The following is a 55,448-nucleotide window of genomic DNA, read 5'->3' as shown; positions in this document are numbered from 1 at the left end:
CGCCCTGATGGCGTTCATCACGGTCGCGAGCCTCGGAGTCGCGGCACATCTCTTCCGCATCAACACCGATGTCGAGCGGCTCATCGATCCGAAGGAGCCCTGGCGCCAGGACGAGATCAACTTCGAGAAGGCGTTCCCGCAGCGCGGCAACACCATCGTGGCGGTCATCAACGGCGAGACGCCCGAGGAGACTGAGGAAGCGGCGGCCAATCTGGCCAAGGCGCTGACCGCCCACAAGAACCTGATCGAGACCGTCTACCGGCCCGATGGCGGCCCGTTCTTCGACAAGAACGGCCTGCTGCTGATGCCCCAGGCTCAGCTCGACAAGACGCTGGAGGAGCTGACCCAGCAGCAGGGCCTGCTCGGGCCGCTGGCCGCCGACCCGTCCTTGCGTGGCGTGATGCGGGTGCTCTCGCTCGGCGCGCGCGGCGTGAAGAGTGGCGACGCCAAGCTCGCAGATCTCGACAAGCCCATGGGGCAGATCGACGCCACGCTGCAGAAGGTGCTGGCCGGCAAGCCCGCGCGGATGTCCTGGCAGGAGCTGCTGGCCAACGGCGAGAGCAGCGTCACGGACAAGATGAAGTTCGTGATCATCCAGCCGGTTCTGGACTTCAACGCCCTGGAGCCCGGCTACCAGGCGACCAAGCTGATCCGCAACGTCGCGCAGGATCTCAAGATCGACGCCGAGCACGGCCTGCGCATGCGGCTGACCGGCACGGTCGCGGTGGCGGACGAGGAATTCGCGACCCTCTCCGAGGATGCAGCCCTCAACAACAGCATCATCGTCGGCGCGATCGTGCTGTTCCTGTGGCTGGCGCTGCGCTCCGGCAAGCTCGTTGGCGCGGTCCTGATCACCACCTTTGCGGGCCTCATCGTCACGGCCGCCCTCGGCCTGATCATGGTCAAGGAGCTGAACCCGATCTCGGTGGCCTTCGCGGCCCTGTTCGTCGGGCTCGGCATCGATTTCGGCATCCAGTTTTCCGTGCGCTACCGCGCGGACCGCTACGAGCAGCCGACCCTCCAGAGCGCGATCCGGGCCGCGGCCCGCGGGGTCGGCTGGTCGCTGACGCTGGCGGCCGTCTCCTTGGTGGCCGGCTTCTTCGCCTTCCTCCCCACCGCCTTCCGGGGCGTCTCGGAACTGGGCCTGATCGCCGGCGTCGGCATGGTCGTGGCCTACCTGTTCTCCCTGACCCTGCTGCCGGCGCTGATCGCGGTGTTCGAGCCCAAGGGTGAGAAAGCCGCCGTGCAGACCGAGTGGCTGGTCGGCGTCGATCCGTGGATCATCCGCCAGCGCAAGCCGATCCTCATCGCGGTCGGTTTGGTGACCCTAGCCGGAGCGCCGCTGCTCTGGCATCTGCCGTTCGATTCCAACCCGATGCATCTGCGCAGCACCAAGACGGAGTCGATCGCCACCTATCTCGATCTGATCAGTAACCCGGAGACCAGCCCCAACCTGATCGACGTGCTGGCCCCCAACGTCGACGCGGTACCGGCCCTGTCGAAGACCCTGGCGGCGTTGCCGGTGACCTCCTCGGTCAACAGCATCGACACCTTCGTGCCGCGGGACCAGGACAAGAAGCTCGCGGCGATCGCCGACACGGCCCAGCTCCTCGATCCGGTGCTCAATCCCGGCCGCAAGCCGCCGCCGCCGACCGATGCCGAGAACGTCAAGGCGCTCAAGGATGCGGCCACGGCCCTGAATGGGGTCGCGGGCGACGGCAAGGATGCCGCGGGCGCACAGACCGCCAAGCAGCTTGCGGGCACCCTCGACAAGCTCGCCGGCGGACCCGTTCAGCTGCGCGAAGCGGCCTCGGTCGCCCTGACCAAGGATCTCGTGCCGCTGCTGCAGCGCCTGCGCGACCTGCTTCACCCGGAGAAGATCACCCTCGACAACCTGCCGCCGCAGCTGAAGGCCGATTGGGTCGCCGCGGATGGGCGCGCCCGCATCGAGGTCCATCCCAAGGGTAATTCGAACGATGACGAGGTGCTGCGTACCTTCTCGGACGAGGTCCTGAAGGTCGCGCCCCACGCCACCGGGGCCCCCGTAGCCACGACGCAATCGACCTATACGATCCTGGGCGCCTTCGTTCAGGCGGCCGTGACCGCCTTCGTGCTGATCTTCGTCATCCTGTCGGTGGCGCTGCGCAAGCCCTGGGACGTGGCCATGACGCTGGGCCCGCTGGTCATCGCGACCTTGTGGACCCTGATGGCGCTGCGCATCATCGGCATGCCGCTGAACTTCGCCAACATCATCGCCCTGCCGCTGATGCTCGCGGTCGGCGTCGCGTTCCACATCTACTACGTGATCGCTTGGCGGGCGGGGGTGACCGACATGCTCGCCTCAAGCCTGACCCGGGCGATCTTCTTCTCGGCTCTCACGACCGGCAGCGCCTTCGGCTCCCTGGTCCTGTCGAGTCACCCGGGCACGGCCAGCATGGGCAAGCTGCTCGCCCTGTCGCTGTTCTTCACGCTGATCGCGGCGTTCTTCGTGGTGCCGGCGACGCTGGGCGAGCCGCCCGCGCAGCCCGACGACGACCGCCCGGAGGGTGAGAAGGCCGCCGGCGCCGCCTTACGGAAGAGCACCGCCACGGCGGATCCGGTGTTGGCCAAGTAGGCCGACCCGGATCCTTCAGAGAACCTTCTCGAAGAAGTGGTCGGGATAGGGGTCGTCGTTGAAACGATCGATCTCGACCCAGCCTGCCTTGCGATAGAGGGCCAGGGCTTCCGGCAGGGCGCTGTTGGTGTCGAGGCGCAGCACCGCAATCGACAGCTCGCGGGCGGCGGCCTCGACGGCCGCCATCAGGCGCCGGGCGAGGCCGAAGCCCCGGGCGGCGGGGTCGATCCAGAGTCGCTTCACCTCGGCGACCGGACCACCGCTGCCCTTCAGGCCGACGCACCCCACCGGCAGGCCGTCCGCCATGGCGAGCAGGAACATGCCGCGCGGCCGGACCATGGCCTCCGCCTCCGGATCGCAGGACAGCGTGACGTTGAACCCGGTCGCCAGCCTGCGCGCCAGTTCGGCATAATACGCTTCCAGGCAGGCGCGGGCGGCGCCGCTTCGCGGGTCGGCTTCCGCGATGGCGATCCGGTCGCGACCGAGGGTGAGGGCGACCAGGTCCATCGCACGCAGCAGCTCGTCGGCGCGGGGCGCGCGCGCCAGCATTGCCGAGGCGCGCGCATCGGACAGCTCCTCGTAGGCCGAAAACTCTCTTTGTCCCGCCTCCGTCAGGCGCGCGACCCGGCGGCGGGCATCGGCGGGATGCGGCTCGGTGGCGACCAAGCCCTCCTCTTCGAGGCTCCGCAACAGGCGGCTCATCAGTCCGGAATCGAGGCCGAGATAGGCGCGGATCTCGGCGACGTCGGTGCGCCCGGCGCCGATCGCGTTCACCACGCGGGCCGCCCCGAGGGGCCGGCTCCGGCCGAGGAACGAGGTGTCGAGGGCGCCGACCTCCGCGGTGACGGCGCGGGCGAACCGGCGGAATCGGGCGATCGAATCGAACGTCATGATATCTGACTTTAGTCAGGTATCTGCGGCGGTCAATCGCCGGTGAAGGCGGCACCGGAACGGGGCCGCGCGGTGTCCGAGGCGACGACCGCACAGGCTATGCCCGGTGGTCAGCCTCTTTTCCTCGGATGCGACGCGCTCCAACCTCACGCCATGACCACGATCGCGTTGGAGAAGGCGGCACCGGGCTTGGCGGAACTCGCCGCACGCGTCGAAGGCGGTGAGACCATCGTCGTCACCCGGGACGGCAAGCCGGTGCTCGACATGGTGCCGCATCGCCATGCCCGCGGGCTCGATCTCGAAGCCGGCGAGGCATTGCTGCGTGCCCGTGGGATCAGTCGTACGCCCGGCTTCATCGCCGATGATTTCGACGCGCCCCTGCCTGAAGACTTTCTGATCCAGCCCTTGTCGGAGTCGTGAGGCTAATCTCCGACAGCCACGTTCTTCTTGCCGTCGCGCTGAAGCGGCTCGACTCGATGAGTCCCACGATCGCGCGCGCGATTGCCCAGCCCGATGTGGATCCGGCCGCCAGCGCCGCGAGCCTCTGGGAGATCGCCATCAAGGCGCGTCTCGGTAAACTCGATCCGGGCATGCCGCTCGGGATGTTGGCAGAGCTCCTCGAGGCTGTCGGGATCGGGATGCTACCGATCACGGCCTCACACGCCGTCGCGGCCGTCGAGCCGATGCCGCCGACGCATGATCCGTTCGACAGGATGTTACTGGCGCGGTGTCTCGTGGAAGGCCGACGCCTGGTTACGCTGGACCACGCCTTGCGTGATCATCCTCTCGCGGCTCGCTTCGCGGCGAAAAGCTCGGACGCTTTTAATCCGAAAAATCCGAAACCCCGCCCCTGAGCGCACCCGACGCGTCGGCGGCCGCCCGGGAGGCCGGGTCGACCAGCGCATCGTGCTCGTCGGCGTAGAGGTAGCCCGGCGCCTCGCCGGGAAAGCCGCCAGCGGTGGCCGGGTGGGTGTAGAGCTCGGTCAGGCCGTCCGGCAGCTGCGCCAGGAGCGCCGCCACGCGCAGCGGGGTCATGGCGCCGGACCAGGCGAGCCCGAGGGTCCGGTCGGGAATCAGCAGGCCGGCCTGGCGGGCGCGCACGGCGAGCAGGGCCGCCCAGGGGGCGATGTCGAGGGCCGGCCGGGGCCGGGCGCTCGCCTCGGCCCGGCGGAGGAGCTGGCGCGGCTCCCGAGGGACGCGGATCGCCCGCATGCCGTAGCCGCGCCCGATGCGCAGCACCGCGCCGGCGATCAGCGGGTGGACGTGGAAATGCTTGTGGGCGTTGACGTGGTCGAGGGGCAGGCCGGTCGCCCGGTAAGCCTCGAACTGCGCCGTGATTTCGGCGGCGAGCTGGTGCCGGGCGGCGGGCTTGCGGGCGAGGTCGAGGCCGACCCGGGCCATGTCGGCGCGCATCAGGCCGGCCGCGTCGGTCAGGTCCGGCAGCTGCGCCGCCGGCAGGGTTGGCCAGGCTTCGACCAGGACGAGGTGGAGGCCGACCCGCAGGGACGGCATCCGCTTCGCCCGGGCGACGGCGTCGGCGGCGGCCGGCGCCGACACCATCAAGCTCGCCGCGGTGAGGATCCCGCCCCGGTGAGCCTGCTCGACGGCCTCGTTGACCTCGAGGCTCAACCCGAAATCATCGGCCGTAACGACAAGACGCTTCACAATAACCTCGTCATGGGTGTCGAGAGGGCAAGCCCTCTCGCGGGTCCAGGGCAGAGCCCTGGAAAAGAGGCGGGGCTCTGTCCCGCCCTCCCCGCCGGGGCCGCAGGCCCCGGACCCCTGTTCCTACGCCGCCTTGGCGGTGCCCTGACGCTCCTTGAGGAAGCGGTAGAACTCCACGCCTTCGCGCAGGCGGCGCTTCATCATGTCGGGGGAGCGCACCATCTCGCCGACGATGGAGGCGATCTTCGGGGCGCGGAAGTAGAACTTCTTGTAGAACTCTTCCACCGACGTGAAGATCTCGGTGTGCGACAGGTGCGGGTAGTGCAGCGGCGCGACCTGCACGCCGTTCTCGTCGACGAGCTCGGCGTTCTCGATGTCGAGCCAGCCGTTCTCCACGGCCTGCTTGTACAGGAACGTGCCCGGGTAGGGGGCCGCCAGCGAGACCTGGATCGTGTGCGGGTTGATCCGCTTGGCGAAGGCGATCGTCTCCTGGATCGTCTCCTTGGTCTCGCCCGGCAGGCCGAGGATGAAGGTGCCGTGGATGGCGATGCCGAGCTCGTGGCAATCCTGGGTGAACTTCTCGGCGACCTCGACCCGCATGCCCTTCTTGATGTTGTGCAGGATGGTCTGGTTGCCGGACTCGTAGCCGACGAGCAGCAGGCGCAGGCCGTTCTCCTTGAGCACCTTCAGGGTCTCGCGGGGCACGTTCGCCTTGGCGTTGCACGACCAGGTCACGCCGAGCTTGCCGAGCTCACGGGCGATCTCTTCCGCCCGCGGGAGGTTGTCCGTGAAGGTGTCATCGTCGAAGAAGAACTCCTTGGTCTGCGGGAACTCCTTCAGACAGTACTTGATCTCCTCGATCACGTGGGCGACCGAGCGGGTGCGGTAGGTGTGCCCGCCGACCGTCTGCGGCCACAGGCAGAAGGTGCAGCGGCTCTTGCAGCCGCGGCCCGAGTAGAACGAGATGTAGGGGTGCTTCAGGTAGCCGATGAAGTACTTCTCCATCTCCAGGTCGCGCTTGTAGACGCTGGTGACGAAGGGCAGCTGGTCCATGTCCGTCATGATCTCGCGGTCCTCGTTGTGGACCACGACGCCGTTCGCATCACGATAGGACAGTCCCTTGATCTGGGACATCGGGACGCCGTCGGCGACTTCCTTGACGGTGAAATCGAACTCGTTGCGCGCGCAGAAATCGACCACCGGGGCCTGGGCCATCGCGCCGGCGGCATCGACCGCCACCTTGGCACCGATCAGGCCGGCGATCAGCTTCGGGTTCGCGGCCTTGAGAGCCTCGATCGTCTTCACGTCGGACTTGAACGACGGCACCGAGGTGTGGAGCACGACGAGGTCGAAGTCGTTGGCCTGGGCCACGATCTCGGGAAGTTTGATGTTGTGCGGCGGGGCATCGATCAGCTTCGAGTTCGGCACCAGGGCGGCCGGCTGGGCCAGCCAGGTCGGGTACCAGAACGACTTGATCTCGCGCTTGGCCTGGTAACGGGAGCCGGCGCCGCCGTCGAAACCGTCGAAGGTGGGGGCCTGGAGGAAGAGCGTGCGCATGGGGTTCAAGGCCTCAGGGCGTTGCCGGGGGGAGGGGTGAGGAAGCGGAAGCCGCGTTCAGCGTGTCGGTGCGCCGGCATCGCGGCCGAGGTCTGCATCCGGGATCAAAGTACCGTCCGCAACCACGTGATAATCATGACCTTTCCATGTCACCGCCCCCGACACGAAGGCCCAGGAGAAGTTCAGGAACGAGAGGATGTCGCGGATCGGCAACAGTCCGTAGGGGTGCGGGGCGAGGCCGAAGGCCCGCTCCAGCTGCCGGCACAGGACGATGCGGCCGGCGAGCGCCAGGCCCGCCACCACCAGCGCGCCGGTTCCGGCGCCGGGCAGGAGCGCGCCCACGAGGGCCAGCGGGAAGGCATGGGTGACGATCGAGCCGGCATAGCCGGCCGGGTCGACGTTGCGGATCGTGCGGTTCCAGCGCAGCTCGTGCCGCCAGAGGCCAGTGAGGTCGGTGTCGACACTGGTATGGCCGATGGTGAAGCTCGGGATCACGATCCGGCCGCCGAGGCCGCGCAGGGCGGCCCCGATCGCGTAATCGTCGGCGAGGTCGTTGCGGAAGCGGCGGAAGCCACCCACCGCCTCGAGGCTCACCCGGGTGAACGCGATGGTCGAACCGAAGCACGGCTTGGCGAGCCCGAGGCTCAGGCCCATCACCACGTTGGGCAGGAACTGCGCGTCGATCGCCAGAGCCGAGAGCTGGTCGTAGAGGCCGCGGAAGGCCGGGACGCCGTGATACAGGCAGGTGACGCCGGAGACGCCCTCCTGCGACAGCTCGGCGACGAGCCGCTCCACGTAGTCCGGCCGGACCACCATGTCGCTGTCGGCCAGCACGATCACGTCGTGGGCGATCCGCTCGGCCATGTTGATCAGGTTCGACACCTTGCGGTTCGAGCCGTGCTGGCGTCCGTCGATCACGAGGTCGATGCGGGCGGCCGGGTAGGCCTGCTGCAGCCGCTCGACCACGGCGATGGCCGGGTCGGAGGCTTTCTGGACGCCGAACACGACCTGGACCGCGCCGGCATAATCCTGGCGCAGCACGGTCTCGAGATTCTCGTAGAGGTTGGGCTCCAGGCCGCAGAGCGGCTTGAGCACCGTCACCGACGGGCGAGACGCGCCCACGTCCAGCGCTGGCACGGGCTGGGCGGCGAAGCGGCCGGCCAGATAGGCGGCGACCAGCGCATAGAGACAGCCCGCCGCCGCCAGGAGAAGGCAGAGCAGCGAGAGCCACGACAATGCGGTGAGCGCCAGGGCTGTGAGGTCCATCCGGTCGGGTCCGTGCGGTCGTCCGGCCGCCTCAGGCGGCGATCGCCGCGTGCGCGCCGATCGGGGCGGCACGCATAGCGGCTATATTTACGACGTCGGTAGTCACGGTGTCGGTTTTGCGGCGAGCATGCCGTCGGCCCGCTGGCGCAGGAATTTCACCACCGCGTCGGCACCGCCGGACTTCAGGGGCGCCGACAATGCGTTGCGCTGAGCGGCGATCTCGCTCACGTCGCCGTTGAGCAGCACGTCCTGGATGCGATTGCCGGCGTTGACCACGAAGTCGACCGCGGAATCGTCGCCGTCCGCCGCGGTGACCCGGGTGGGTACCACGCGCTGGCTGCCGCGCTCCTCCACCGTCGGGGTCACCTCGAACTTGCCGCCGGCCGCCCGGGCGAGGCGATTGGCGTAAGTCACGGTGAGGCTGCGCTTGAACGCGTCGGTGACCGCCTCCTGCTGCTCCGGGGTGAAGCTCGACCATTTCGAGCCGACCGCGACGCGGGCCATGGCGGGAAAATCGAAGGCCTTTTCGAGCGCGGGACCTATGGCGGCGACCCGAGCGGGCAGGGGGCTCGGCCCGCCCTTCAGGGCATCGGTGAACGCGGCGTAGAGATCGCGCACGGTCTGCACCGCTGGATCGTCCGCAGCCCAGGCGGAGACCGGAGCGAAGAGGGGGGCGGCCAGCAGGGCGACGGCGGCGAGCCGACGGGTCAGGCGCACTTCTTCAACTCCTCGCCCTCGCCAATCCGCGAACCCATGCGGGGCGGGGCGTAGCTGTAAAATGGGCCGAGCGTCGCCGGCTGCGGGACGAGCTTGGCGGTGCGCCCGGGGGCGACCTCCGGCTCACGATCGGTTTCCGCCGCGGCCTCGACCGCGAGCTTGGCCTCGATCCGGTGCCAGAGCAGCAGACCCGGCACGCCGACGCCGAGATCGGCGAAGCGCTTGACCAGCGACAGGGCCAGGGCCGCCTCCGCAGGAATATTGAACAGGCCGCAGAGCGCGATCAGACCACCCTCCTGGGCCCCGAGGGCCCCCGGCACCGCGAAGGCCGCGCCACGGACCGCCTGAGCGAGGCTCTCGATCACGAGCGCCTGCGCGAAATCCACCGGGTAGCCCATGAAATGCAGGCAGATATAGACTTCGAGGGTGCCGATGACCCAGCCCACGAGGTGGATCGCCAGCGCGGCGACGAAGCGGCCGTGGTTGCCGTACATCCGGCGCAAGCTGTCATAGAGCTGGTCGATCGCCCCGAAGGCGCGCCACTCGCGGCCCGAGGCGAAGCGGCTCATCAGGCCCTGGATGATCCGGTGCCCGGCCCGCCGCTGGATGAGATAGAAAGCGCCCAGCGCCGGCACGGCCACGGCCAAGCCGCCCGCCACCGTCCGGGCGATCGGGCCATCGCCGGCGATCATCACCAGCAAGCCGAGGCCGATCACCGTGAACAGTAGCTGCGTCAGCGCCTGCGTCATCAGGTCCACGAACATGCTGGCGCCCGCCATCGCACCGGGCACGCCGCGCTTGGACATCAGCCGAGCGCCGACGAAGTCCCCGCCCACCGTCGCCACCGGCAGCAGCGTGTTGATTCCCTCGCGCACGAACCGCAGCGACACGCAGTCGACGAGCCTGGCCGCGCCCGCCGGGAACACGACGTGCCAGCCGAGCCCCGCCCAGGCGACGGCCGCCAAGCGGGCCACCACCACCAGGGCGGCGCCCCAGCCGGCGCTCATGACGGCGGCCGACACGTCCTCCAAGCCGGAAGACATGAACAGGCCGACGACCGTGCAGAGACCGGCGATCGAGGCCAAGGTCGTCAGGCGCTTCATAATGGTCTTTCAAGCTCGCAAATGGCTTGATGCGGGAAATCGGTCACGGTCGCGGCAGAAATAGGTCCGGGCGACCAAGAACGTTTCTGCCACGTTGCAGCACGGATTACCGGTGTCTATCACCCGTTTGACACACCGGGAGCCAAAGCGGTGGCCGGGCCGAGGAGCCCGCGCAGAAGACCGCGGCACGTCGCAGAAGGGGCACACGTCATGGAGCGCGAATCACCGATCACGGCCGTCGAGGCCGTGAGCGACGACACGCATGCCGGCGGCCTCCGGGGCGGAATGGAGCCCGGCGTGCCGGCGCCTCACTCCCCGGTCATGGCCTGGAACGAGTGGGACCCGCTGGAGGAGGTGATCGTCGGATCCCTCGACGGCGCCACCATCCCGACCCACCACCTGACGGTGATCTTCAACCTGCCGCGGGCGGCCCAGCCGTTCTACCGCTTCGCCAGCGGCTGGAGATACCCGAAGTTCATGAAGAAGCTGGCGCAGCAGGAGCTCGACAACTTCATCAAGATCCTCGCCGGTGAGGGCGTCAAGATCCGCCGCCCCGACGCGGTCGACTTCTCCCGCAAATTCAAGGCGCCGCGCTGGACCTCCCGGGGCTTCTGCGTCGCCTGCCCGCGCGACCCGTATCTCGTCATCGGCGACGAGATCATCGAGAGCCCGATGTGCTGGCGCTCGCGCTACTTCGAGGGCGACGCCTACCGGTCGCTGTTCAAGGAGTATTTCCGCGCCGGCGCCCGCTGGACCTCGGCCCCGCGGCCGCAGCTGACGGACGACCTCTACAATTACGATTACCGGGTGCCGAACCTGAAGGCCGGCGAGCCCATGCAGTTCACGGTCAACGAGTTCGAGCCGGTCTTCGACGCCGCCGACTTCGTCCGCTGCGGCCGCGACCTGTTCGTGACCCGCTCGAACGTCACCAACCTGATGGGCATCGAGTGGCTGCGCCGCCATCTCGGCCCGGGCTTCCGCATCCACGAGATCGAAAGCCGCTGCCCGCAGCCGATGCATATCGACTCGTCGTTCATGCCGCTCGCACCCGGCAAGGTGCTGGTGAACCCGGACTATATCGACGTCGAGAAGCTGCCCGCCGTGCTCAAGAAGTGGGACGTGCTGATCGCCCCGCGCCCCGACCCGGTCGAGGGCTTCATGAGCAAGATCTCGATGTGCTCGCCCTGGACCTCGATCAACGTCCTGGCGATCACCGAGAAGAAGATCGTCGTCGACCAAAGCCAGCCGACCCTGATCAAGGCCCTCAAGGATTGGGGCTTCGACCCGATCCCGGCGCCGTTCCTCAGCTACGGCCCGTTCGGCGGCTCGTTCCACTGCGCCACCCTCGACGTCCGCCGCCGCGGCGTGCTGAAGTCGTATTTCTAGGACCTGCTCGCCCATTCCCGCCTCGGGGATGGGCGATCACGCGGTGGGCCATCTTTCCAATAACGGCTACTGAATAGAACACCGTGTCATTCCGGGGCGCCGCAGGCGAGCCCGGAATCCGGAGCCGCCGACGGCGCAAAACTCTGCAACATCTGAGTTTCTGGATCCCGGGCTCCGCTGCGCGGCCCCGGGATGACAAACCGGGTCCCCCTAGCCCGACGCAGCCTCTTCATCGCGGAAGAGAAGACGACCGTCAGCGGTGATGACGCCATTCAGGGCGCCGAAATCCCCGCGATCAGCGCCGCGTTGAATCCCCCGGGGTCGGACATCTGCGGCGCATGGCCCAGTGCCGGGAACTCTACGAGCTTGGCCCCCGGAATCGCCTTGGCGGCGGCCTTGCCCAGCGCCGGGTAATTCCCGAGCGAAGCCCGCATCTCCGGCGGGGCGAGATCCTTGCCGATCGCCGTATTGTCCTTCTGGCCGATCATCAGCAGGGTCGGCACCGCGATCTGCGGCAGCCGGTAGACCACCGGCTGGGTCAGGATCATGTCGTAGAGGAGCGCCGAGTCCCAGGCGACCGCCTCCTTGCCCGGGCCGGCGTTGAGCCCGGCCAGCATCGTCACCCAGGGCTCGTAGCGCGGCTCCCACTGGCCGGCATAGTAGGTCGCGGTCTCGTAGGCGCGGATCGATTCCGCGGAGACCTTCAGCTCGCGCTGGTACCATTGCTCCACAGAGGTCGGCGGCACGCCCTTGGCGCTCCAATCCTCCAGCCCGATCGGGTTCACCAGCACCAGCTGCGCCACGTCCTTCGGGTAGAGCAGGGCGTAATGCGCGGCCAGCATACCGCCGGTGGAGTGCCCGACCAGGATCGGCCGCGCGATCCCGAGCGTATCGAGCAGGGCGTGGGTGTTCTCGGCGAGCTGCCGGAAGGTGAACTGGTAGGCGGCCGGCTTGCTCGACTTGCAGAAGCCGATCTGGTCCGGGGCGATCACCCGGTAGCCGGCCCCGGTCAGCGCCCGGATCTGGCTCTCCCAGGTCGCCGCGCAGAAGTTCTTGCCGTGGAGCAGCACGGCGGTACGGCCGTTCGGCCTCTCGGGCCGGACGTCGAGATAGGCCATCTGCACGGGCTGGCGCTGGGACGTGAAGGCGAAGCGCTCGACCGGGAAGGGATATGCGAACCCCTCGAGTTCCGGGCCGTAGGTCGGCTCGGCCAAAGCGGCGCCGGGGAGCATCAAGGCCAAGAGGGCGGATGCGAGGACGGATCGGAGCATGGGCTGCCTTGGGCGCCTGATCGGGGGCGGCGGGAAGCGCCGCGCCGCCCGCTCAGATCGGGCATCGGGGCCGTCCTGTCCAATCGATGAGCGCATGCATCTTCGCGGCTGTGCCGACCCGCGCTATCTCCGGGACGTCCCGCGCCGGCCCCGACGCGGCGCGCAGGAGTCCACCGCGATGCGCCTTCCCACCCTGGCCGTCCTCATCGGCGCCCTGGTCCTCGCCGCGGTGCCGGCCCGGGCCGCGGATGCCTGCGATGCGCTCGCCGCCAAGGTCATCCGGATCACCGGCGCCTCGCTCGCCGGGCGGGAGGGGCCCTACGCGGTGTTCCGGGCCCAGGATGCCGAGCGGATGAGCCTCGATTGCCGGGCACCGGCCCGGATCACGATCGCCTCCCGCGACCGGGAGCCCGCAATCGCCTACTTCGTCCTGGTCGGGCTAGCCGCCCGGGCGCTCACCGGCGCGGAGCCGCAAGCGGCCGAGGTGCTGGCGCTCAACCTGCATCAGGACAGCCTGCTGGCCGATGCGCCGCGGCGCGGCGGTACCGGCAGGACCCTGATGCTGTGCGAGACCGGCCCCCGGACGGATGGGCTCCGGGACGACCTCACGGTCTGCCGGGTCGCGCCTCGGCCCGGGGTTTCCCGAATCCGCCGCGCGGGTTAGAGCGCAGCCCATGTCGACACTCGAAACACCCGGCCCCGTCGTCCAGGTCGGCGAAGCGCGCTTCGCCAACCACCTGCCGCTGACCCTGATCGCCGGCCCGTGCCAGCTCGAGGGGCGCAATCACGCCCTGGAGATCGCCGCCGCGCTCAAGGAGATGGCGGCGGGCCTCGGGATCGGCCTGGTATTCAAGACCTCGTTCGACAAGGCCAACCGGACCTCCGGCAGCGCGGCAAGGGGCATCGGCCTCGAGGGAGCCCTGCCGGTCTTCGCCGAGATCCGGGAATCCTTGAGCCTGCCGGTGCTGACCGACGTGCATGCCGCCGAGCATTGCGCACCCGCCGCCGAGGCCGTGGACGTGCTGCAGATCCCGGCCTTCCTGTGCCGCCAGACCGACCTCCTCCTGGCCGCCGCCGCCACCGGCCGCGCGGTCAACATCAAGAAGGGCCAGTTCCTGGCGCCCTGGGACATGAAGCACGTCGCCGCCAAGGTGACGGAAGCCGGCAACCCGAACGTGATCGTCACCGAGCGCGGCGCCTCCTTCGGCTACAACACCCTGGTCTCGGACATGCGCAGCCTGCCGATCATGGCGCAGGTGACCCACGGCGCGCCGGTGGTGTTCGACGCCACCCATTCGGTGCAGCAGCCGGGCGGGCAGGGCGCCAGCTCCGGCGGCCAGCGGGAATTCGTCGCCGTGCTGGCCCGGGCCGCCGTGGCGGTCGGCGTGGCCGGGGTGTTCATCGAGCCCCACCCCGATCCGGACCATGCGCCCTCGGACGGCCCCAACATGGTGGCCCTGCGGGACCTGCCGGCGCTGCTCGAAGAGCTGATCGCCTTCGACCGCCTGGCCAAGCGCCGCTACGCCTGATCCCGGTCAGGCCGGCCGGAGCACATGGATGCGCAGGGGCTGGACCAGGGCGTAGCGCCCGTCGGCCTCGCGCTCGGCCGCGCTCAGGAATGCCGCCTCCACGATCGGCCGCCGGGCCCGGATCGTCGCCTCGCGGGCGGGATCGACCGCGCTGACCCGCGCCAGGAAGGCGTCGAGCGTGGCGAATGTCTCGCGCCGCGCCACCGTCACGTCCTGACGGCACAGGAAGGCGCCGCCCGACAGGGCCGCCGCGATGGCATCCTGCGCGGCGGCCCGAACCGCCGTCTCGTCCTCGATCGGCCGCAGGGCGTCGAAGAAGCTGCCCTCCGCCAGGGGCTCCACCACCACCAGGGTCCCGCCCGGCGCCAGGATCCGGGCCGCCTCGCGAAGGGCGGCGGCCGGATCGGGCACGTGATGCAGGGCGTTGAGCATCACAGCGCCGTCGAAGCTCGCCTCGGGAAACGGCAGGGCCTCGGCTGAAGCCGCCTCGAACCGCGCGTCGGGCACGGCGTCCCGGGCCTCCGCCAGAGCGGCCACGCCCGGATCGACACCAGTGACGGCCGCGCCGTCCTCGACGAGGCGTTTCGCCAGGGTCCCGGGTCCACAACCGATGTCGAGAATGCGCTTGCCCGGAAGCGGCGCGAAGGTCTGGCGGATCAGCGTCAGGGCATCCATCGCGCAGCTCTCCGGTACGGCGCCATCGGGGGCGCGTTCGCACATAAGCAGTTTCCGGCGGGAACGGGATGCCCGGATCAGCGTCATCCCGGCTGATACCGTCCCGGGGCGCCGCAGCCTCGCGCGACCCCCGGTGCCCCCGGAAGAGCTTCCGCCTTGACGGGCGCGTAGCGGAAAATATTCGCAAGACGAATGACGGGCGGGGGCGACCGCCGAGGCAGCAGAGATCGCCTCCACCGGCACCGTCTGAGATGAACCGCTGTTCAGCCGGACCTAGCCTTCAGAAACCGCCAGCGAAAACTTGGAACCCTTCGGCCGACAGCCACGTTGAGGGGCATGTTCGATCGAGGATCGAGAAGGAACATTATGCGCAAGATTGGTATCATCGCCACCGCCGCCGCTCTGGCACTCGGCAGCGTCGCTGCCACGACCGGCGCTGAGGCCCGTCCGTACGGCTTCCACGGCGGATACGGCCATGGTTATGGTCACGGCTACGGCTATCGGGGTGGGCGTCGCGGCATCGGCACCGGTGCAGCCATCGGCCTCGGCATTGCCGGTCTCGCGGCCGGTGCAATCGCCGCCGGTGCTGCCAACAACTACTACAACGGCGGCGGTTACGGTGGCGGCTACGGCTACGCCCCGGCTTACGGTGCTCCGGCTTACGGCTACGGCGCCCCGGCCTACGGTTACTACGGCGCGCCTTACTAAGGGCAGCGATCCGAATGGATGAGAGGGCGACCGGTGCGAGCCGGTCGCCTTTTTCGTATGGGCGTCAGCGCCCGCGATAGGGAGCGACCCCGGTCTCTGGCAGCCAGATCGTCTTCGGTGGGTCGCCAGTCTGCCAGAACACGTCGATCGGGATACCGCCCCGCGGGTACCAGTAACCGCCGATGCGCAGGTAGCGCGGCTCCAGCAGGTCGCGCAGCCGCTTGCCGATCGCCACCGTGCAATCCTCGTGGAACGCCCCGTGATTGCGGAATGCGCCGAGGTAGAGCTTCAGCGACTTCGACTCCACGAGCCAGTCGCCCGGCACGTAGTCGATCACCAGGATCGCGAAATCCGGCTGGCCGGTGACCGGGCAGATCGAGGTGAACTCGGGCGCGGTGAAGCGCGCCACGTAGTCGGTATCGGCATGCGGGTTCGGCACCCGGTCGAGGCGGGCGTCGGCCGGCGAGGTGGGCAGCGGCGTAGCTTGGCCGAGTTGGAGCGTCTCAGGTGTTGTCATAAGGCTTCTATAATGCCGCACGCGGTGCAGCGCACCCATCCGCGCCGCGACCAAATTTTTACTCTTCTCAGCTAAGCTTTCGGCGATCGTCGGCGTGGTCCGATGCAGACCCCGGCACCATGCGTCTCACCGTCCTCGGGTTGATTGGAATGATCACGGTCGCGGCCCTGCCGGTCCAGGCGAGCGGGGAACTCGCGACCCAGCGCCTACTCGACGCCATGACCCGCCACGACCTCTGCGCCCGCAACGATGGACAGTTGCGCAAATTGAACCGGTCCCTGGCCACGCCCCCCATCGGCCACCCTTCTACCCGGACGCAAACACGGTAGGGTTGACGCGCCGTCTGTCACAACACGTGCACAGGCAGCGCCTACGCCGGTGCTTGCCGCCGAACGCGGCTTGACGGATAAGCCGCCGCGATGCGCGACGCCCCGGGCTCGGGGCTGCCGCCGCCGACCCTCGCCTCCGCCAGAGGACCTTCCATGACCGCGATCACCAATATCAGCGCCCGCGAGATCCTCGACAGCCGCGGCAACCCTACGGTCGAGGTCGATGTCCTGCTGGAGGACGGCTCCTTCGGACGCGCCGCGGTTCCCTCGGGCGCCTCCACGGGCGCCCACGAGGCGGTCGAGCTGCGCGACGGCGACCAGAGCCGCTTCCTCGGCAAGGGCGTGCTGAAGGCGGTCGAAGCCGCCCAGACCGAGATCCTGGATGCGATCGGCGGCATGGAGGCCGAGGAGCAGGTCGCCGTCGACGAGGCGATGATCGAGCTCGACGGCACCCCCAACAAGGCGCGCCTCGGGGCGAACGCGATCCTGGGCGTGTCGCTGGCGGTCGCCAAGGCGGCGGCCGAGGCCTCCGGCCTGCCGCTCTACCGCTATGTCGGCGGCGTGCAGGGCCGGGTCCTGCCGGTGCCGATGATGAACATCATCAACGGCGGGGCGCATGCCGACAACCCGATCGATTTCCAGGAATTCATGATCATGCCGGTGGGTGCGGAGTCGCTCGCCGATGCCGTGCGCATGGGCTCGGAGGTGTTCCACACCCTCAAGGGCAAGCTGAAGAAGGCCGGCCACAACACCAATGTCGGCGACGAGGGCGGCTTCGCCCCGAACCTGCCATCCGCCGAGGCCGCCCTCGACTTCGTGATGGACGCGATCAGCGCCGCCGGCTTCAAGCCGGGCACCGACATCGCGCTCGCCCTCGACTGCGCCGCCACCGAGTTCTTCAAGGACGGCGCCTACGCCTACGAGGGCGAGGGCACGACCCGGTCCATCGAGGCGCAGGTCGATTACCTCGCCCAGCTGGTGGCCAACTACCCGATCCTGTCGATTGAGGACGGCATGTCCGAGGACGACTGGGCCGGCTGGAAGCTCCTGACCGACAAGATCGGCGATCGCTGCCAGCTCGTGGGCGACGACCTGTTCGTCACCAATGTCGAGCGCCTGTCCCGGGGCATCGCGGAGCGCACCGCCAACTCGATCCTGATCAAGGTCAACCAGATCGGCTCGCTCACCGAGACCCTGGCGGCGGTCGATATGGCCCAGCGCGCCGGCTACACCGCGGTGATGTCCCACCGCTCCGGCGAGACCGAGGACTCGACTATCGCGGATCTCGCGGTCGCCACGAATTGCGGGCAGATCAAGACCGGCTCGCTCGCCCGCTCCGACAGACTGGCGAAGTACAACCAGCTGATCCGCATCGAGGAGGGCCTCGGCCCGCAGGCGCTCTACGCCGGCGCCTCGGCGATCAAGCATCTGGCGCGCGGCTGAGCGCGCCCGCGTCGTCGTCTCTCGCCACCGTGCGGTGAGGGACGACATAAGCGGCTCGTCTTTAGGGTCCGGACGATTCCGAAAGCGACGGGTGAACGATCTCCCTCAAGATCGCTTGCCCGGACCGTCATTGCGCCGGCAGCGTCCAGACCTTCTGCGGTCGTGCCAGGCCCCGCAGCTCGATGATGCCCACGGCGTCGAGCGCCCGGCCGCACCTTTCCGCGAACGAGTCCGAGATCAGCAGCGTGTGGCCCAGCGCCTCGCACTGGCTCTCGATCCGGCTGGCCTCGTTCACCGCGCGCCCGATCACGGTGAAGTCGAGGCGCCGTTCCGTCCCGACATTCCCGTAGACCACCGTGCCGAAATGGACGACGCAATCGGCCGTCAGCTCCGGTAACCCCGCTTCGCGGCGCCGCCGATTGAGGGCGGCGTTGGCCGCGAGCCCATCCGCGGCCGCGTCGAGGGCGCTGCTGCAGACCGGGCAGGGAAGGATGCCGGCATCGGGAACCGGGAAGATCGCCAGGAAGCCGTCGCCCAGGAATTTCAGGATCTCGCCGCCGTGCCGCGACACCGGATCGCCCAGCGCGTCGAAATGCTCGTTGAGCCAAGTCACCGTGTCGTAGGGGTCGGCCCGGTCGGACAGGGCCGTGAAGCCGCGTAGGTCGGTCATCAGGATCGCGGCCGGCACAGCCCGTCCCTGGCCGCGCTGGATCTGGCCGTCGAGGACGCGTTCCGCGGTCGAGCGCCCGAGATAGGTGGCCGTGACCTCGCGCAGGGTGTGCCCCAGGCCGAGCTTGGCGACCGCCAGGGCGAGCACGGGCAGGACTTCGGCCACCGCCGTCAGGTGGGCCGGGGCGAAGCCCGAGCGCGCCCGGGTACAGAACGAGATCGCGACGCCGCGTAGCGCCGTACCCGGCGCGAAGCCGACGATGTGGACCGCGTATTCAGTGCAGCCCTCGGCGCGGAGATCGTGCAGGACCGGATAGTCGGTCTCCGGGCCGGGGCTGTCGAGGCGCCAGCGCCCGAAAACCTCCTCGCGCTCGAGCATCGCGAAGATCGGGCTGCGCAGCCAATCCGCCTCCTGCTCGGCGCCGTGGGGATTGGGCACGAAGCTCAGGCCCTGGCCGAGATGCCAGTTCAAGCTGACGCCGCGGACCATCGGGTCGATGGCGGGCGTCATGACGCTGACCCGCCAGAGCGGGACGCCGGCCTCGCACAGGCCCTCGCAGACCCGGGCGAGCATCGTGTCGTAGTCATCGGTCGCGGTGGCGTGCTCGGCGATCCAGCGCATCAGCTCGGTCATGTCCATCTGCGCGCATTCACTCCCTGATCCGGCCCAGCAAGATCATACGCCGCGGGCGCGATCCGGCAGCCTCGAAAAGCTCCGTTAACCTTTCCGCGCGAGGCTCCCGCCATGGTCGTCCGCCGCCGCGTCAGAATGGTCCTCTTGCCCCTGGGTCTCTGGACCCTGTCGGCGCTCGTGGTCGGCTTCTTCGTGTGGCAGGCCGAAAGCGGCAATCGCGGCCTGGAAGCCAAGAAGGTGCTCAAGATCCGCGCCTACGGCCTCACCCAGGAACTCGCCGCCGTGCGGGCGGAGCGCGCCACCTGGGAGCACCGGGTCGCGCTGCTGAAGAGCGACCAGATCGACCGCGACCTCCTCGAGGAGCGGGCGCGGATCGTGCTGGGCCGGGTCCACGCCAACGACGTGGTCATCATCACGCCGTGACCCCGCGCCCGACCTGTCCGCCGCGACTTTAGATCCCCTCTGACAAGAGGGGCGACCTGTCAGAGCGTCCGCCCTCGCTTTCCAAACGGTGCTGTCCTACACCCCGTTCCAGTCGCGTGGAATCACGGGGAGAGCGCCGATGGACGCCGCCAAGGAGCCTGCGAAGGACGCTTCGTCCTCGCAACCGCAGGTCGCGAGCCCGGAGGCTGGAAGCTCCCAGGCTGTCGAGGCGCACAAGCCTGCGCCGAACATGCCGCAATTCACCCGCGCGGAAGATCTCCACGCCTATCACGAGATGCTGCTGATCCGGCGCTTCGAGGAGAAGGCCGGCCAGCTCTACGGGATGGGCCTGATCGGGGGCTTCTGCCACCTCTATATCGGCCAGGAAGCCGTGGTGATCGGCATGCAGATGGCCTCGATCGACGGCGATCAGGTCATCACCGGCTATCGCGACCACGGCCACATGCTGGCCTGCGGCATGGACCCGAAGGGCGTCATGGCCGAGCTGACCGGGCGCCGGGGCGGCTACAGCCGCGGCAAGGGCGGCTCCATGCACATGTTCAGCCGCGAGAAGCAGTTCTTCGGCGGCCACGGCATCGTCGGCGCCCAAGTTTCCCTCGGCACCGGCCTCGCCTTCGCGGACCATTACCGGGAGAACGGCAAGGTCAGCCTCACCTATATGGGCGACGGCGCGGCCAACCAGGGCCAGGTCTACGAGAGCTTCAACATGGCGGCGCTCTGGAAGCTGCCGGTCGTCTACGTGATCGAGAACAACCGCTACGCCATGGGCACCTCGGTGGCCCGGGCCTCGGCGCAGACCGACTTCTCCAAGCGCGGCATCTCCTTCGGCATCCCGGGCGAGCAGGTCGACGGCATGGACGTCCGCACGGTGCGCGAGGCGGCGGCGCGGGCGGTCGAGCATGCCCGCTCGGGCCAGGGCCCCTACATCCTTGAGATGCAGACCTACCGCTATCGCGGCCACTCGATGTCCGATCCGGCCAAGTACCGGACCAAGGACGAGGTCTCGAAGATGCGCGACGAGCACGATCCGATCGAGATGGTGCGCAAGCGCCTGATCGAGCTGCACGGGGTGCCGGAGGCGGAGATCAAGGCGACCGACGCCAAGGTCCGCGAGACGGTGAACGCGGCGGCCGAGTTCGCCACGAACGATCCCGAGCCGGATCCCGCCGAGCTGTGGACCGACATCCTCCTGGATGCGCACGCCTAGCGCGTTCCCGAAACACTGGCCGCCCCTACCGAAAAGACGACCGCAGAGCTGAGCATGGCGATCGACATCCTGATGCCCGCCCTCTCCCCCACCATGGAGGAGGGCAAGCTCGCCAAGTGGCTGAAGAAAGAAGGCGATCCGGTCAAATCCGGTGACGTGCTCGCCGAGATCGAGACCGACAAGGCGACCATGGAGGTCGAGGCCATCGACGAGGGCGTGCTCGCCAAGATCCTGATCGCGGAGGGAACCGAGGGCGTCGCGGTCAACACGCCGATCGCCATCATCGCCGGCGAGGGCGAGGATCCGGCGAGCGTGCAGTCCGGCGGCACGCCGAAGCCCAACGGCGCCGGCGGCCATCCGGCCCCGACCCCGGACATGCAGGCCGAGGGGATGGCCGACAAGCCGGCCCCGGCGTCGAAATCCGGCGAGGATGCGCAGAAGGCCCCGGCGGCGCCGGCCGTCATCACCAACAAGGCCGACGAGCCGGTGATGGAGGAGTTCCCGGCCAACACCCCGATGGTCACCACCACGGTGCGCGAGGCCCTGCGCGACGCCATGGCCGAGGAGATGCGCCGGGACGGCGACGTCTTCGTCATGGGCGAGGAGGTCGCCGAGTATCAGGGCGCCTACAAGATCACGCAGGGGCTGCTGCAGGAATTCGGCGCTAAGCGGGTGGTCGACACCCCGATCACCGAGCACGGCTTCGCCGGCATCGGCGTCGGCGCGGCGCTCTCGGGCCTGAAGCCGATCGTTGAGTTCATGACCTTCAACTTCGCCATGCAGGCGATCGACCACATCATCAACTCGGCGGCCAAGACCCTGTACATGTCCGGCGGCCAGCTCGGCTGCCCGATCGTGTTCCGCGGCCCCAACGGCGCCGCCGCCCGGGTCGGCGCCCAGCACAGCCACGATTACGCCGCCTGGTACTCGAACGTGCCGGGCCTGAAGGTGATCGCCCCCTACACCGCCTCGGACGCCAAGGGCCTGCTCAAGGCCGCGATCCGCGATCCGAACCCGATCATCTTCCTCGAGAACGAGATCCTGTACGGCCAGTCCTTCCCGGTGCCGCAGCTCGACGACTTCGTGCTGCCGATCGGCAAGGCGCGGGTCCACCGCACCGGCAAGGACGTGACCATCGTGTCCTTCGCGATCGGCATGACCTACGCGCTCAAGGCCGCGCAGATCCTGGCCGAGGAGGGCATCGAGGCCGAGGTGATCGACCTGCGCACGATCCGGCCGATGGATTCGGAGACGGTGGTGCGCTCGGTCAAGAAGACCGGCCGCTGCATCACCGTGGAGGAGGGGTTCCCGCAATCCGGCATCGGCGCCGAGATCGTCGCCCGCCTGATGGTCGACGCGTTCGATTATCTCGACGCTCCGGTCCTGCGCATCACCGGCAAGGACGTGCCGATGCCCTACGCGGCCAACCTCGAGAAGCTCGCCCTGCCGAACGTGGCCGAGGTCGTCGAGGCGGCCAAGAGCGTCTGCTACAAGTGACGGGCGTCGCGGGCGGACAAGCCGCCCCGTCATCCCGCCCCGTCCGGGTTCGGAGACCAGCCGGCGCGCCATGAGCCAGGATCCCACACAGGACTTCGTCGAACTCGCCATCCCGCCGGACGCGCGCGCGCAGGGCGGCATCGAGGTGCTGCGCGCCGCCGTGGTGGACGGCGCCGTCAGCGTCGCCCTGCGCCGCTCCTTCGACGACCCGGCGACCTGGGGCCGGCTGCTGATCGACCTCGGCCGGCAGGCGGCCCGCGCCTACGCGCTGGAGACCGACATGTCGGAGGAGGAGGCGTTCGAGCGCATCCGCGCCGGCTGGGAGGCCGAGGGGCTCGACCCCGGCGGCTTCAACTAGCGATGGTGCCGACCATGGCTGAGGCGGCTGTCCGGCAGGCGACCTACGCGGATCTCATGGCGGTGCCGGAGCATCTCGTCGCCGAGATCATCGATGGGGTGCTGGAGACGCACAGGCCACTGCCACCCTTACACAGCGCAGCCGCTTTCTCGCTGGCGGCGACCCTGGGTTCGCGCACGCCCCGCAGACGCGACGATCCGGAAGCCTGGATCTACATGAGCAAGCCGGAGCTTCACTTCGGCCCTCAGGTGGTGGTGCCCGATCTCGCGGGATGGCGTCGCAGGCGGATGCCGACCGAACCCACGGCTGCCTTCATCGAAACGCCGCCGGATTGGGTGTGCGAGATCCTCTCGCCCTCCACGATCCGCCTCGATCGCGGCCGCAAGCGCCGCATCTATGGGGAGGCCGGAGTCGCGTTTCTCTGGCTGCTCGATCCAGCCGAGGGGGTGCTCGAAGGCTTCGCCCTCGCGGACGGTTACTGGCTCCTCGTAGACACCGTGCAGCGCGGCGAGACCGTCGCGCTCGCGCCCTTCGATGCCGTGCCGTTCCCCCTCGACGACCTGTTTCCCTTCGACGATCCGGCCGCCCCGGCCTTGCCCGAGACCTGATGCCATGCCGATCAACGTGCTCATGCCCGCCCTCTCGCCGACCATGGAGAAGGGCAACCTCGCCAAGTGGCTGAAGAAGGAGGGCGACGCCGTAAAGTCCGGCGATGTCCTCGCCGAGATCGAGACCGACAAGGCGACCATGGAGGTCGAGGCCATCGACGAGGGCGTGCTCGCCAAGATCGTCGTGCCCGAAGGCACCGCCGACGTGCCGGTCAACGACCTGATCGCGGTGATCGCCCAGGAGGGCGAGGATCCGTCGGCCGTGCAGGCCGCGGGTGCCGGCGGCGGCAAGGCCGCGCCGGAGGCCAAGGCCGAGGCGCCGTCGCAGCCGACATCCGTCGCCGCGCCGGCACCGGCCGACCAGAACACCACGCCCGGCGGCGGCCACATGTCCTACGGGCGGGTGAACGAGGCGCCGGAGGGCGCGCAGCCCGGCGGACCGGCGAAGCAGCCGCAGGGTGACGGCGGACGGGTGTTCGCCTCGCCGCTCGCGCGCCGGATCGCCAAGCAGGAGGGCGTCGATCTCGCCGCCGTGGCGGGCAGCGGCCCGCATGGGCGGATCATCGCCCGGGACGTCCAGGCAGCCAAGGCCTCGGGCGGCACCAAGGCGCCGGCACCGCAGGCTGCTGCCGAAGCGCCCAAGGCGGCCGCGCCGGCTCCGAAGGCGGCCCCCGCGGGCGGGGCGCCGGCCGGGCTCACCCTCGATCAGGTCCGGGGCTTCTACGCCAAGGGCTCCTACGAGGAGGTGCCGCTCGACGGCATGCGCAAGACCATCGCCAAGCGCCTCACCGAGGCGATGCAGGTGGCCCCGCACTTCTACCTCACGGTGGATTGCGAGCTCGACGCGCTGATGACGCTGCGCGAGACGCTCAACGCCTCCGCGGGCAAGGACAAGGACGGCAAGCCGGCCTTCAAGCTCTCGGTGAACGACTTCGTCATCAAGGCCATGGGCCTGGCGCTCACCCGCGTTCCCGCTGCCAACGCGGTCTGGGCCGAGGACCGGGTGCTGCGCTTCAAGCAGGCGGAGGTCGGCGTCGCGGTGGCGATCGACGGCGGGCTGTTCACCCCGGTGATCCGCCGGGCGGACGAGAAGACGCTCTCCACCATCTCAAAGGAGATGAAGGACTTCGCCGCCCGGGCGCGTGCGAAGAAGCTGAAGCCCGAAGAGTACCAGGGCGGCGTCACCTCGGTGTCCAACCTCGGCATGTTCGGGATCAAGCACTTCACCGCGGTGATCAACCCGCCGCAATCGAGCATCCTGGCGGTGGGCGCCGGCGAGAAGCGCGTCGTCGTCAAGGACGGCGCCCCCGTGGTGGCGCAGGTGATGACCGCCACCCTGTCCTGCGACCACCGCGTCCTCGACGGTGCCCTCGGCGCGGAGCTGATCGCGGCCTTCAAGGGGCTGATCGAGAACCCGATGGGCATGTTGGTCTGAGCCGGAGCACGCAATGTCCGACACCTACGACATCCTCATCATCGGCGCCGGCCCCGGTGGCTACGTCACGGCGATCCGGGCGGCGCAGCTCGGCTACAAGACCGCGGTGGTGGACCGGGAGCACCTGGGCGGCATCTGCCTGAACTGGGGCTGCATCCCCACCAAGGCGCTGCTGCGCTCGGCCGAGATCTACCACTACATGCAGCACGCCTCCGATTACGGCCTGTCGGCCAAGGAGGTGTCGTTCGACACGGCCGCCATCGTGAAGCGCTCGCGGGGCGTCTCGGGCCGGCTCAACGGCGGCGTCGGCATGCTGCTCAAGAAGAACAAGGTCGACGTGATCTGGGGCGAGGCGTCGGTCGACAGCGTCGCCAAGGGCAACCAGCCCGGCCAGGTCACCGTGAAGGAGTCGAAGCGCGCCGAGCCGCCCAAGGGCGCCAAGGGCGCCGGGACCTACCAGGCCAAGCACATCATCGTGGCCACCGGCGCCCGGCCCCGGGCGATCCCCGGGATCGAGCCCGACAAGAAGCAGATCTGGACCTATTACGAAGCCATGGTCCCCGAGACCATGCCCAAGAGCCTGCTCGTGATGGGCTCGGGCGCGATCGGCATCGAGTTCGCCTCGTTCTACCGGACCATGGGCGCCGAGGTGACCGTGGTGGAACTGCTGCCGCAGATCCTGCCCGTGGAGGATGCCGAGATCGCCGGCATCGCCCGCAAGCGCTTCGAGAAGCAGGGCATCAAGATCCTCACCGGCGCCAAGGTGACCAAGGTCGAGAAGGGCGCCGACTCCGTCACCGCCACGATCGAAGGCGGCGACGGCACATCACAAACCATCACGGCCGAAAAACTGATCTCGGCGGTGGGCGTGGTCGGCAACATCGAGAATATCGGCCTCGAAAAGCTCGGAGTGACGATCGACCGGGGCATCGTCGTCACGGACGGGCTCGGCCGGACCAACGTGCCCGGCCTCTACGCCATCGGCGACGTCGCCGGCCCGCCGATGCTCGCCCACAAGGCCGAGCACGAGGGCGTCATCTGCGTCGAGACCATCAAGGGCCTGCACACCCACCCGATGGACAAGGCCAAGATCCCGGGCTGCACCTATTGCCAGCCGCAGATCGCCAGCGTCGGGCTCACCGAGGCCAAGGCCAAGGAGCTGGGCTTCGCCGTGAAGGTCGGCCGCTTCCCGTTCGCGGGCAACGGCAAGGCGATCGCGCTGGGCGAGCCGGACGGTCTGGTCAAGACGGTGTTCGACGCCAAGACCGGCCAGCTGCTCGGCGCCCACATGGTCGGCGCCGAGGTGACCGAGCTGATCCAGGGCTACGTGGTGGCGATGAACCTCGAGAGCACCGAGGAGGAGCTGATGCACACGGTGTTCCCGCACCCGACGCTCAGCGAGATGATGCACGAGAGCGTGCTCGACGCGTATGGCAAGGTGATCCACAGCTGAAACCGCTACGGCGCGGGGCGGCTCGTCCGGCCCGCGCTTGAAGCAGCTCAGGGACACATCGTGCTCCGGGAGCGCTGAGCTCCCCTCTCAAGGACGATTGCTGCTGCGAGCACTCCAGAAATCCCAACCTCTCCCCTCATCCTGAGGTGCCCGGCGATCGCAGATCGTTGGGCCTCGAAGAGGCGCTCCAGGGATCGCGCGGCCGGCTAGAGGGCTCCTCCGAGGCCTCCGCCTCGCTCCGGCATCTCAGGATGAGGGCGAGGGTGGAAACACCCGCTCTGAGGAGAAGTCGTGGCCGAAAAGGCCCGCTCGACCCACCGCTAGGTCGCAGACTCGGTGTTCTGGCGCGACCGGGCCGTCAGGGCGAGGCTCACGGCCTGGAACAGGGCGATCACGAACAGGGTCGCGACGCTGCCGCCGATGGGGATCAGCACCAGAGCCCAGGGGTCGAAGCCCCGGACCAGAACGAGCGTAATGGCGCTTCCGATCACGGACGCGATGATCATGCGAAAGATGCAGCATTCCGACGGTTGCATGAAACCTCCCGGTCGGCAGCCCTCTGATCGATAATCCAAAGATCGATCGATTTTTGCAACCACTAATAGTACGCACCTTGCGAACTCTCGGGTGCCGATAAACGTGCCGGTCTCGCGGACGCCGCCCGGGCGTGCGTTCCGGCATCACGGCAAGCGCGATGGACGCGTACTGGACAGCTAAGACCCGGCACGGGGGCTCGTCCGCGCCTGGGGAACGCGGTCCTCCGACCTTATCACCCCGCGTGGTGGGCTGGGCGGCCCGGATTTGGGGCGCCGCCCGCGCCCGCAGGCTCACACGGCCCCGCGCTCCACCGGCTCGGCCTGGTCCTGCGAGGGGACATAGGCGCACCATTCGCAGATGCCCCGCTCGGCGCCGCGGCTGGCATTGCGCTGCGAGCAGAGTGGGCAGACCAGCAGGATCAGCCGGCCCCCGGACCGCAGCGCGAGCCCGCGTCCGCGGAAGGTCACCTCCGTCGCCTCGTCGCCGGCCCGTCGATCGCGCAACCTGTCGCTCATCGGGCCCTCGCGGAACCGCGGGTCTGGCCGCGTGGTGAGGCGATCCGGATCTTCGCGTCCCTCTGCATGGCTCCGCTTCCCCCCACCGAGTCCAGGGATACAAGCGGCGGGCCAACGAATGGCTCCGCTTGGCCTGCAAATCCCCTGGATGCGCCGGGTGCGAATCCTGCCTATGACTCTGCCCCGACTCGGAGGCTGGCCGCCGACGGGAGGGGCGGTCCGGGAACGGCGCACGTCCGATCGCGACCGCGGCGCCGGGCCCGATCGCGGCGCGATCGCGCGTGATCGTCAGGCAGGAGCGGTGTGGGACACGATGCCGGAGCAAGCAGACATGCAGGCCCTGAAGGCCCTGCCGACCTACGCGGATGTCGCCCGGGCGGCCGAGCGCATCGCCGGGGTCGCGCATCGCACCCCGGTGCTGACCTCGCGCACCGCGGACGCGATGACCGGCGCCAAGCTGTTCTTCAAGGCCGAGAACCTGCAGCGGGGCGGGGCCTTCAAGTTCCGCGGGGCCTACAACGCGATCAGCGCCCTGCCGGAGGCGGTGCGTGCCCGCGGGGTGCTGTCCTTCTCCTCGGGCAACCACGCCCAGGCGATCGCCCTGGCGAGCCAGCTGCTCGGCATCCCGGCGACCATCGTCATGCCGTCCGACGCGCCCGCCGCCAAGATCGCCGCGACCCGGGGCTACGGCGCCGAGGTCGTGCTGTACGACCGCTACAGCCAGGATCGCGAGGCGCTGGGGCGCGCGCTCGCCGAGCCCCGGGGCATGACGGTGATCCCGCCGTTCAACCATCCGGACGTGATCGCCGGGCAGGGGACCCTGGCGCAGGAGCTGATCGAGGAGGCCGGCCCCCTCGACGTGCTGGTGGCGTGCCTGGGCGGCGGCGGCCAGCTCGCGGGCTGCGCGCTCGCCGCCGCCGCACTGTCGCCCGGCTGCCGGGTGCTCGGCGTCGAGCCGGAGGCGGGCAATGACGGGCAGCAATCGTTCCGCTCCGGACAGGTCGTCACCATCCCGGTGCCCCGGACCATCGCGGACGGGGCGCAATCGACGGCGCTCGGCGACCTCACCTTCGCGATCATCCGCCGGGACGTCGCCGACATCCTCACGGTCTCGGACGCGCAGCTCGTCGCGACCATGCGGTTCTTCGCCGAGCGGATGAAGCTTCTGGTCGAGCCGACCGGCTGCCTCGCGGCGGCTGCGGTGCTGCACGGGCTGGTCGACGTGAAGGCCAAGCGCGTCGGCGTGGTGATCAGCGGCGGCAACGTCGATCTCGCCACCTTCGCGCAGCTGGTGGGCGAAACCGCCTGACGCGCCGAATGCCGCGGCCCTGTGGCCCGGCCGGAGTGGACCGGGGGGCGACGGATGCTTATCTTGTGCCTGTCAGAATGCGCGCTCCCGGGCCTTGAACCCGGATGGGCGGGAGGGTGACGATGTTTGCTGGCTTCAAGGTTCTTTCGCTGACCGATCGCGCGGCCGAGCGGATCAAGGCGATCATGGCGGATGCCGACCGGCCGATCGCGGGCCTGCGGGTCGGCGTCCGGAACGGCGGCTGCGCCGGCATGTCCTACACGATGGAATATGCCGAGGCGGCCAAGCCCGGCGAGGACGTGGTCGAGGATCGCGGCGTCCGGGTGTTCGTCGATCCCAAGGCGGTGCTGTTCCTGCTCGGCACCGAGATGGACTTCACCACCAACAAGCTCGCCTCGCAGTTCGTGTTCAACAACCCGAACCAGACCTCGGCCTGCGGCTGCGGCGAATCGGTGGCGATCACGCCGGTCTCGGAAGACCGGATCCCGGCGCGGGTCTGACGCCGCGCGTCAGGCGACGTGCGGGAGCGCCTCGGCGGCGTCGTCCACGATGCGGTTCCGGCCGGCGCGCTTGGCCGCGAACATGCACAGATCCGCCCGCTCCAGGAGCGAGGCCGGGCTGTCGCTGGCGTGCAGCACCGCGACGCCGAGCGAGACCGTGACCTTGCCGAGCGACTCGCCGGTCGAGCGCTTGACCAGCTCCCGCCCCATCACGCTGGCCCGGATCGTCTCGGCCATCTGCCGGGCCAGAGTGCGGTCGGCGCCGGGCAGCACGATGCCGAATTCCTCGCCGCCGAACCGGGCGAGCAGCGCCTGCTTGCCGGCATTCTCGCGCATGACGATGGCCACCAGCCGCAGGACCTGATCGCCCGTGAGATGGCCGTAGAGGTCGTTGAAGCGCTTGAAGAAATCGATGTCGAGGACGATCAGGCTCATCGGGGTGGCCCCGAGCCGGGCGGCCTCCAGGGAGGCCTGCAGCATCTCCTCGAAATGCTTGCGGTTCGCCAGCCCGGTCAGCGCGTCGGTGAGGCTCTCCAGCCGGCTCGCCTCCAGCTTCTCGCGCAGGGTCTCGATCTCGCTGCGGGTCTCGCGCATCCGCGCCTCAAGGACCCGGTTGTTCACCACGACCTCGCGGGTGGTGGAGACCAGGGTCGAGACGATCTCGCCGAGTCGCGCCCGGGTCGGCAGGCCCTCCTGCGCCAGATCCTGCGCCAACGCGCGCAGGGCCTCGCCGTACTGCGCGGTCGAGCCGAGCGACAGGTCGAGGATCTCGGTCACCGCGGCGATCTCGTCGAGCATGCCGCGGCTGACGTCGCCGGTCGCGCTCGCGAGCAGCCGGCCGTCGAGATAGGTCTCGTGGAGGTCGTCGATATCGGCGTCCGTGAGGCTGCCGTTCTGCGTGGTCAGACGCTTGACCGAGTCGCCCAGCAGCGGCAGCTCGCCCGACACGTAGGCGTACCACACCGCGTAGGCGCGGGGCGTCGCCGAGGGACCGTAATCGCGGATCAGATCGTGGGCCCGCTTCGCCAGGGCGAAGCTGCGATCGCGATCCGAATGGGTCTCCTGGCTCATCTGTAACCCACGGTCCGGGGCCGCCGGTGGATTACTAAATACGGCCCAAAACCAGTCTAGTGCGTGTTCGTAGCCAGAACGTTAAGCCCGACGTTACTTCTCTTTCTTTGCCAAGACTGGTCGAAGCAAGAAGGCCGGAACATGTGAGCCGAGACCGATCGGCGTATCGCCGTCGGGCTCGTTGCGGCGGCCGCGCTCCTCACGCACCCGCTCCTCGCGCACGGGCTCGGGACGCGAGGCCGGACGGCCCTCCGCCCGCGCGCCGGCGGAACCGCCACGGGACCGCTGACGGCCCCCAGCCTCCCCGGAACCGCGCCCGCTGGACCGGCTTTCGGACCGCGCCTCGGACGATCGGGTCTCGGTCGACCGAGCCTCGGGCCTGCCTTCGGACGACGCCTTGCCGTCCGCAGCCTTGCCGTCCGCAGCCCTGCCCTCGACCGACCGGCCTTCGGACGCACGCTTCTCGGATGCGCGCCCCTCGGACTTGCCCGCGCGGCGCCCGCCGCGTCCCTCGCCCGACCGGCCACGATGGCGCGTGCCGGTATCGGCGGACGCGTCATCGGAGACCGTGGACAGGTCGCCGTCCAGCCAGGGAATCGGCTGCCCGATCAGCGCCTCGATGGCGCCGAGCGAGCGATCGTCCCCGGGCGCGACCAGGGTGTAGGCGGCGCCGCTCCGACCCGCCCGGCCGGTGCGGCCGATCCGGTGGACGTAATCCTCCGGGTGATGCGGGATGTCGAAGTTGAAGACGTGGCTCACCGCCGGGATGTCGAGGCCGCGCGCCGCCACGTCGCTGGCGACCAGCAGGGCGGTCTCACCGGCGCGGAAGGCATCGAGCGCCGTGGTGCGCGCCCGCTGGTCCATGTCGCCGTGAAGCGCCGCGGCGTCGAAGCCGTGACTGACGAGCGACTTCTGGAGCAGAGCCACGTCGCGCTTGCGGTTGCAGAAGATGATCGCGTTGTTGAGTTCGGCTTCGCCGCGGATCAGGCTGCGCAGGCGCTCGCGCTTGGCATGCCCCTCGGACCCGACCGCGACCAGCCGCTGCGTGATGGTCGACGCCGTGGAGGCCGGCCGCGCGACCTCGATCCGCTGCGGGTTGTGCAGGAACATGTCGGCCAGCCGCTCGATCTCCGGCGGCATGGTGGCCGAGAAGAACAACGTCTGCCGGGTGAACGGCACCATCTTCACGATGCGCTCGATATCGGGGATGAACCCCATGTCGAGCATGCGGTCGGCCTCGTCGATCACCAGCAACTCGACCCCGGTGAGCAGCAGCTTGCCGCGCTCGAAATGGTCGAGGAGCCGGCCCGGCGTCGCGATCAGCACGTCGGTGCCGCGGGTGAGCTTGGCGTCCTGGTCCGCGAAGGACACGCCGCCGATGATCAGCGCGACATTGAGCTTGTGGTTGGTGCCGTAGCGGTCGAAATTCTCGACCACCTGCGCCGCCAGCTCGCGGGTCGGCTCGAGGATCAGTGTGCGGGGCATCCGGGCGCGCGCGCGGCCATTCTCCAGCAGCGTCAGCATCGGCAGCGTGAACGCCGCGGTCTTGCCGGTGCCGGTCTGGGCGATGCCGAGGACGTCCCGGCGTGCCAGCACATGGGGGATGGCCTGGGCCTGGATCGGCGTCGGCTCGGTGTAACCCGCCGTCTCGACGGCGTTCAGGACTTTCTCGCTCAGTCCCAGGTCGGAAAAAGGCATCTGCGTTCAGGAACCGTTGCGCGCCCGGCCGGCGCGATGGACACCGTCGCGGCAACGGCTCGGGAGGGCTCTCATAAGGCGCACGTACGCTCCCGTGGCCGCGGGGCGCATGGGCCTGTCAGTTAGGGGCTTGGCGCGGCTTGTCAATCTCGCAATGCGCGCAGCCGGGTCCCACGCACAGAGATCAGGGGTGCTGGCGGTCCAGGGCGGGCAAGAGGCAAGGATCGAGACGCGTCGCCCGCGCGGCGCCCGACGGCGTCACCGACCCGGTCGTCTCCGGATCGACCGGGAGCGCCCGGCCGCCCAAGGCGAACTGGGCCGGAGCCGGATCGGTCCGGCTCAGCCGGGAGAGTTGTTGAGTCGCGAGGATGGCGAGCAGCCCGACAACGGCCGAGATGCGCAAAGCCCAACCCAGCGATCCCGCGGGCCGGTCCGGCGCCCGCGCGACCCGATCCGTCGATGCGGTCATATCCATCGCGACCGGGGGCCGGCGGGTCCCGAACGTTTTCTGGGTCCGCTCGGCGGGCGGGAGCATGGCCAATCCTCTCGGCCGGCCGAGGAGCCGGCGACGGGCGATACAGCTCCTTAAAGGGAACGCAGTTAACCACCGGCTTACGCGAGCCGCGATTCGGATGCCCGAAGCGAACCACACTATAACCCCGCCGCCGGCGCCCGATCACGGGATCGCGATCAATGCCGATGCCGAATCGGCCAGTTCCCACGGCCGCGCGACAAAGGGGCCCGAATAATCTTCAGTCTTTATCAGAGTGACGTTGCAGCTTCTGATACACAGTTCGGCGCGCAGGACGGGAATGTGTGCGCGTAACCTTCACCTTTCGTTGACGAGATCGGGCTAGTCTCGACGAGCTTGTTGCAGGAAAGCGACAGACCCGCCGATCCAGAGCGCCTAGAAGGCAGCCGGCTCAAGCCAACCCCAGGACCTATGGCACCATGAAAAACGTTCTTCTTGCATCGACCGTTCTCGCCGGCATGACTGTCGCCGCGTCTGCGGCTGACCTGCCGCGTCGCGCTGCGCCGCCGCCGGTGTTCACGCCGGTGCCGGTGTTCACCTGGACCGGTTTCTACGTCGGCGTGAACGCCGGCTACGGCTTCGACGCCAGCAGCCGCAACACCACCAACTACGCCCTCCCGGCCGGCTCGCTGATCAATTCGCCGACCACCAACGCCATCGTCAGCGTCAACAACCGCAGCAACAACGACGGCTTCACCGGCGGCGCGCAGATCGGCTACAACTACCAGTTCACGCCGGGCTCCGGCATCGTGGTCGGTATCGAGGCTGACGCCCAGTACGTCGACTTCGCCCGCCGCGCCAACGGTACCCTGAACTACGGCGTCACGGGCAACCCGGGTGGCGCTTTCGGGTCCCGCGCCTTCGTCGCCACCAGCGGCAACGGCCTCGACTACTTCGGCACCGTGCGCGGCCGCCTCGGCTACGCCTTCGACCGGACCCTCGTGTACGCCACCGGCGGTTACGCCTATGGCTCGGGCCAGGACGACCAGAACTTCGCTGGCAACCGCTTCCGCGACAGCTTCCGCTCCGGCTACGCCGTCGGCGGCGGTCTCGAGTACGCCCTGCCCACCGATTCGTTCCTGAACTTCTTCAAGTCCTCGGCCGTGACCCTGAAGGTCGAAGGCCTGTACGTGAACCTCGACCGCCAGAAGAACACCGCCGGCGGTGTGTACTACAGCAACATCCTTGCCCCGAACGGCACCGCCTACCTCAACGGCGCCGCCGCGAACACCGAGTTCGCCGTCGTCCGCGCCGGCCTGAACTACAAGTTCGGCTCGTACTAAGACCGAACGGCGGCGCCAGCCCCGCTGGCGCCGCCCCGCTGAAGGGCCCGGCCGCAAGGTCGGGCCCTTTGCCGTTCCGGGGGCCCGGTGCGACAGGAGCGACGGGAACAGCCGCCGGCGCGGAGGCTTTTCACCGACGGCGCGCGGATGGCTCGGCTGCGCCGGAGCGATCCCCGATGCACAAGACCTTTCTCCTCCCGCTGGCGCTTCTTGCCTTGGGCGGGCTTCCGGCCCGGGCCCAGGACGCCAGCGTGATCGGCAACAAGACGGTGCTGCCCGGCACCGGCCCCGGCACGTCGACCGGTGGCGGTGACGGCGGCCGGTTGATGGCCGCAGCCAGCGCCGAGGCTGCAACCAAACGGCAGGGCCTGAAGCCGGCCTCCTTCATGGCCTCCAAGATGATCGGCGTCGTGGTGCGCAACCCGGCCGGCGACAATGTCGGCACGATCGACGACCTGCTGATCGCCGATGGCGGCGCCCTGAAAGCCGTGGTGCTGGATGTCGGGGGTGTCCTGGGCCTTGGCAGCAAGCGCATCGCCGTGGAGCCCGATGCCCTGGTGCTGCGGCCGGGCGGGGACCGCTTCTCCGCCGTGCTCAACATGAGCAAGGATACGGTGGCGGCCGCCCACCCCTTCGATCCGGCCAAGGCGATGGCGGCAGATTAGCTTGACCAGCACCGGACTGGATGCGGTTGCGATCCAGGCGCGCCGCTTCAAAGTCAGTCCACGATTCCCTCGCCGTCATTGCGAGCGTCGCGAAGCAACCCAGTGCGGCGCTACGTTTTTCCAGGTCGCGCTGCCCTAGGTCGCTTCGCTGCGCTCGCAATGACGGAGTGCAGCACCGTGGGCGCTCCGTCGCTTTAGATATCCAGATCGACCCCGTCGGCGAAGGCGGCGCGCTCGCTGATGAAGGCGAAGCGGGCCTCCGGCTTGTTGCCCATCAGGCGCTCCACCGTGTCGCCGGTCGATTCCCGGGCCTCGTCGAGAATCGCGACCCGCAGGAGCGTGCGCTTCTTCGGGTCCATGGTGGTTTCCTTGAGCTGGGCCGGCATCATCTCGCCCAGGCCCTTGAAGCGTCCGATCTCGACCTTGCCGCCCTTGAACACCGTCTTGGTGATCCGCTCCCGGTCGGCGTCGTCCCGGGCATAGGCCACCTTGGAGCCCTGCTGCAGCCGGTAGAGCGGGGGGATCGCCAGGTAGAGGTGGCCGCGGTCGATCAGCTTCGGCATCTGCCGGTAGAAGAACGTGATCAGCAGCGACGCAATATGGGCGCCGTCGACGTCGGCGTCCGTCATGATGATCACCTTGTCGTAGCGCAGATCCGTCTCGCGGAAGGCCGAGCCGGTGCCGCAGCCGAGCGCCAGCGTCAGGTCGGAGATCAGCTGGTTGGCGCCGAGCTTGTCCCGGGAGGCCGAGGCGACGTTGAGGATCTTGCCGCGCAGCGGCAGGATTGCCTGGGTGGTCCGGTCGCGGGCCTGCTTGGCCGAGCCGCCGGCGGAATCGCCCTCGACGATGAAGATCTCCGAGCCGGCGGTGCCGGCGGCCGAGCAATCCGCCAGCTTGCCGGGCAGGCGCAGCTTGCGGGTCGCGCTCTTGCGGGCGACCTCCTTCTCCTGGCGCCGGCGCAGCCGCTCCTCGGCCCGGTCGATCACCCAGTCGAGCAGCTTGTTGGCCTGCGCCGGGGAGCCGGCGAGCCAATGGTCGAAGGCGTCGCGCACCGCCGTCTCGACGATGCGCTGGGCCTCCACGGTGGCGAGCTTGTCCTTGGTCTGGCCCTGGAATTCCGGCTCGCGGATGAACACCGAGAGCATGGACGCGCAGGTCGCCATGACGTCGTCGGTGGTCACCGCGGTCATGCGCTTGGCCTGGTTCACGCGCTCGGCGTGCTCGCGCAGGCCCCGCAGCAGCGCGACCCTTAAGCCCGCCTCGTGGGTGCCGCCCTCGGGCGTCGGGATGGTGTTGCAGTAGGAATGCGAGAAGCCGTCCTCGGCGACCATCCAGGCCACCGCCCATTCGAGCGAGCCGTGGGAGCCGGGCTTGGTCACCTTCCCGGTGAACATCGCCTCGGTCACCAGATCCTTGCCCTCGATGTCCCGGGCCAGGTAGTCGCGCAGCCCGTCCGGGAACCGGTGCACCGCCTCGGCCGGCACGCCCTCGAGGCCTTCGAGCAGGGCCGGGGCGCAGCGCCAGCGGATCTCGACGCCGCCGAACAGGTAGGCCTTCGAGCGCGCCATCTTGAACAGGCGGCGCGGGTCGAACTTCAGCGAGCCGAAGATCTCGGCATCGGGATGGAACCGCACCCGGGTGCCACGCCGGTTCTGCACCCGGCCGACAAGTTCCAGCGCCCCCTGAGCATGGCCGCGCGAGAACGTCTGGCGGTAGAGGGTCTGGTTGCGGGCGACCTCGACCTCGAGGAGGTCGGACAGGGCGTTGACCACCGAGATGCCGACGCCGTGCAGGCCGCCGGAGGTCTCGTAGACCTTCGAGTCGAATTTTCCGCCCGCGTGCAGCGTCGTCATGATGACTTCGAGCGCCGACTTGCCGGGGAATTTCGGGTGCGGATCCACCGGGATGCCGCGGCCGTTGTCGGTGATCACGAGGGAGCCGGATTCCTCCAGCTCGACCTCGATGAAGCTGGCATGGCCGGCCACCGCCTCGTCCATGGAATTGTCGATCACCTCGGCGAAGAGGTGATGCAGCGCCCGTTCGTCGGTGCCGCCGATATACATGCCGGGCCGGCGCCGGACCGGCTCAAGCCCCTCCAGCACCTCGATGTCGGAGGCGGTGTAGCCGGCCTCGGGCTCGGCCGCCGCGATGGTCGGGACCGAAGCCGATTCCACGAGCCGCCGCCGCGGCTCCGCCGGACGCGCGGCAGGCGGCTTCGCGCCGGGGCCGAACAGCTCGCGTGCCGGATCGCTCACGCGCGGCCTCCGCGAACGCGGCACGCTGGCCGGCTCGGTATCATGCGGACGGGTGTCGGCCGGACCGGCCTGGGAGCGTGCAGCATGCGCCTTCATCCCCGCATCATAGCGGAACAAAACAGAAACATCCAGGGCGTTCGGTGCGTCGCCGAACCGCCGTATCATCGCATGCTGCGCCGCCGCGAGCGAGGGGCGGCGCCAGTTCGGCGCGATGGAGCCGTCATCGCGACGTTGCACAATCGTGGGTTAAGGCTTTCTCAGCTGTCGCCCGGATCGGAACCGCGCGGCCCCGGCCGCGTTTAATCGGGAAAGAGCTTGACCGTGGTCCGGGAGCCGCCGTCGATGAGCAACGCCGCGATCGAGGCCCGCCGCCTCACCCTGATCCGTTTCGAGCACGCCGCCGGCACGGCGTTCGGATGCGTCGAGGAGACGGTGTCCGTGCCGCCCGCCCGCTTTCTCGTGAACGGCCTGACCATCGCGCTGGCGACCGTCGCCACCGCCCTGGCGGCGACCATCACCTATCTGGCATAACGCGAAGACAGCGCGCCAATTCTTCGCCGGGATCGGGCGCGGCCGTCAGCCAGCGCCCGATTTCTTCGCCGGACTCTTCTTGGCCGCCGGCTTCTTCGCAGGGGCCTTCTTCGCCGCCGGCTTCTTGTCGGCCGCCGCGGCCCGCGCCGGCGCCTTCCGGGCCGAGCTCCGCTTGGCCGGCTTACCCCCGCCCGACGCCCGCTTGGCGTTCACCAGCGCGATCGCCTCGTCGAGGGTCAGGGCCTCGGAATTCATCGTCTTCGGCAACGTCGCATTGACCTCGCCATCGGTGACGTAGGGGCCATACTTGCCGGCCTTGACCACGAGGTCCCGCCCGCTCGTCTCGTCCTTGCCGAGCGGCCGCCCCGGATCGGCGGCAGCCCGGCCGCGGCCGCCGCCCTGTTCCTTGGCGACGATCAGGTCGATGGCCCGGTTGGCACCGACCTCCAGCACGTCGTCGTCCTTGCCGAGATTGGCGTAGGTCTTTCCGTGCTGCACGTAGGGCCCGAACCGGCCGAGATTGGCCAGGATCGGCTCGCCGGTCTCGGGGTGGCGTGCCACCTCGCGCGGCAGCGACAGCAGGGCGAGCGCCTTGTCCAGATCGACCGAAGACGGCGAGAGCCCCTTCGGCAGCGAGGAGCGCTTCGGCTTCGTCGCGTCCTTCTCCGTGGAGGCCTCGCCGAGCTGGACGAAGGGCCCGAACCGCCCGTCGCGGATCGTCACCGGCATCCCGGTGACCGGATCGTTGCCCAAAACCCGGACGCCAGGCTGGCCGCCCTCGGCCGAGGAGCCGTCCCCATCGCCATCGACCCCGGAGGCCGAGAGCTGCCGGGTGTACTTGCACTCCGGGTAGTTCGAGCAGCCGATGAAGGCGCCGAACTTGCCGAGCTTCAGCGAGAGCTGGCCGGTGCCGCAGACCGTGCAGGTGCGCGGGTTCGAGCCGTCGCCCTTGTCGGGGAAGATGTGCGGACCGAGCAGGCCGTTGAGCGCCTCGAGCACGTCGGTGACGCGCAGCTCCTTGGTCTCGCCGATCGCCGCGGAAAAGTCCTTCCAGAAATCGCGCAGCACCGCCCGCCAGTCGATCTCGGCGTTGGAGACCCGGTCGAGCTGGCCTTCGAGGTCGGCGGTGAAATCGTACTCGACGTAGCGCCGGAAGAAGCTCTCCAGGAAGCCGGTGACGAGGCGCCCCTTGTCCTCCGGCTGCAGCCGCTTCTTCTCGATCTTCACGTACTCCCGATCCCGAAGGGTCTGGAGTACGGCCGCATAGGTCGAGGGCCGGCCGATGCCGAGCTCCTCCATGCGCTTGACCAGGCTCGCCTCGGAATAGCGCGGCGGCGGCTCGGTGAAGTGCTGGGTCGAGGTGATGCGCTCGCGGGTGAGGGGATCGCCGGCCTTCATCGGGGGAAGGCGGCTGCCCTCCTCGTCCTCCTCGTCGTCCTTGCCCTCCTGGTACAGGGCCAGGAAGCCGTCGAACTTCACGACCTGGCCGGTGGCGCGCAGGCCGATCCGGCGCGGGCCGACGCTCGCCGTGACGTCCACGGTGGTGCGCTCCAGCTCGGCCGACTCCATCTGGCTGGCCATGGTACGGGTCCAGATCAGGTCGTAGAGCTTGGCCTGCTCCGGCTCGAGATGGCGCGCCACCATCTTGGGCAGGCGGCTCATGTCGGTCGGGCGCACGGCCTCGTGGGCCTCCTGCGCGTTCTTGGCCTTGACGCTGTACTTGCGCGGCACGTCCGGGACGTAGCGGTCGCCGAACTCCTTTCCAATGACCTTCCGGGTGTCCTGGATCGCCTCCGGCGCCATGTCGACGCCGTCGGTCCGCATGTAGGTGATGATGCCGACCGTCTCGCCGCCGACATCGACGCCCTCGTAGAGGCGCTGCGCGACCCGCATGGTCTGCGCCGGCGCCATCCCGAGTTTTCGCGATGCTTCCTGCTGCAACGTGGAGGTGGTGAAGGGCGGCTGCGGATGGCGCTTGGCGGGCTTGGCCTCGACGCTCGCCACTTGGAAGGTCGCGAGTTCGAGGTCGCGCTTGAACGCGGCCGCCGCGTCGCCGGTGCCGACATCGAGGCGCTGGATCCGCTTGCCGTCGGCGCCGACCAGACGGGCCTCGAAGGTCGCGCCGTCCGTGGTGGTCAGCGTCGCGACGAGCGACCAGTACTCGCGCGGCTTGAAGCTCTCGATCTCCATCTCGCGCTCGACCACGAGCCGCAAAGCCACCGACTGCACCCGGCCGGCCGAGCGGGCGCCGGGGAGCTTGCGCCACAGCACCGGCGAGAGGTTGAAGCCGACGAGGTAATCCAGCGCCCGGCGCGCCAGGTAGGCGTCGACCAGGGCCTGATCGATCTCGCGCGGCTTGCGCATCGCCGCCTCGACCGAGGCCTTGGTGATGGCGTTGAACGTGACGCGCTCGACCGGGATGCCCTTGAGCGCCTTGCGGGCGTTCAGCGCCTCCAGGACGTGCCAGGAGATCGCCTCACCCTCGCGATCCGGGTCGGTCGCCAGGATCAGCTTGTCCGCGCCCTTGCAGGCCTTGGCGATCTCGCTGACCCGGCTGGCGCCGCGGTCCGCGAGTTCCCAGACCATGTGGAAATCCTGCTCGGGATCGACCGAGCCGTCCTTGGCCGGCAGGTCGCGGATGTGCCCGAAGGAGGCGATCACCTCATAGTCGCGGCCAAGATACTTATTGATCGTCTTGGCTTTGGCCGGCGACTCGACGACGACGACTTTCATTCAGACCTCTGCCCCTCGACGGAGCCTGGGCGCGACGGACGAATTCTGTTCGAAATTCGCGTGGGACGAGTGCCCGCCGTCGGGCCGGGGCCGCGCGCCGGGGACAAGTGGGTTACGAGGGGCGGGTTGTCAAATGGCGACGGTCGCCGAACGGCCTGCCGGGCGCTGTCGTCTGCGGCGCGCGAATCCGACAGGATTGCGGATCGAAGGCGATTATCGACGACTCGGCTGGCTTGCCTCGCGCCGTCACTGCGAGCGCAGCGAAGCAAGCGAGGGAAGCGCAACACACGGGGATCGCGCGCCACACCGGGTTGCTTCGCAGCGCTCGCAATGACGGTGGAGCGTCCTCGCCCGGTTCAGATCCCCGCGTACCACTCGTAGCCGCGATCTTCCCAATAGCCGCCGCCGCCCTGGCCGAAGCCCGCCAGCGACTCCACCAGCTCGACCCGCATCACGTATTTGGCCTGCTTGTAGCCGAGCTGGCGCTCAACCCGCAGGCGGAGGGGCGCGCCGTTCGAGACCGGCAGCGGCTTGCCGTTGAGGTCGTAGGCCAGGATCGTCTGCGGGTTGAAGGCGTCGAACAGGTCGATGCTCTCGTAGTAACGGATCGGCGTGCGCTTATCCTCGGGCGCGTCCGGCTCCGGCGCGCCCTGGCCCCAATCGTCCTTGGGCGCGTCAGTCGCGGTCGACGCGCCGCCCCAATCCTCGGCGGCGGCGAGTTGGATGGTGCCGTCGCGGACATGGCCCGGATGCTCCGGGCGCCACAGCGAGGCGCCGTCACCGCCCTCGAGACCGCCGCCGGCATATTCCAACGTGTCGGCGCAGTGGAACACGGCGTAGCGCGCCTGCGGCTTGAGACCGGCCCGGTTCAACAGTTCGGCGAGCGGCACCCCGGACCATTGACCGATGCAACTCCAGCCCTCGACGCAATCGTGGCGGGTCACCTGCGTACGACCCGGCAGACCACGCAGATCCGCGAGGCTGAGCGACAGCGGCGTCTGCACCAACCCGTCGATCGTCAATTTGAAATCCGCGAATTTTTTCGCCGCCAGGGCGCGAAACTCACGGTCCGGCGGGTCGATGGTTCCGTTCGGCTTGAACCAGGGCGAGATCATCGCAGCCGGGAATTCCCGGGCCAGCGTGGTGGGCGACATGAGCAGGCGCTGGACATACAGATTCGCATCCTCGCCGACCTTGAGGGTACGACGGCCGGTCTCCGTCCCGGCAAAGCGATCGCAGCCACCGAGCAGGGCGGTTCCGGCCAAGCCGGCGCCGACGGTGAGCAACTTGCGGCGGTGCAATGTCATCGCGCGGTCTCCTTCTCGGGACGGCCGAGGCTGAACCAGCCGGTGAGCATGCCGCGCATGTTGTTGGCCAGGCCGGAGACCAGCACGAGCACCACGTGGACGACCACGAAGAGCACCAGCAGCCCGGCGGCGATGAAATGAATGGTGCGCGCCGATTGCCGCCCGCCGAACAGGTCCGGCAGCCAGTGCCAGGCCGCATCGACCCCGGGGGACATGGCGAGCCCGGCCAGCACCATCGCGGGCAGCAGCCCCAGCACGACGACGAAATAGGTGAGCTTCTGAATGACGTTGTAGCGCTTGGCCTCCTCGCCTTCCGGGAAGCGCAGCAAGAGGTGCTCTTTCACCGAGCCGCCGAAGTCGCGGATCTGATCACCGTCCGGGATCAGGCGGCGCCGGAGCTGGCCGCTGAACAGCCCGTAGAGCAGATAGACCGCACCGTTGATCACCAGAAACCACGCGAACAGGAAATGCCAACGTCGTCCCGTCGTGAGGTCCTGATCCGCCGGGAGGGTCGCCCAGGACGGGAAGGCGCGGTCTACGGCGGTGCCGCCCTCTCGGGACAGGCCGAGCACCCCCGTCGTGTCGAAGCTGTGCGAGCCGATCGTCACGACGCCGCGATTCGTACCGTCGCGGCCCTGCTCGCTCGTGATCGCCAAAGCGGGATCGTCGAAGGTCGAGACCGCCCCCCAGTACAGGGCCGGGTGGGCATTGAAGATCTGCAGCCCGCTCATCAGCAGCACCAGAAGCACCACGGCATTGATCCAGTGGGCCAGCCGGATCACCACGGGGTGGCGGTAGAACCAGCGGCGCCCCGAGGCGTCGACGGTCTCCGGAGCTTCGAGCGCAGGGGCGGCGGCCAAGCTGTCAGTACTCAAGCGTGCGTCTCGCGAGGATGGCGGCGGGCGGAAGTCGCCGGATCTGGCTGATACGTGGAGCGGACGCGCAAGTTACCAACCGATGAAAAAAGGCCGCAGGGGCAGCCGCGCCTTGCCGGAACGGCGCGCCGGACCTACACCCCGGTCTCATCATGACGACCCCCGCGCCCCCGGCCTTCCCGCACCGGCACCTCCTCGGCATCGAGGGGCTGACCCGGCCCGACATTGAGGGGCTGCTCGACGCGGCCGATGCCGCCGTCGACATTTCCCGGCAGGTCGAGAAGAAGCGCACGACGCTTCGGGGCCGCACCCAGATCAACCTGTTCTTCGAGCCCTCGACCCGGACGCAATCCTCCTTCGAGCTGGCCGGCAAACGGCTCGGCGCCGACGTGATGAACATGTCGGTGGCCTCGTCCTCGGTGAAGAAGGGCGAGACCCTGATCGACACCGCGGCGACGCTGAACGCCATGCGGCCGGACATCATCGTCGTGCGCCACGAATCGGCAGGCGCCGTGCACCTCTTGGCCCGCAAGGTCGATTGCGCCGTGGTCAATGCTGGCGACGGCGCCCACGAGCACCCGACCCAAGCGCTCCTCGATGCGCTGACCATCCGCCGCAACAAGGGCCGGATCGAGGGGCTTCAGGTCGCGATCTGCGGCGACGTCCTGCATTCGCGGGTGGCGCGGTCGAACATCATTCTGCTGCAGGCCATGGGCGCGCGGGTGCGCCTGATCGCCCCCTCGACCCTGTTGCCCGCCGGGATCGCCCGCTTCGGGGTCGAGACCTTCACGGATATGCGCAAGGGCCTGGACGGTTGCGACATCGTGATGATGCTGCGCCTCCAGCGTGAGCGCATGAACGGCTCGTTCGTGCCCTCCGTGAAGGAGTATTTCCGCTATTTCGGCCTCGACGGCGAGAAGCTGGCACTGGCCAAGCCCGATGCCCTGGTGATGCATCCGGGCCCGATGAACCGCGGTGTCGAGATCTCCTCGGAGATCGCAGACGGCGCGCAATCGCTGATCCGCGAGCAGGTCGAGATGGGGGTGGCGGTGCGTATGGCCGTGCTGGAAGCGCTGGCACGGCACCTGCCGAACGGCTGAAACCGCGACCAGAAGCGATCGAAATCAAGCATAAGTCGGACAAAGCCGGGCCGCTTTCTCACCTGCGGCTTGCCCGCGGGGCGGCCGTAGCGCAGTTTCCTGCCGAATACGGCCTCGGCCGAACCATCAAGGCCGATCTCACATGCAGACCGCTTCATGACCGCCTACACGCTCGCCGATCTCGCCAAGCTCGTCGCGAGCCGCGCCGGGACCGATCCGGAGACCTCCTACACGGCCAAGCTCCTGTCCGAGGGACCCGCCAAGGCGGCCAAGAAGCTCGGCGAGGAGGCCGTGGAGGCGGCCATCGCGGCCGTACAGGGCGACAAGACCGGCCTGCGGAACGAGGCCGCGGACGTGCTCTACCACCTCATGGTGCTGCTCCGGGCCGGGGGCGTCGAGCTCGATGCCGTCATGGCGGAGCTGGAGCGTCGCACCGCGCAGAGTGGGCTCGCCGAGAAGGCCGCGAGGCGCCCCGCGTGAACGCAGCCGCGCTGCCGGGCTCGGTCGAGGCGATCCTCGATGAATCGGACCGGCTCTCGCCCTATCGTCGCTTCAGCCGCGAGGAATGGGCCCAGCTGCGCGCCGACACGCCGCTGACGCTGAAGGCCGAGGATATCGAGCGGCTGCAATCGATCAACGACCCGATCTCGGTCGAGGAGGTGGTGGCGATCTACCTGCCGCTGTCGCGGCTGCTCTCGCTCTACGTCGCGGCGACACAGGGCCTGTTCAAGGCGACGCAGCGCTTCCTGCTGGCCGAGCGCGAGACCAAGGCCCCCTACATCATCGGGCTGGCCGGCTCGGTGGCGGTGGGCAAGTCGACCACCGCCCGCATCCTGGCCGCGCTGCTGGCCCGCTGGCCCAACACCCCGAAGGTCGACCTCGTCACCACGGACGGGTTCCTCCTGCCCAATGCCGAATTGGCCGAGCACGGCCTGATGGAGCGCAAGGGCTTTCCCGAGAGCTACGATACCGCCGCGCTGCTGCGCTTCCTCCACGACGTCAAGGCCGGCCACAAGCGCGTAACCGCGCCGCTCTACTCGCACCTGGTCTACGACCGGGTGCCCGGGGAGGAGCGGGTGGTGGAGAGCCCCGACATCCTGATCGTCGAGGGCCTGAACGTGCTCCAGCCCGCCCGCCTGCCGCGGGACGGAACCGCGATCCCGTTCGTCTCCGACTTCTTCGACTTCTCGATCTATCTCGACGGCCACGAGGACGACCTGCATCGCTGGTACGTCACCCGGTTCATGCGCCTGCGCCAGACCGCCTTCCGCGACCCCCGCTCCTACTTCCGCAAATACGCCGAGGTGCCGGAGCCCGAGGCGCTCGACATCGCCGACCGGCTCTGGACGACCATCAACCTGCCGAACCTGCGCGAAAACATCCTGCCGACCCGACAGCGGGCGAGCCTGATCCTGACCAAGGGCGCGAGCCACCGGATCGAGAGCGTGGCTTTGCGGCGGCTTTAGTCCATCACACGAAGTCGAACTCCGCCTCCGCCAGGTACGGCCCGCCACCGGTCGATTCCTTGGCCGAGAACAGCGTCACCCGGTCGGCGGTGAAGGCCAGCGGCGCAAAGGCCGGAGCTTGCGAGAGGTACATCGCCACCGCCTCCGGGCTGGCCTCGCGCTTCAGCCGGGCCAGGGTGACGTGCGGGGTGAACTTTCTGCGCTCCGGCTCGACGCCGGCGCGCCTCACCAACCGCTCCTGCTCCGCCTGGAGGTCGATCAGCTCCGGGCTCGGCACCACCGAGGCGTAGAGCGCCCGCGGCCGGTCGCCGCCGAAGATGCCGAGCCCGTCGAGCGTCACCGGGAAGGCGGCGCGCACCCGCATCTCGGCCATCGCCTCCAGCACGTCCTCAGCCATGGACATCGCGACATCGCCGAGGAACCGCAGCGTGACGTGGTAATCGCCGGGCTCGATCCAGCGCGCGCCCGGCAGGCCGCCCCGGTAGAGCCGCAGCGCCTCCGCGACCTCGGGTGGCACGGCGAGCCCGGTGAACAGTCGCGGCATCAGCGCGACGCCCCCTCCCGGAGGCCCCCTAGAAACGTCTCGACGGTGGGGAGAATCCGGGTCGCGATGGTCTCCACGCCCTGCCGGTTCGGGTGCAGCCCGTCGTCGAGGTGCTGGGCCCGGTCGCCGATGATCCCGTCGAGGAAGAACGGGTAGAGGATCAGGTCGTAGCGCTCGGCGAGGTTCGGGAAGATCGCGTCGAACCGCGCCTTGTAGTCCGGCCCGAGATTGGGCGCGGCCTGCATGCCGGTCAGCAGCACCGGGATCCCCCGGGCCTTGAGCCGCTCGATGATCGCCGCGAGCGCCCCCTCGGTGACCTTCGGGTCGGTGCCGCGCAGCATGTCGTTGGCGCCGAGCTCGAGGATCACCCCGGCGGTCCCGTCCGGCACCGACCAGTCGACCCGGTCGAGCCCGCCCGTGGCGGTATCGCCGGAGACGCCGGCATTGGCCACGGTCACGTCCGCGCCCTTGGCCTTGAGCAGGCGCTCCAGCACGGTCGGGAAGGCGGCGTCCGACGGCAGGCGGTAGCCGGCGGTGAGGCTATCGCCCAGGGCGACCAGCTCGATCGGATCGCCGGGCGCCGCGTGCGTCGCTGTCATGAAAGGGACCATCAGACCCGCTAGCGCTGCGACAAACAGGGCGGCTCGCCGCGCGCGGCGGGCGCCGTCATGGCGCGGCCCCAATGCGCCCCCCATATCGCGGTGCATCAACGGCCCGTGCAGCAAAGTTCGCAGCCAAGTTCGAAGCCAAGTCAGGACCTCGCGCGCCATGCTCGTCATCGCCCACAGATCGTCCGCCCCGTGAGCCACGGCAAGGTGCTGCGCGAGCCGGCGATCGCGTTGTCCGACATCGATCTCAGCCTCGGCCGCGGCGCCGCCCGGGTCCACGTCCTGCGCGGCATCTCGCTCAGCGTCGATCGCGGCGAAGCGGTGGGGCTTGTCGGCCCCTCAGGCTCGGGCAAGTCGACCCTGCTGATGGTGATGGCCGGCCTGGAGCGACCGGATTCCGGCGGCGTCGTGATCGAGGACACCGATCTCGCCCGCCTCGACGAGGACGCGCTCGCCCGCTTCCGGGGCCGGCGCATCGGCATCGTGTTCCAGGCCTTCCACCTCGTGCCGACCATGACGGCGCTCGAGAACGTGGCGCTGCCCCTGGAACTGGCCGACCGGCCCGGCGCGCTGGAGCGGGCCCGCGCAGAGCTGGAGGCGGTCGGCCTCGGCCATCGCCTGCACCATTACCCGGCGCAGCTCTCGGGGGGCGAGCAGCAGCGCGTCGCCATCGCCCGGGCAGTCGCTCCCGATCCGGCGATCCTGGTGGCGGACGAACCCACCGGCAATCTCGACGAGGCCACCGGCCGCCAAATCGTCGACCTGCTGTTCCGGCTCAAGCGCGACCGCGGCGCCACCCTGGTCCTCGTCACCCACGACAACGGCCTCGCCCGCCTGTGCGACCGCACCGTGCGCCTGCGCTCGGGCCGGATCGAGGAGGCGGTGAGCGCCTGATGCACGGCACGGTCTCCCGCCCCGAACCTTCCCCCCGCCGCATCCCGCTCACGTTGCGCCTGGCCGTGCGCGAATTGCGCGCCGGCCTATCCGGCTTCGGGGTATTCCTCGCCTGCATCGCGCTCGGCGTCGCGGCGATCGCCGGGGTGGCATCGATCTCGCGCTCGCTCTCCGACGGCCTCGGCCGCGAGGGGCGGCGGATCCTCGGGGGCGACCTCGCCTACAATCTGATCAACCGCGAGGCGACCGACCCGGAGCGGCAGGCCCTGTCGCGCGAGGGCCGGGTCGACGCGGTGGCGTCCCTGCGCGCCATGGCGGTGGCGGGCAGCGGAGACGCCGCGTTGGTCGAGCTGAAGGCCGTCGATCCCGCGACCTATCCGGCGGCGGGCGATCTCGTCACCGAGCCGCCGGGCCGGCTCGCCGATTTGCTGGCAGCGCGGGACGGGGTGCCGGGCGCCCTGGCGGATCCGGCGCTGCTCACCCGCCTCGACGTGAAGGTCGGCGACCGGATCGCCCTGGCCGGCCATGATGTCGCGACCCGCGGCACGCTGACGTCCGAGCCCGACAAGATCGCCGGCGGCATCGGCTTCGGCCCGCGGCTGATGATCTCGGAGCCGACCCTGCGGGCCACCGGCTTGGTCCAGCCCGGCAGCCTCAATCGCTGGAGCTACCGCATCGTCCTGCCCAAGGACGCCGCCCAGGATTCCGACCTCGACGCCGCGCAGGCGCGGATCCGCGCCGCGACCCCCGAGGCCGGTTGGGAAATCCGGTCGCGCAGCAACGCCGATCCGCGCTTCGCCAAGAGCATCGAGCGCTTCACCCAGTTCCTGACCCTGGTGGGTCTGACCGCGCTGATCGTCGGTGGCGTCGGCGTCGGCAACGCCGTCCACGCCTTCGTGGAGCGCAAGCGGCCCTCGATCGCGACGCTCAAGAGCGTCGGCGCGCCGGGCTCGCAGGTGGTGGTCCTCTACCTCACGCAGGTGATGCTGATCGCCGGCATCGGCACCCTGATCGGGCTCAGCGTCGGGGCGAGCCTGCCGTTCGTGCTGGACGCGCTGTTCGCCGCCGACCTGCCCCTGCCGCTGAACCCGACACTCGCCCCGGGCGAGCTGGCACTCGCCGCCGCCTACGGGCTGCTCACCGCCTTTGCATTCGCGATCACCCCGCTCGGCCGCGCGCACGACGTGCCGGTCTCGGGCCTGTTCCGCGATACCGTCGATCCGGCCCGGGTCAGCCCGCGCTGGCGCTACCGGATCTGGCTCGCCCTCAGCCTCGCGGCCCTCGTCGGCCTGTCGGTCGGCACGGCGTTCGACCGGCGGGTGGCGCTCATCTTCATCGCGGCTGCGGCCATCGCCTTCGCCCTGCTGCACGGGGTGGCACTCGGCCTGATGGCGCTGGCGCGTCGCCTGCCGCATCCGCGCTGGCCGGCGCCCCGGATGGCGCTGGCGAATCTCCACCGGCCGGGGGCGCTGACCCCCGCCATCGTCCTGTCCCTGGGCCTCGGCGTGACGCTGCTGGTCACCCTCAGCCTGATCGACGCCAATGTCCGTCGAACGATCAGCGCGACCCTGCCGGCGAAGGCGCCGAACCTGTTCTTCCTCGATATCCCATCCCGGGACGCCGCCGAGTTCCGGGCGTTCCTGGCGCGCTCGGCGCCCAACGGCAAGATCGAGGACGTGCCGATGATGCGCGGCCGGATCGTCGCCCTGAACGGCGTGCCGGCCAACAAGATCCGCCCCCCGGAGGACGCCGCCTGGGTTCTCGACGGCGACCGCGGCATCACCTACGCCGACATGGTGCCGGAGGGCTCGACCCTCACGGAGGGCGCCTGGTGGAGCCCCGAGCAGGGGGCCAAGCCCCTTGTCTCGTTCGAGGCCGAGCTTGCTCGGCAGCTCGGGCTGAAGGTCGGCGACAGCGTCACCGTCAACGTGCTCGGCCGCGACCTCACGGCGACGATCTTCAACCTGCGCCGGGTCGAATGGCGCAACCTCGGCATCAACTTCGTGATGGTGTTCTCGCCCGGCACCTTCCGGGGCGCGCCGCATTCGGACCTCGCCACCCTGTCGCTCCCGGGCGGCACCGATGCCGGCGCCGAGAACCGCATCCTGCGCGATGTGGCCAAGACGTTCCCGTCTGTGAGCGCCGTGCGGGTCAAGGACGCGCTCGACGCGATCGGCGACCTCGTCGGCCGGCTGGTCCTGGCGATCCGGGGGGCGAGCGCCGTGGCGGTGCTGGCGAGCCTGTTCGTGCTGGCCGGCGCCATCGCGGCGGGTCACCGGGCCCGGCTCTACGATGCCGTCGTTCTCAAGGTGCTCGGCGCCAGCCGTGCCCGGCTGCTCGCCGCCTACGCCATCGAGTACGCGGCTCTGGGATTGGCCACCGCCCTGTTCGGCCTTGCCGCCGGCAGCGTTGCCGGATGGGTGATCGTCGCGAAGGTCATGCACCTCGACTTCCGCCTCGACCTATCGGGGGCGCTGATCGCAGCGAGCGCAGCGGTGGCACTGGCGATCCTGCTCGGTCTGACCGGCACATGGCGCATATTGGGACAGAAGCCGGCACCGTATCTCCGGCAGACCTAGCGCCTGGTCTTCGCAGCTCTGCGATCTGCCGCGGCGGATAGTTAAGACTTCGCGGCCGAGACATCGGACTGGCAGGATCTGGGCAACCACCAGTCGAACGGACGCCCGCGATCGCAAGAATCGCTTTTAATCCCTGACTTGATGGACAAAAATACATCGTCGAGGCCCCGAAAAGCGACGTCGCAACCGTGGCCGGGGACTTGTGTGGGCGGCGACCGCGCAACATATTCCTGTTCGAGGTGCCAGCCTGGCGCCAGAGGTCCTGCGTGGGCCTCGCCCGAACACCACGCTGAGAGAGCCTCCGCAAGGAAACTCCCATGGCATTCGAGAACTCTCCCTTCCGGTACGGCGCCCAGCAGCCGTCCGGGTACGCCGGCACACAGGTCGATGTCGACCAGGGCCTGCGGACCTTCATGCTCGGCGTCTACAACAACATGGTCGTCGGGCTGGGCATTTCCGGCCTCGTCGCCCTCGGCCTGAACATGGCATCTGTCGCGGCCTATCAGGGCACGCGCCCGATCCTGACCCCCTTCGGTCAGACCCTCTATACGAGCCCGCTCAAGTGGGTTCTGATGCTGGCCCCGCTGGCGTTCATCTTCGTCTTCTCGATGCGGATGGACCGGATGTCGGCCTCCTCGGCCCGGACGATGTTCTGGGCCTTCGCGGCGGTGATGGGCGCCTCGATGTCCTCGCTCCTCCTGGTCTTCACCGGGGCGAGCGTGGTGCGGGTGTTCTTCATCACGGCAGCGGCGTTCGGCTCGCTCAGCCTCTACGGCTACACGACCAAGCGTAGCCTGTCGGGCATGGGCTCCTTCCTGATGATGGGCCTGATCGGCATCATCCTCGCGTCGCTGGTGAACATCTTCTTCGCGTCGTCGGCCCTGCAGTTCGCCATCTCGGTGCTCGGCGTGCTGATCTTCGCGGGTCTGACCGCCTACGACACTCAGAAGCTGAAGGAGATGTATCTCTCCAGCAGCTTCGACGGTGAGATGGCGGCCAAGATGTCGGTCAACGGCGCCCTGACCCTCTATCTGGACTTCATCAACATGTTCCAGTTCCTGCTGAGCTTGGTCGGCGACCGCCGCTAAGCCCCTCACGGATTGGGAACGAGCAAGCCCCGGCGGGCAACCGCCGGGGCTTCTTTTTTGGCCTGCGCGTATTGGAGGAGGGCGGCTATCATGCCGCCATGCCCGACGCGATCTCCGGTCTTTCCGCCTTTCCGATCACCCCGAGCGACGCCGACGGCCACGTCGATGCGGCGGGCCTGAATCGGCTGCTGCAACGCCTCGTTGATGCCCGGGTCGATTCCATTGGCTTGCTCGGCAGCACCGGAACCTACGCCTACCTGTCCCGGGACGAGCGACGTCGCACCGTGGAGATCGCCGCCGGAACGGTGGCTGGCCGGGTGCCGATCCTCGTCGGGATCGGGGCGCTCCGCACGGATGAGGCGATCAAGCTCGCCCGGGACGCCCGAGCCGCGGGCGCCGACGCGGGGCTACTCGCGCCGGTCTCGTATACTCCGCCTACGGAGGAGGAGGTGTTCCGGCACTTCGAGGCCGTGGCCGGGGAGGGCGGTCTGCCGCTCGTGATCTACGACAACCCCGCAACCACGCATGTCCGGTTCTCGCCGGCTCTGCTCGGCCGCATCGCATGCCTGCCTGGAGTGGTGGCGGCCAAGTGTCCGGCGCCGGAGCCGTCCGCGGTCGAGGCCGGATATGCGGCCCTGCGAGCGGCCGTTCCGCCGACTGTCGCCGTCGGGTTCAGTGGCGACTGGAACGCAACCGAAGCGCTGATCGCGGGCGGTACGGCCTGGTTCAGCGTGGCCGGCAGTCTATTCCCCAAGACCTGCCTGGCGATCGTGCGTGCCGTCGAGGTCGGCGACGCCGCGAGGGCGCGGGCGCTGAACGCCGAGCTTGCGCCCCTGTGGGATCTGTTCAAGGCGCATTCGAGCCTGCGCGTGGTCTACGCGCTGGCCGACCATCTCGGCCTCTGCCGGGCCGAGCCGCCGCGGCCGATCCTGCCGCTGGCGCCGGAGATCCGTGCGGAGGTCGTTTCAACCGTCCAGCACTTGAACCTGACGTGAGAACCTCAGACCGCCCGGGGCGGCGGCTCCAGCACGGCGAGCACCCGGGCCAGCTCGGTCCCGCGCTTCATCACCAAGCCGCTGGCAGCGATGACCGCATAGGCGCCCTGGCGGCGGGCGAGCTTCGGATCCTTCTCGATCCGGTAGAGCGGCATCTCGGACGCGCGGCGGTAGATCGAGAACACCGCCTTGTCCCGGCGAAAATCCATGGCGTAGTCGCGCCACTCGCCCGCGGCGACCTGCCGGCCGTACAGGTTGAAGATCGTGCGCAGCTCGTCCCGGTTGAAGGCGATCTGCGGGGGTTCCGCACGGGCGGGGAAGGGAATGACATGGCCCACCGCCTCGTCGGGTCTCGACCCCGCGCTCGTCCGCTCCGTCATCGTCGCTCCGTGGCACCCTTGCTTTGCCGGATGATGGCCTCCGCGGCCGCGCCCCGCAAGGGCGACCGCGCTGGGGCCCCGTGTCGCTCGCGACACATCCAAGCGACAAAAAACATGGTTCCGCCCAAATACCGCCTTTTGCGAGCCGCGTTGCGCCGGCACAACAGACGCTGAACCTCGCCGGGTCCTGCCCGGCCGGCGACCGTAACCCAGCTCCCCAGCCTTCGGTCACCGGTCGGGAGTCCAGAATTCGGCACTCCGAGGTTTCGAGACCCAATGACTTCAGGCCGCCCTCCGGGCGGCCTTTTTTGTCTCCCGTTGACCGCGGGATCCGGGTATGGCCAGCCACATCATGGGTCCGCCCACCTTCGACCACGCCTTCATCCAGACCCTCGACACGCTGTTCGCGTGGCGCCGCGACGTGCGCCGCTTCCGGCCGGACGCGGTCGATCCGGACAGCTTGCGCGCCTGCCTGGCCGCGGCCCATAGGGCGCCGTCCGTTGGCAACAGCAGGCCCTGGCGCTTCGTCCGCGTGTCCGATTCGACCCGCCGCTCCGCCATCGCGCACGACTTCGCCCGCTGCAACGAAGCCGCCGCAGAAGGCTACGACGCGGCGCGTGCCGCCCCGGCCAGGGCCCTCAAGCTCGCCGGCCTGACCGAGGCACCGGAGCATCTCGCGGTGTTCTGCGACGACGCCACCGAGACCGGCCTCGGCCTCGGCCGGGCCAGCATGCCGGAGACCCTGGCCTACTCGGTCGTCGGGGCGGTGCAGTGCTTCTGGCTCGCAGCCCGCGCGCGCGGGCTTGGCGTCGGTTGGGTCTCGATCCTGGAACCGGCCAGGGTCACCGGGATCCTGGCCGTGCCGGAGACCTGGCGGCTCGTGGCCTATCTCTGCGTCGGCCATCCGGTGGAGGAGCATCGCGACCCGGAACTGGAGCGCCACGGCTGGCAGGCGGAAGACCCGCGCGGGACAGAGTTGTTCGAGCGCTGAGCGGTCGAAGCGGCGGATTTACGCTACTCCTTTACCCTCCCCAAGACTTCCCGGGATGGGTGGTTCGTCAACCATAGCTTTTCCTGGAACGGCAAGCGCGGCCGTGGATTACTGGCTCGCATACGCTCACGCTTGTCGAGGACCATAGAGATGTCGGGTCGGGTGGCGGCTTTATTCGGGGTGGCCGGCGCGATGCTGGCGGGTTGCTTGGGGGCGGCCCAGGCGCGGGAGGTGGTGCCGTTCGAGAACGGCGTCGCGCCGGGCTCGGTGGTGATCAGCGTGTCCCAGCGCAAGCTCTATCTGGTGAATGGCGACGGCACGGCGATCCGCTATCCCGTGGCCGTGGGCCGGCCCGGCAAGCAGTGGTTCGGCACGGCGTCCATCGACGGCAAGTACGTCGCCCCGGCCTGGTCGCCGCCGGCTGAGGTGAAGCGCGACAACCCGCGGCTGCCGAACCTCATCGCCGGCGGCTCGCCGAGCAACCCGATGGGGGCCGCCGCCATGACCTTAGCCGGCGGCGAATACGCGATCCACGGCACCAACCGCCCGAGCTCGGTCGGCACCTACGCGTCCTATGGCTGCATCCGGATGTTCAACCAGGACGTGGTGGATCTCTACGCCCGGGTCGATGTCGGTACGCAGGTCTACATGACGCGGTAGACCTGCCGATCGGAGCCGTCCTTACCGGGCCGGCGGCGCAGTGGCCTCCACGGCGGTGAAGGTCTCGAGGATCCGATAGGTGTGCTCGGCGCCGGCCGGAACGCAGTAGGAATCGCCCGCCGCGAGCGCGGCGGTCTCACCGCCGACCACCAGTTCGGCCCGGCCGCTGATCACGTAGCCGACGGTCTCGTGCGGCGAGGACGTCATCGGCTTGTCGGCGTTCGGCTCCTCGGCGCGCCACATCCGCATTCCGAGCCGCTCGCCCCGCGCCAGGGCGATCTCGCCGTGCGGCCCCGCGGCCGCGCTGTGGGCCGATACCTTCGTGGTCATCATCGTGTCTCCCTGTCCGTGAGGCAGGGCAACGACGCTTGGACCGCCGCGTTCCGGATCGATCAGAAGTCGACCGCGAGTCCCTTCACCTCCCAGTCGTGGTAGCGCACAGGCTCCAGGCCGCCCCGGCCCATCCGCTCGGGCGCAGCACGGATCGCGGCGGCGCGGGCGTCGATGGCGGCACGGCGTTCGGCCGCCTCGGCCAAAGCCCGCTCCACGGCGGGGCTGAGCTTGTGCGCGGTCGCCGCGCCATCGGGCACATCATGTCCGTTCGGGTCTTGCATCGCGATCGCTCGGGTGTGAGGGCGTTGGCCTGAGGGCAACGGGTTCAGGAGTTAAAGTGGCATCGCGGGACACAGGCCGCAACACGCGGGTCGAGACGGCGACGCGGGCGACCACGCCCGACAGCGCGGGCCTCGGCGCCCGCCGGGCCGCCATGCAGGTGGTGGCCGAGATGATCGGCCAGCAGCGCCCCCCGGCCCTCGATGAGTCCCTCGCGCTGGCGATCCGGGCCGAAGCGCTGAACCCGGCCGACGCCGCCTTGGCCCGGGCCATCGCGGTGGCGACCTTCCGCCGCTACGGCCTGATCCGGGCCGCCCTGGCCGCCCGGCTGGAGCGCGGCCTGCCGGTCGAGAAGCCGCGGCTCACGGCGCTGCTCGCCACCGCCACCGCCCAGATCCTCGACCTCGCGGTCCCGGACCACGCCGCCGTCGATTGCGCCGTCCGGCTCGCCAAGGGTGACAGCCGGACGACCCATCTCGCCGGCCTCGTCAATGCGGTGCTGCGCCGGGTCGCCCGGGAGCGCGACGCGATCCTGGCCGAATCCGCCGACGCCCTCGGCATCAACACGCCGGCTTGGCTGGCAAGCCGCTGGGCCGCCGCCTACGGGCCGGAGCGGGCAGCCGCCATCGCCCAAGCGCATCTTGCGGGGGCGGCGATCGACCTGACCCCGCGCGGGGATGCGGCTGCCTGGGTCGAGCCGCTCGGCGCGGTGCGATTGCCGACCGGTTCCCTGCGCTTGCCGGAGAACGGCCCGGCGATCCCCAACCTGCCGGGCTTCCAGGAGGGCGCCTGGTGGGTGCAGGACGCCGCCGCGGCGATCCCGGCTCGGCTGCTGGCGCCCGAGCCGGGCACCCGCGTCCTCGACCTTTGCGCCGCCCCCGGCGGGAAGACCATGCAGCTCGCCGCCACGGGCGCTCACGTCACCGCCGTCGACCGCTCGGCGCCGCGACTGGAGCGCCTGCGCGAGAACGTCGCCCGGCTCGGCCTCGACGTCACCATCGCGGTGGCCGACGCCCTGGCGCTGGAGGCGCAGGACCACGATGCCGTGCTGCTCGATGCCCCGTGCTCGGCCACCGGCACGATCCGGCGCCACCCGGACGTGGCTTGGACCAAATCGGAGGCCGACATCGCCCGGCTGGCCATCCTTCAGACCAAGCTCCTCGACCACGCGGCCAGGCTGGTCCGTCCGGGCGGCTGGTTGGTCTACTGTACCTGCTCGCTGGAGCCGGAGGAGGGCGAGGCGCAGATCGCGGCCTTCCTGGCCCGCGACACCCGCTACCAGCGCGTGCCGATCCGGCCGGACGAGGTCGGCGGCGCCGCCGAGATGATCGACGGCAACGGCGATCTGCGCACCCTGCCGTGCCATCTGCCCGACATCCCGGGCCCCCGCGGCGGCCTCGACGGCTTCTTCGCGAGCCGGCTCGAACGGGTGGGATGAGGAGGGGTTGCCGATCGCGGCGTGCGCAAAGGACTGGATGGAGGGCTCCCCCGGGGTCTCGACCGTCCTTGCGGGCGAAGCGAAGCAACCTAGGGCTGCGTGCGCTCCCAAAATGTAGCGGATCCCTGGGTCGCTTCGCTGCGCGCGCAGTGACGAGGCCATCCGAGCACACGACCTTACCCTTGACAATGTTCCTATTTTGTGCTCATTAGCCGTCACCTGTCCCTCGGTGCTTCGGGCGCGATCCCGGAGCACGCTTCGGGGGTCCGTCCGGGGGCTGACCGGCGGGCTCGGGGGATGGGGCGG

Annotated in this window: 55 protein-coding genes (1 of these 55 running past the window's edge); 31 read left to right on the top strand and 24 right to left on the bottom strand. The window is 69.3% G+C overall.

The window, feature by feature from the left end:
• Positions 1-2,614, top strand: the 3' portion of a protein-coding gene (locus AO398_RS10585; RefSeq protein ID WP_058192037.1) for an MMPL family transporter. The gene continues 50 nt to the left of window position 1, outside the view; 2,614 of the gene's 2,664 nt are visible here — the last part of the coding sequence; its start codon lies off the left edge, out of view; its stop codon occupies positions 2,612-2,614.
• Positions 2,615-2,629: 15 nt separating this feature from the next.
• On the opposite strand, the gene AO398_RS10580 is transcribed toward AO398_RS10585, so the two are convergent.
• Positions 2,630-3,505 (bottom strand): helix-turn-helix domain-containing GNAT family N-acetyltransferase, encoded by an 876-nt coding sequence (locus AO398_RS10580; RefSeq protein WP_058192010.1) that lies wholly within the window; start codon positions 3,503-3,505, stop codon positions 2,630-2,632.
• A 153-nt stretch (positions 3,506-3,658) separates the two neighbouring features.
• Between AO398_RS10580 and AO398_RS10575 the strand changes: the two genes are divergently transcribed.
• Together AO398_RS10575 and AO398_RS10570 are read left to right on the top strand one after the other, a co-directional pair.
• A complete protein-coding gene (locus tag AO398_RS10575) occupies positions 3,659-3,925 on the top strand; it encodes a prevent-host-death protein (RefSeq protein WP_058192009.1) in 267 nt (88 codons plus the stop codon).
• On the top strand, positions 3,922-4,359 hold the full coding sequence (locus tag AO398_RS10570) for a type II toxin-antitoxin system VapC family toxin (RefSeq protein ID WP_058192008.1): 438 nt from the start codon (positions 3,922-3,924) through the stop codon (positions 4,357-4,359). The genes AO398_RS10575 and AO398_RS10570 overlap by 4 nt, the downstream gene beginning before the upstream one ends.
• On the opposite strand, the gene hpnK is transcribed toward AO398_RS10570, so the two are convergent.
• From hpnK to AO398_RS10545, 5 genes are all read right to left on the bottom strand, one after another.
• On the bottom strand, positions 4,328-5,170 hold the full coding sequence (gene hpnK, locus AO398_RS10565) for a hopanoid biosynthesis-associated protein HpnK (protein WP_058192007.1): 843 nt from the start codon (positions 5,168-5,170) through the stop codon (positions 4,328-4,330). The genes AO398_RS10570 and hpnK overlap by 32 nt on opposite strands.
• 123 nt (positions 5,171-5,293) lie before the next feature.
• Positions 5,294-6,727, bottom strand: a complete 1,434-nt coding sequence (hpnJ, locus tag AO398_RS10560; protein WP_058192006.1) for a hopanoid biosynthesis associated radical SAM protein HpnJ — start codon at positions 6,725-6,727, stop codon at positions 5,294-5,296.
• 57 nt (positions 6,728-6,784) lie between these two features.
• Positions 6,785-7,993: a bacteriohopanetetrol glucosamine biosynthesis glycosyltransferase HpnI gene (hpnI, locus tag AO398_RS10555; protein ID WP_058192005.1), complete on the bottom strand. Its 1,209-nt coding sequence runs from the start codon at positions 7,991-7,993 to the stop codon at positions 6,785-6,787.
• 102 nt (positions 7,994-8,095) lie between these two features.
• Entirely contained in the window at positions 8,096-8,710 is a 615-nt protein-coding gene (locus tag AO398_RS10550; protein WP_058192004.1) for an ABC transporter substrate-binding protein, read from the bottom strand.
• A complete protein-coding gene (locus AO398_RS10545; protein ID WP_058192003.1) occupies positions 8,701-9,813 on the bottom strand; it encodes a flippase-like domain-containing protein in 1,113 nt (370 codons plus the stop codon). Before AO398_RS10545 ends, AO398_RS10550 begins: the two co-directional genes overlap by 10 nt.
• A gap of 210 nt (positions 9,814-10,023) precedes the next feature.
• Between AO398_RS10545 and AO398_RS10540 the strand changes: the two genes are divergently transcribed.
• Entirely contained in the window at positions 10,024-11,199 is a 1,176-nt protein-coding gene (locus tag AO398_RS10540; RefSeq protein WP_058192002.1) for a hypothetical protein, read from the top strand.
• 272 nt (positions 11,200-11,471) lie between these two features.
• On the opposite strand, the gene AO398_RS10535 is transcribed toward AO398_RS10540, so the two are convergent.
• Positions 11,472-12,470 (bottom strand): alpha/beta hydrolase, encoded by a 999-nt coding sequence (locus AO398_RS10535; protein ID WP_058192001.1) that lies wholly within the window; start codon positions 12,468-12,470, stop codon positions 11,472-11,474.
• A 178-nt stretch (positions 12,471-12,648) separates the two neighbouring features.
• Here AO398_RS10535 and AO398_RS10530 point away from each other — a divergent pair, with 178 nt between their 5' ends.
• Positions 12,649-13,134 (top strand): hypothetical protein, encoded by a 486-nt coding sequence (locus AO398_RS10530; protein ID WP_058192036.1) that lies wholly within the window; start codon positions 12,649-12,651, stop codon positions 13,132-13,134.
• 10 nt (positions 13,135-13,144) lie between these two features.
• Positions 13,145-13,999 (top strand): 3-deoxy-8-phosphooctulonate synthase, encoded by an 855-nt coding sequence (gene kdsA / locus AO398_RS10525; RefSeq protein ID WP_058192000.1) that lies wholly within the window; start codon positions 13,145-13,147, stop codon positions 13,997-13,999.
• Positions 14,000-14,005: 6 nt separating this feature from the next.
• Here the strand turns inward: kdsA and AO398_RS10520 are convergent, their stop codons facing one another.
• Positions 14,006-14,674, bottom strand: a complete 669-nt coding sequence (locus AO398_RS10520; protein ID WP_058192035.1) for a class I SAM-dependent methyltransferase — start codon at positions 14,672-14,674, stop codon at positions 14,006-14,008.
• Between the two features lie 366 nt (positions 14,675-15,040).
• Between AO398_RS10520 and AO398_RS10515 the strand changes: the two genes are divergently transcribed.
• Entirely contained in the window at positions 15,041-15,382 is a 342-nt protein-coding gene (locus AO398_RS10515) for a hypothetical protein (protein ID WP_058191999.1), read from the top strand.
• Between the two features lie 64 nt (positions 15,383-15,446).
• Here the strand turns inward: AO398_RS10515 and queF are convergent, their stop codons facing one another.
• On the bottom strand, positions 15,447-15,899 hold the full coding sequence (queF, locus tag AO398_RS10510) for a preQ(1) synthase (protein ID WP_058191998.1): 453 nt from the start codon (positions 15,897-15,899) through the stop codon (positions 15,447-15,449).
• Positions 15,900-16,018: 119 nt separating this feature from the next.
• On the opposite strand from queF, the gene AO398_RS10505 reads away from it, so the two are divergent.
• Positions 16,019-16,228 (top strand): hypothetical protein, encoded by a 210-nt coding sequence (locus AO398_RS10505; RefSeq protein ID WP_058191997.1) that lies wholly within the window; start codon positions 16,019-16,021, stop codon positions 16,226-16,228.
• A 153-nt stretch (positions 16,229-16,381) separates the two neighbouring features.
• Positions 16,382-17,671, top strand: a complete 1,290-nt coding sequence (gene eno, locus AO398_RS10500) for a phosphopyruvate hydratase (RefSeq protein ID WP_058191996.1) — start codon at positions 16,382-16,384, stop codon at positions 17,669-17,671.
• Positions 17,672-17,798: 127 nt separating this feature from the next.
• On the opposite strand, the gene AO398_RS10495 is transcribed toward eno, so the two are convergent.
• Positions 17,799-18,980, bottom strand: a complete 1,182-nt coding sequence (locus AO398_RS10495) for an adenylate/guanylate cyclase domain-containing protein (protein ID WP_058191995.1) — start codon at positions 18,978-18,980, stop codon at positions 17,799-17,801.
• A gap of 105 nt (positions 18,981-19,085) precedes the next feature.
• Between AO398_RS10495 and AO398_RS10490 the strand changes: the two genes are divergently transcribed.
• The 7 genes from AO398_RS10490 (at position 19,086) to lpdA (ending at position 25,976) form a co-directional block, all read left to right on the top strand.
• Entirely contained in the window at positions 19,086-19,397 is a 312-nt protein-coding gene (locus tag AO398_RS10490; RefSeq protein WP_007566199.1) for a septum formation initiator family protein, read from the top strand.
• A gap of 250 nt (positions 19,398-19,647) precedes the next feature.
• Positions 19,648-20,625, top strand: coding sequence for a pyruvate dehydrogenase (acetyl-transferring) E1 component subunit alpha (gene pdhA / locus AO398_RS10485; RefSeq protein WP_243957616.1), 978 nt, complete (start codon positions 19,648-19,650; stop codon positions 20,623-20,625).
• A gap of 54 nt (positions 20,626-20,679) precedes the next feature.
• Entirely contained in the window at positions 20,680-22,122 is a 1,443-nt protein-coding gene (locus AO398_RS10480; RefSeq protein ID WP_058191993.1) for a pyruvate dehydrogenase complex E1 component subunit beta, read from the top strand.
• Positions 22,123-22,192: 70 nt separating this feature from the next.
• On the top strand, positions 22,193-22,480 hold the full coding sequence (locus AO398_RS10475) for a DUF5076 domain-containing protein (RefSeq protein WP_058191992.1): 288 nt from the start codon (positions 22,193-22,195) through the stop codon (positions 22,478-22,480).
• Between the two features lie 14 nt (positions 22,481-22,494).
• A complete protein-coding gene (locus AO398_RS10470) occupies positions 22,495-23,088 on the top strand; it encodes a Uma2 family endonuclease (protein WP_058192034.1) in 594 nt (197 codons plus the stop codon).
• Between the two features lie 4 nt (positions 23,089-23,092).
• Positions 23,093-24,523, top strand: a complete 1,431-nt coding sequence (locus tag AO398_RS10465; protein ID WP_058191991.1) for a pyruvate dehydrogenase complex dihydrolipoamide acetyltransferase — start codon at positions 23,093-23,095, stop codon at positions 24,521-24,523.
• Between the two features lie 13 nt (positions 24,524-24,536).
• The gene (lpdA, locus tag AO398_RS10460; RefSeq protein ID WP_058191990.1) at positions 24,537-25,976 is read left to right on the top strand and encodes a dihydrolipoyl dehydrogenase; all 1,440 of its coding nucleotides are present in this window, start codon (positions 24,537-24,539) and stop codon (positions 25,974-25,976) included.
• A 320-nt stretch (positions 25,977-26,296) separates the two neighbouring features.
• Here lpdA and AO398_RS10455 read toward each other — a convergent pair whose 3' ends face one another.
• Together AO398_RS10455 and AO398_RS10450 are read right to left on the bottom strand one after the other, a co-directional pair.
• Positions 26,297-26,512 (bottom strand): hypothetical protein, encoded by a 216-nt coding sequence (locus AO398_RS10455; RefSeq protein WP_058191989.1) that lies wholly within the window; start codon positions 26,510-26,512, stop codon positions 26,297-26,299.
• A 291-nt stretch (positions 26,513-26,803) separates the two neighbouring features.
• On the bottom strand, positions 26,804-27,028 hold the full coding sequence (locus AO398_RS10450; protein WP_058191988.1) for a hypothetical protein: 225 nt from the start codon (positions 27,026-27,028) through the stop codon (positions 26,804-26,806).
• Positions 27,029-27,359: 331 nt separating this feature from the next.
• On the opposite strand from AO398_RS10450, the gene AO398_RS10445 reads away from it, so the two are divergent.
• Positions 27,360-28,337 carry a threo-3-hydroxy-L-aspartate ammonia-lyase gene (locus tag AO398_RS10445; protein WP_058191987.1) on the top strand — a complete coding sequence of 326 codons (978 nt, stop codon included), beginning with the start codon at positions 27,360-27,362 and terminating at the stop codon, positions 28,335-28,337.
• 122 nt (positions 28,338-28,459) lie between these two features.
• Positions 28,460-28,837: an iron-sulfur cluster assembly accessory protein gene (locus tag AO398_RS10440; RefSeq protein ID WP_058191986.1), complete on the top strand. Its 378-nt coding sequence runs from the start codon at positions 28,460-28,462 to the stop codon at positions 28,835-28,837.
• 9 nt (positions 28,838-28,846) lie between these two features.
• On the opposite strand, the gene AO398_RS10435 is transcribed toward AO398_RS10440, so the two are convergent.
• The 3 genes from AO398_RS10435 to AO398_RS10425 form a co-directional block, all read right to left on the bottom strand.
• Positions 28,847-29,908: a GGDEF domain-containing protein gene (locus tag AO398_RS10435; RefSeq protein WP_058191985.1), complete on the bottom strand. Its 1,062-nt coding sequence runs from the start codon at positions 29,906-29,908 to the stop codon at positions 28,847-28,849.
• Positions 29,909-30,001: 93 nt separating this feature from the next.
• Positions 30,002-31,606 (bottom strand): DEAD/DEAH box helicase, encoded by a 1,605-nt coding sequence (locus AO398_RS10430; protein ID WP_058191984.1) that lies wholly within the window; start codon positions 31,604-31,606, stop codon positions 30,002-30,004.
• Between the two features lie 184 nt (positions 31,607-31,790).
• Positions 31,791-32,141: a hypothetical protein gene (locus AO398_RS10425; protein WP_058191983.1), complete on the bottom strand. Its 351-nt coding sequence runs from the start codon at positions 32,139-32,141 to the stop codon at positions 31,791-31,793.
• Positions 32,142-32,557: 416 nt separating this feature from the next.
• Between AO398_RS10425 and AO398_RS10420 the strand changes: the two genes are divergently transcribed.
• Both AO398_RS10420 and AO398_RS10415 read left to right on the top strand, forming a co-directional pair.
• The gene (locus tag AO398_RS10420; protein ID WP_058191982.1) at positions 32,558-33,421 is read left to right on the top strand and encodes a porin family protein; all 864 of its coding nucleotides are present in this window, start codon (positions 32,558-32,560) and stop codon (positions 33,419-33,421) included.
• A gap of 176 nt (positions 33,422-33,597) precedes the next feature.
• Positions 33,598-34,086, top strand: coding sequence for a PRC-barrel domain-containing protein (locus tag AO398_RS10415; protein WP_058191981.1), 489 nt, complete (start codon positions 33,598-33,600; stop codon positions 34,084-34,086).
• 194 nt (positions 34,087-34,280) lie between these two features.
• On the opposite strand, the gene parE is transcribed toward AO398_RS10415, so the two are convergent.
• Positions 34,281-36,341, bottom strand: a complete 2,061-nt coding sequence (gene parE, locus AO398_RS10410) for a DNA topoisomerase IV subunit B (protein WP_058192033.1) — start codon at positions 36,339-36,341, stop codon at positions 34,281-34,283.
• A 342-nt stretch (positions 36,342-36,683) separates the two neighbouring features.
• Between parE and AO398_RS10405 the strand changes: the two genes are divergently transcribed.
• A complete protein-coding gene (locus tag AO398_RS10405) occupies positions 36,684-36,872 on the top strand; it encodes a hypothetical protein (RefSeq protein ID WP_058192032.1) in 189 nt (62 codons plus the stop codon).
• A gap of 45 nt (positions 36,873-36,917) precedes the next feature.
• Here AO398_RS10405 and topA read toward each other — a convergent pair whose 3' ends face one another.
• From topA to AO398_RS10390, 3 genes are all read right to left on the bottom strand, one after another.
• On the bottom strand, positions 36,918-39,605 hold the full coding sequence (topA, locus tag AO398_RS10400; RefSeq protein ID WP_058191980.1) for a type I DNA topoisomerase: 2,688 nt from the start codon (positions 39,603-39,605) through the stop codon (positions 36,918-36,920).
• A 356-nt stretch (positions 39,606-39,961) separates the two neighbouring features.
• Positions 39,962-40,912: a molybdopterin-dependent oxidoreductase gene (locus tag AO398_RS10395; RefSeq protein WP_058191979.1), complete on the bottom strand. Its 951-nt coding sequence runs from the start codon at positions 40,910-40,912 to the stop codon at positions 39,962-39,964.
• Positions 40,909-41,772 (bottom strand): cytochrome b/b6 domain-containing protein, encoded by an 864-nt coding sequence (locus AO398_RS10390; RefSeq protein ID WP_058191978.1) that lies wholly within the window; start codon positions 41,770-41,772, stop codon positions 40,909-40,911. Before AO398_RS10390 ends, AO398_RS10395 begins: the two co-directional genes overlap by 4 nt.
• A 167-nt stretch (positions 41,773-41,939) precedes the next feature.
• Between AO398_RS10390 and AO398_RS10385 the strand changes: the two genes are divergently transcribed.
• The 3 genes from AO398_RS10385 to coaA all read left to right on the top strand — a co-directional run bounded on the left by AO398_RS10385 (position 41,940) and on the right by coaA (position 44,353).
• The gene (locus AO398_RS10385) at positions 41,940-42,887 is read left to right on the top strand and encodes an aspartate carbamoyltransferase catalytic subunit (RefSeq protein ID WP_058191977.1); all 948 of its coding nucleotides are present in this window, start codon (positions 41,940-41,942) and stop codon (positions 42,885-42,887) included.
• Between the two features lie 156 nt (positions 42,888-43,043).
• Positions 43,044-43,367 carry a phosphoribosyl-ATP diphosphatase gene (locus AO398_RS10380; RefSeq protein ID WP_058191976.1) on the top strand — a complete coding sequence of 108 codons (324 nt, stop codon included), beginning with the start codon at positions 43,044-43,046 and terminating at the stop codon, positions 43,365-43,367.
• Positions 43,364-44,353 carry a type I pantothenate kinase gene (gene coaA, locus AO398_RS10375; protein ID WP_058191975.1) on the top strand — a complete coding sequence of 330 codons (990 nt, stop codon included), beginning with the start codon at positions 43,364-43,366 and terminating at the stop codon, positions 44,351-44,353. Before AO398_RS10380 ends, coaA begins: the two co-directional genes overlap by 4 nt.
• A gap of 4 nt (positions 44,354-44,357) precedes the next feature.
• Here the strand turns inward: coaA and thpR are convergent, their stop codons facing one another.
• Positions 44,358-44,897 (bottom strand): RNA 2',3'-cyclic phosphodiesterase, encoded by a 540-nt coding sequence (gene thpR, locus AO398_RS10370; RefSeq protein ID WP_058191974.1) that lies wholly within the window; start codon positions 44,895-44,897, stop codon positions 44,358-44,360.
• A complete protein-coding gene (locus AO398_RS10365) occupies positions 44,897-45,496 on the bottom strand; it encodes an arylesterase (RefSeq protein ID WP_058192031.1) in 600 nt (199 codons plus the stop codon). The genes thpR and AO398_RS10365 overlap by 1 nt, the downstream gene beginning before the upstream one ends.
• Before the next feature lie 219 nt (positions 45,497-45,715).
• On the opposite strand from AO398_RS10365, the gene AO398_RS10360 reads away from it, so the two are divergent.
• From AO398_RS10360 to AO398_RS10345, 4 genes are all read left to right on the top strand, one after another.
• Complete coding sequence (locus AO398_RS10360; RefSeq protein ID WP_092040657.1) at positions 45,716-46,399, top strand: ABC transporter ATP-binding protein; 684 nt, start codon at positions 45,716-45,718, stop codon at positions 46,397-46,399.
• A complete protein-coding gene (locus AO398_RS10355) occupies positions 46,399-48,978 on the top strand; it encodes an FtsX-like permease family protein (protein ID WP_058191973.1) in 2,580 nt (859 codons plus the stop codon). Before AO398_RS10360 ends, AO398_RS10355 begins: the two co-directional genes overlap by 1 nt.
• Positions 48,979-49,295: 317 nt before the next feature.
• Positions 49,296-50,066: a Bax inhibitor-1/YccA family protein gene (locus AO398_RS10350; protein WP_058191972.1), complete on the top strand. Its 771-nt coding sequence runs from the start codon at positions 49,296-49,298 to the stop codon at positions 50,064-50,066.
• A gap of 98 nt (positions 50,067-50,164) precedes the next feature.
• The gene (locus tag AO398_RS10345; protein ID WP_058191971.1) at positions 50,165-51,061 is read left to right on the top strand and encodes a dihydrodipicolinate synthase family protein; all 897 of its coding nucleotides are present in this window, start codon (positions 50,165-50,167) and stop codon (positions 51,059-51,061) included.
• A 5-nt stretch (positions 51,062-51,066) separates the two neighbouring features.
• Here AO398_RS10345 and AO398_RS10340 read toward each other — a convergent pair whose 3' ends face one another.
• Positions 51,067-51,441, bottom strand: a complete 375-nt coding sequence (locus AO398_RS10340; protein ID WP_058191970.1) for a DUF2794 domain-containing protein — start codon at positions 51,439-51,441, stop codon at positions 51,067-51,069.
• A 337-nt stretch (positions 51,442-51,778) separates the two neighbouring features.
• Here AO398_RS10340 and bluB point away from each other — a divergent pair, with 337 nt between their 5' ends.
• Both bluB and AO398_RS10330 read left to right on the top strand, forming a co-directional pair.
• Positions 51,779-52,432, top strand: coding sequence for a 5,6-dimethylbenzimidazole synthase (gene bluB / locus AO398_RS10335; RefSeq protein ID WP_244498723.1), 654 nt, complete (start codon positions 51,779-51,781; stop codon positions 52,430-52,432).
• Positions 52,433-52,582: 150 nt separating this feature from the next.
• Entirely contained in the window at positions 52,583-53,092 is a 510-nt protein-coding gene (locus AO398_RS10330) for a L,D-transpeptidase (RefSeq protein ID WP_058191969.1), read from the top strand.
• A 21-nt stretch (positions 53,093-53,113) separates the two neighbouring features.
• Here the strand turns inward: AO398_RS10330 and AO398_RS10325 are convergent, their stop codons facing one another.
• Positions 53,114-53,422: a cupin domain-containing protein gene (locus AO398_RS10325; protein ID WP_058192028.1), complete on the bottom strand. Its 309-nt coding sequence runs from the start codon at positions 53,420-53,422 to the stop codon at positions 53,114-53,116.
• 62 nt (positions 53,423-53,484) lie between these two features.
• Positions 53,485-53,706, bottom strand: a complete 222-nt coding sequence (locus tag AO398_RS10320; protein WP_058191968.1) for a DUF1674 domain-containing protein — start codon at positions 53,704-53,706, stop codon at positions 53,485-53,487.
• 56 nt (positions 53,707-53,762) lie between these two features.
• Between AO398_RS10320 and AO398_RS10315 the strand changes: the two genes are divergently transcribed.
• Positions 53,763-55,142 carry an RsmB/NOP family class I SAM-dependent RNA methyltransferase gene (locus AO398_RS10315; protein WP_201025740.1) on the top strand — a complete coding sequence of 460 codons (1,380 nt, stop codon included), beginning with the start codon at positions 53,763-53,765 and terminating at the stop codon, positions 55,140-55,142.
• Positions 55,143-55,448: the final 306 nt, after the last annotated feature.

It is taken from the genome of Methylobacterium sp. GXS13 (assembly GCF_001455965.1).
GTDB lineage: Bacteria > Pseudomonadota > Alphaproteobacteria > Rhizobiales > Beijerinckiaceae > Methylobacterium.
This window is presented reverse-complemented; position numbering and strand designations above follow the sequence as displayed.

Coding starts and splice junctions, on each gene's coding strand:
- AO398_RS10580 (WP_058192010.1), bottom strand. CDS start 3,505: ATGACGTTCGATTCGATCGCCCGATTCCGCCGGTTCGCCCGCGCCGTC.
- AO398_RS10575 (WP_058192009.1), top strand. CDS start 3,659: ATGACCACGATCGCGTTGGAGAAGGCGGCACCGGGCTTGGCGGAACTC.
- hpnJ (WP_058192006.1), bottom strand. CDS start 6,727: ATGCGCACGCTCTTCCTCCAGGCCCCCACCTTCGACGGTTTCGACGGC.
- hpnI (WP_058192005.1), bottom strand. CDS start 7,993: ATGGACCTCACAGCCCTGGCGCTCACCGCATTGTCGTGGCTCTCGCTG.
- AO398_RS10545 (WP_058192003.1), bottom strand. CDS start 9,813: ATGAAGCGCCTGACGACCTTGGCCTCGATCGCCGGTCTCTGCACGGTC.
- AO398_RS10540 (WP_058192002.1), top strand. CDS start 10,024: ATGGAGCGCGAATCACCGATCACGGCCGTCGAGGCCGTGAGCGACGAC.
- AO398_RS10535 (WP_058192001.1), bottom strand. CDS start 12,470: ATGCTCCGATCCGTCCTCGCATCCGCCCTCTTGGCCTTGATGCTCCCC.
- AO398_RS10530 (WP_058192036.1), top strand. CDS start 12,649: ATGCGCCTTCCCACCCTGGCCGTCCTCATCGGCGCCCTGGTCCTCGCC.
- kdsA (WP_058192000.1), top strand. CDS start 13,145: ATGTCGACACTCGAAACACCCGGCCCCGTCGTCCAGGTCGGCGAAGCG.
- AO398_RS10520 (WP_058192035.1), bottom strand. CDS start 14,674: ATGGATGCCCTGACGCTGATCCGCCAGACCTTCGCGCCGCTTCCGGGC.
- AO398_RS10515 (WP_058191999.1), top strand. CDS start 15,041: ATGCGCAAGATTGGTATCATCGCCACCGCCGCCGCTCTGGCACTCGGC.
- queF (WP_058191998.1), bottom strand. CDS start 15,899: ATGACAACACCTGAGACGCTCCAACTCGGCCAAGCTACGCCGCTGCCC.
- AO398_RS10505 (WP_058191997.1), top strand. CDS start 16,019: ATGCGTCTCACCGTCCTCGGGTTGATTGGAATGATCACGGTCGCGGCC.
- eno (WP_058191996.1), top strand. CDS start 16,382: ATGACCGCGATCACCAATATCAGCGCCCGCGAGATCCTCGACAGCCGC.
- AO398_RS10495 (WP_058191995.1), bottom strand. CDS start 18,980: ATGGACATGACCGAGCTGATGCGCTGGATCGCCGAGCACGCCACCGCG.
- AO398_RS10490 (WP_007566199.1), top strand. CDS start 19,086: ATGGTCGTCCGCCGCCGCGTCAGAATGGTCCTCTTGCCCCTGGGTCTC.
- pdhA (WP_243957616.1), top strand. CDS start 19,648: ATGCCGCAATTCACCCGCGCGGAAGATCTCCACGCCTATCACGAGATG.
- AO398_RS10480 (WP_058191993.1), top strand. CDS start 20,680: ATGGCGATCGACATCCTGATGCCCGCCCTCTCCCCCACCATGGAGGAG.
- AO398_RS10475 (WP_058191992.1), top strand. CDS start 22,193: ATGAGCCAGGATCCCACACAGGACTTCGTCGAACTCGCCATCCCGCCG.
- AO398_RS10470 (WP_058192034.1), top strand. CDS start 22,495: ATGGCTGAGGCGGCTGTCCGGCAGGCGACCTACGCGGATCTCATGGCG.
- AO398_RS10465 (WP_058191991.1), top strand. CDS start 23,093: ATGCCGATCAACGTGCTCATGCCCGCCCTCTCGCCGACCATGGAGAAG.
- lpdA (WP_058191990.1), top strand. CDS start 24,537: ATGTCCGACACCTACGACATCCTCATCATCGGCGCCGGCCCCGGTGGC.
- AO398_RS10455 (WP_058191989.1), bottom strand. CDS start 26,512: ATGCAACCGTCGGAATGCTGCATCTTTCGCATGATCATCGCGTCCGTG.
- AO398_RS10450 (WP_058191988.1), bottom strand. CDS start 27,028: ATGAGCGACAGGTTGCGCGATCGACGGGCCGGCGACGAGGCGACGGAG.
- AO398_RS10445 (WP_058191987.1), top strand. CDS start 27,360: ATGCAGGCCCTGAAGGCCCTGCCGACCTACGCGGATGTCGCCCGGGCG.
- AO398_RS10440 (WP_058191986.1), top strand. CDS start 28,460: ATGTTTGCTGGCTTCAAGGTTCTTTCGCTGACCGATCGCGCGGCCGAG.
- AO398_RS10435 (WP_058191985.1), bottom strand. CDS start 29,908: ATGAGCCAGGAGACCCATTCGGATCGCGATCGCAGCTTCGCCCTGGCG.
- AO398_RS10430 (WP_058191984.1), bottom strand. CDS start 31,606: ATGCCTTTTTCCGACCTGGGACTGAGCGAGAAAGTCCTGAACGCCGTC.
- AO398_RS10425 (WP_058191983.1), bottom strand. CDS start 32,141: ATGCTCCCGCCCGCCGAGCGGACCCAGAAAACGTTCGGGACCCGCCGG.
- AO398_RS10420 (WP_058191982.1), top strand. CDS start 32,558: ATGAAAAACGTTCTTCTTGCATCGACCGTTCTCGCCGGCATGACTGTC.
- AO398_RS10415 (WP_058191981.1), top strand. CDS start 33,598: ATGCACAAGACCTTTCTCCTCCCGCTGGCGCTTCTTGCCTTGGGCGGG.
- AO398_RS10405 (WP_058192032.1), top strand. CDS start 36,684: ATGAGCAACGCCGCGATCGAGGCCCGCCGCCTCACCCTGATCCGTTTC.
- topA (WP_058191980.1), bottom strand. CDS start 39,605: ATGAAAGTCGTCGTCGTCGAGTCGCCGGCCAAAGCCAAGACGATCAAT.
- AO398_RS10395 (WP_058191979.1), bottom strand. CDS start 40,912: ATGACATTGCACCGCCGCAAGTTGCTCACCGTCGGCGCCGGCTTGGCC.
- AO398_RS10385 (WP_058191977.1), top strand. CDS start 41,940: ATGACGACCCCCGCGCCCCCGGCCTTCCCGCACCGGCACCTCCTCGGC.
- AO398_RS10380 (WP_058191976.1), top strand. CDS start 43,044: ATGACCGCCTACACGCTCGCCGATCTCGCCAAGCTCGTCGCGAGCCGC.
- thpR (WP_058191974.1), bottom strand. CDS start 44,897: ATGCCGCGACTGTTCACCGGGCTCGCCGTGCCACCCGAGGTCGCGGAG.
- AO398_RS10365 (WP_058192031.1), bottom strand. CDS start 45,496: ATGACAGCGACGCACGCGGCGCCCGGCGATCCGATCGAGCTGGTCGCC.
- AO398_RS10355 (WP_058191973.1), top strand. CDS start 46,399: ATGCACGGCACGGTCTCCCGCCCCGAACCTTCCCCCCGCCGCATCCCG.
- AO398_RS10350 (WP_058191972.1), top strand. CDS start 49,296: ATGGCATTCGAGAACTCTCCCTTCCGGTACGGCGCCCAGCAGCCGTCC.
- AO398_RS10345 (WP_058191971.1), top strand. CDS start 50,165: ATGCCCGACGCGATCTCCGGTCTTTCCGCCTTTCCGATCACCCCGAGC.
- AO398_RS10340 (WP_058191970.1), bottom strand. CDS start 51,441: ATGACGGAGCGGACGAGCGCGGGGTCGAGACCCGACGAGGCGGTGGGC.
- bluB (WP_244498723.1), top strand. CDS start 51,779: ATGGCCAGCCACATCATGGGTCCGCCCACCTTCGACCACGCCTTCATC.
- AO398_RS10330 (WP_058191969.1), top strand. CDS start 52,583: ATGTCGGGTCGGGTGGCGGCTTTATTCGGGGTGGCCGGCGCGATGCTG.
- AO398_RS10325 (WP_058192028.1), bottom strand. CDS start 53,422: ATGACCACGAAGGTATCGGCCCACAGCGCGGCCGCGGGGCCGCACGGC.
- AO398_RS10320 (WP_058191968.1), bottom strand. CDS start 53,706: ATGCAAGACCCGAACGGACATGATGTGCCCGATGGCGCGGCGACCGCG.